We start from the raw sequence: 57,671 nt of genomic DNA, 5'->3' as shown, positions 1-57,671 counted from the left end.
TAGGATAAAATGCTGTTGATTTTTTTATAACAAAGACTGGGCTACAAAACACTCAAAAACTCATTGAATTAACACTATTTTTCATTTTAAAGCACATTCTTTAATGTCAAAAAATACGTGGGTGAATTTGTAAATAGCCGCTATCATGGAAAAGGAAAATTGTTAGATAATAACTTTCAAATTGTAAACGATTTGCATAGCTATGAGGTTCTCATCCCCTATCTATAAGGGTGACTTTGTACAATGAGGTAGCAAGACGTACAAGCTGAAAGTTGTTAAATTTTTTATGAGAAATAATAAAACTTTTACCTTCTTAAATTGCCTCATTATTTAAATTCCTAAAACCCGATCCTAAGACTTACATGAGCATTGATATATTACTTGCAACCTACCAGGGGGCAGCCTTCCTCGAAGAACAGTTGAGCTCTATCTTCGAACAAACACACTCTGATTTTCATTTATGGATAAGAGACGATTGTTCTTCCGACCAAACGCGCCCTCTTATTGAGCACTGGGCCAACTTGTATCCAGAGAAAATTACTGTGCTTCCAAGCGACAAGAATGTAGGGATCGCCCAAAATTTCTCGGAACTATTGAAAGCCTCTAAGGCTTCCTATATATGCTTTGCCGATCAAGACGATAAATGGCTCTCTAGTAAGCTGGAGCGCAGCCTTGCACAAATGCAAGCTTTGGAAAAACAATATGGATCTGCGGTTCCCCTGCTCGTGCATACAGATCTTGCTGTAGCAGAAAAAGATTTAACGGTAATCGCCCACTCCTTTTGGCGCTATATGGGTCTTAATCCCCGTCTAACAGGACTCAATCGCCTCTTGATGCAAAATAACGTAACCGGTTGTACGATGATGATGAATCGCCCACTAGCCGATTTAGCACAGCCAATTCCGCCTCAAATAGTCATGCATGATTGGTGGATTGCCTTAGTAGCCGCTTGCTTTGGCTATATTGGAATTGTCGAAGACCCAACCCTGCTTTATCGTCAACACGGATCCAATGATACAGGGGCAAAAAAATATAGCTTTAGAAAGTATTGGTCGCAATCAAATAAAGACCGGCAAAAAAAGATTGCGTGCTGCCATTGTACGCATCGCCAAGCGCAGCAATTGCTTGAACGCTATCACTCACTTTTATCACCTTCAAGGGTTGAAGTCCTAAAAGCTTACGCCGTTTTAAGGGAACAGAGCTACTTTAAACAAAAGAAGTTGGTAATTAAGCATGGCTTTTTTAAACAAGGTTTAATGCGCAGCTTAAAAGCCTTAGTGAAAAAGGCTTAAAAAACACAGAATATGAAGAGGTTGATGTTCAAATCCACCTAAATGAAATTTTTCTTATTAAATTAAGGTGTTAAAATTTCAAATTATCTTAAAACACAATTATATAAATTGGGAAAATCAAGGAATGGACCTATGGCGGCCATGCCGCCATAGGTTTGAAAAAAGGAATTATTTTCCAAGAACATTTCTAAGAGACTCGAGGATGATTTGGACATTCCTCATTTGTTCAGAACTAAAATCAGCATCAGAATCAAAACCTGCGAGAGCTTGCATAGAGTTAATCTTTCCAACCAAACTATTGTATTTAGCGATAAACACATTTATATCTCCAAAGCGGTCTTTTGGATGGAGCTTGCCATTTGCATCGCGGAAATTTTGCTGTAGTTGGCCATTTTTAACTAAGCCCAGCGAACCAATCGCTGTTTGCAAGTCATGACTGCCTTTAATGATTAACTTCTCTAACAATTCTTTTTGTTTTTTAACCAATGGTGTTTCTACAGGCTCTATAACAATTGGCTTTGGCTGTAGTGCAGCTAGCCTAGCAGCTTCTTCCTGGGATTGTCTTAAGCTCTCTCGTATCGCATCATTCTTATCATCCACCTTTTTCTTGAAAATCTGGAAGTAGGCTCTCAAGGCTTTCACCTCGCTCTTCACAAGAGTTGTTTTGCCTTTCACAATCATCATCTCTTTCACAAGCTCGTCATTCAAAATTGAATTGATCCGTTCTTGCTCATAGCGATCTTCATCATGATTATCCAACCATTCAAGGTTCTCAATCAAATCATCAAATGCACTTGTATCGCGCGTGAATAGGCCAAATTTTAGAGCATCATTGATGAAATCCTCATGGCATTTTACTAGTTGCTTAGGTATTTCAGCGACTCTCGGCGTTCTTAAGCGGGTACCCAGCCTAATTTGTTCAAGCAGGCTTAGTGGTTGACGAGGAGTTTCTGGTACAGTATCTACTGGAGGAGGACTACTTGTCTGAGCAGATGGTTGTGATCCTGTAGCTCCACCTCTTGAAGGATTGCCACCTCCTGAAACTGTTGGAATTCGCGGCTGCTGTGGCGGTGGATTACTTGGTGGTGGCGGTGGTGGATTACTTGGTGGTGGCGGCGGTGGATTACTTGGTGGTGGCGGTGGTGGATTACTTGGTTGTGGATTACCTGTTGGTTGGGGAGGCTGTGCACCCGAAAGAGGGTGTGAATTTTCCGCTTCCAATTCACGAAGACGATTAGTTAAGTTTCGAATTTCTTCTTCTTGCTCATTCCTCTCTCTTTGTCTTTCCAAATTCTCAGAAGGTGCTCCAGCTTCAGAAGATGCTTCTGGGGGTAAACGATGGCTCGTCATTTTATGTGCACGAGCTGGATTCAAAAGGCAAATAAAGGGAAGCGTTACAGCATCAAACAAAGACTGAATGACCCGAATGAGATGGACAAGTGCAGAAGAGAGCTCAAAGTCAGCCGCAATTGCATAGCTCGGAAAAAAGGTCACGGCCAAAGTATTGTAAGGAGAAACGATGATGCCTGTTGCTAGTTTCCCAGCTCCAAGAGAAAGATGAGCAAACGCATCTGCAATCCCGGCTAGGGGGAGAATTGTCAATCCAATAATGCGAGAGGATGGAACAGCCAAGATCGGATATTTGGCCTCATTTAATTGGGCCATGGATTTAGCCACTTCTGCTGTAAGACTAAAATTTTCTAAAACTGTTAAGTTTATATTCATAACAAGGCAAACCTAATTTTTTTATAATTTAAAAACTAATCATTTTCGACGATTCAGTAATCATGTAAAAGAGGTAATAAAAATGATTTAAATTCTAAAATCAACGCACTCTAGCAAAACCATAAAGCATTTAATCTAGAAAATGGTTTAGTTTCCAGCTTCAATATTGCTAAAATCTTTGCGTTGAACCATACTATTCCACTGAGCTACATTCAATCCATGTGAAATCAAAATAGCATTTTCACGCAGACCTGGAGTTTCAGGATTTCTAGACTTAAGCTTAATAACTTTTTCCATTTCTTTTTTAAAGTTAAGGTAATAATTACCTAGATCTTTCAACTCGGCATGGCTAAAAACAACCTTGTCACTGATCGCATTTTGCAAGAGGTGAAGTAGTTGACTCTCCAGCGAGAACTCGATAGGATAAGAACCATTTGGCAACATTGGGAGAGGCTGGGGGTTAGATTCATCATCCGATTCATCGTCCCAACTATCGTCACTTTCAATTTCACAAGCTTGGGTGAAAGCAAAAAAGTCTCCTTCCGCGTGACTTTGAAGTTTAGATTCAATCAGATTCAATAGTTGGCCTACCTTAGGCAAAGCTTCAAGAACGAGATAAACCAAACATTCGTTTTTAAGTATCTCATCATCTTTTTTAGTTAGAGTTATTGCCTTTATTGCCTTTTTTAGAGGCACTGCAGATTTCTTTATGTCCTCTAACATCGACACTCTATCAGCACTAGAAGAAGGCGGGGGCTCTATAACTGCAGGGCTTCCAGGAATCGTTGGAGCCGTAGTTGACATCGGTGTAGGATTCGGCATTGGGGGCTGAGGGACTGGGGGTTGGGGTGGCGTTGGAGGTTGAGGAATTGGCGTGTGCACCACTGTAATCGGAGTCTGCGTCGGAGTTGGTAGCGGAACCCGAATCGGAGTTTGCATTTGTCTATGCTGATCTACACGCTTCAAAGGAGTTGCCATATCAAGCTGCTGCCTTGGATTGCGGAAAGGCGATGTCATTGTCGATGGATTGGATACAGGAGGAGTGCTCTGGGGTGGAACTGGCCCACGCCTTTCTCCTGCTAACCTGATTTGCCTTTTCAACTCTTCAATCTGCCTTTTTCTTATTGCAGCTTCATTCACCTCGTTGATCTCTCTTGCCAATTGAGCTCTAGATAAAGTTGGTGCGGGGGCTTCTCCTAAACGATGATGCATATACTGGTCTGCACGAGCTGGATTCAAAAGGCAGATAAAGGGAAGCACGATCCCATCAAACAAACTTTGGATGACGCGAATGATGTGGACAAGCGCAGAAGACAATTCATAGTCGATGGAAATAGCACCATCAGGGAAAAAAGCCACCGCTAAAGAATTATAAGGAGAAACGATGACGCCCGTTAATATTTTCCCTGTAGCTGATGTCAGATGGGCAAAAGCGTCGCCGATTGCGGCTAAAGGTATCAATACAACTCCAGCAATACGCGCCGTAGGAGCCGTAATAATAAGATACTTAGCTTCTTTTGGTTGATTTAGTTCAGCCAATGTTTTAGTCACACCAGCCGTTATACTATAATTTTCCCAGGTCGTTAAAGTTAACATCTCAATCAAACCTTATTAAATAGAATTCATTAATCTTGTAATAAAACATTAGGGTTGATTATATAAAATGCATTCGATATAAGCTATCAAAAAATGTTTCTTAATAAGAAATTAACAGAGCCTTATAGTTTTTCCTTTAAAAAAGGAACTCAACATTACAACATACCCTTAAAGCAAGAAATAAAGCATGTGTCATTAGTCTGTAGAGCTCCACAATAGTATGTGGCACTTGCTCTTCGCTTGAAAGCTAAAGCTGCATCACCGCTTCCCTTTCTTGCGCTAATTCCTTAAATGCAATTCGTAGAAAAGTACAGTTGAAAGTGTTTTATGAATCATAAGATGCAATCTTCGCGCTCAATATCAAGTTGAGTAGCAGAAAAAATTTGGCAAAAAAAGTGAGCTCTTTTACTCTCTAACCATTTATTCCTTTTCCAGCAGGTCGTGTGATGGCAACAATTCTCATTTATACATCTAATGTCGTAGGTAAAGCCATGGCTGGGCCAGCCATTCGGAGCTGGGAATTTGCCAAATCTCTTAGCCAAAAACATAAAGTCGTGTTGGTCACTCCTAATCAAACGGCAATTGAAGGAGAGGGATTTAAAATTATAGCTAAACGCGATTCAGGCCTAACTCAGTGGATTAAATATGCTGACGTGATGATTACACAGGGTCTAACGCTATCGATGGCTTGGCAAGCCAAAAAATATGGAATTAAAATTATTATCGATGCCTACGATCCTATTCCCTTAGAATTATTAGAACTTTTTAAGCGCGATCCAGACAAGGTTCGAAACGAGCGACTGAATTCTTCTTTGAACCATCTGATTTTCAACTTTAAAATGGCTGACGCGATTTTATGTGCAAGCGAAAAGCAGCGTGATTTATGGATGGGTTTTTTATTGGGACAAAAGCTCATCACATTCTCCAGCTATGACCAAAACAATAGCTTAAGACAACTCATCGACGTTGTCCCCTTCGGCCTTCCGAAAGAGGCGCCCGTAAAAACAGGCCCGGGTCTCCGAGAAAAGTATGGATTCTCGGCTCAAGACAAAATTCTTTTGTGGGGAGGCGGCATTTGGAATTGGTTTGATCCCTTAAGTCTTATTCGCGCAGTTGCAAGCCTTAGCAAGCATCGCTCCGACATTAAGCTCGTCTTCATGGGCATTAAAAATCCCGATCCTAGCGTCCCAGAAATGGCCATGTCGGTAGAAGCCATACGATTGGCAAAAGAATTGGGAGAGTTGGATCGCTCCGTATTTTTCAACCATGGCTGGGTTCCCTACGAAGAGCGGCATAATAGTCTTTTAGATGCTACGATCGGAGTATCTACCCACTTTGACCATCTAGAGACGCGCTACTCATTTCGAACCCGCATGCTGGACTATATTTGGACAAAGCTTCCCATTCTTGCAACAGCCGGCGACTCCTTTGCAGAGTTGATTGATCAGCATAAACTTGGAAAAGTCGTCCCTTATCAGGACGAACAGGCTCTGGCAGAAGCAATTGAAACTTTAATTGACAACCCCGAACAGATGGACAAGATCAAAGCGAACCTGGAAGCTTTTAGCCCCCAATTCCAATGGGATATCGTCATCAAACCCGTTGAAGAGATGATTGCTCACTTTGCCAAACAGCCCGCTCCTTCTTTGCACTACAAAGACCTAAAAACGCTCTCCACATTTGTTTCTAACCAAGTTGCCGAAAAAGGGCTTAAGCAGACGGCTCAACTGGTTTTGAATAAAACATTAAATAACTTTACAAGAAGGCCTTAGACTCTCCCGTGGGGCTTTAATTTTCCGAAGCAAAGGCATTAAGACAAAATGAATGTTTGCGAAAAAAAGGCCTCTACTCAAGTAAAAAAGGCTCCACTATGCCGTTGACAAGCTTGCGTACAATTTCAGAATTGGTTCCATACACACGTCCAGCTCTCCCTCTAAAGATAATTGTTCCAATGTTAGAGTCCTTCAGGAGAATCACAGGTGGTTCCTCATTGGTCCCGTATTGGTCCCGTCTGATGATTGTAAGATAATTATATGAACAGAAGATCTTTCTATGATGAGGCGTTTTGCAAAAGCCGTTACCCCCCCCTTATTCGAGATTGATGAATACTCGCCTCTTGGTCGGTGTACACATCTCCTTTGATTGACGAATGTACAATTGTTACTGGGCCTACTGCCCTAACCGACTGAACATGAGGACATGCATGCAAACTTAATAAATAGATCCTGTCGCTTCTGCCGTTTTGACTAGGTTGGCATTTTTCAGATTCAAATCCCCTTCATGCTTTACCTCATCCCAATATATGCTTAGCGTGGAGTCTTAATAGTCCAATCTACACGATTCGTGCTGTCAAAATAGGAATCAGAAAAATAATAAGTCATTTGTTACCCTCTATGGATTGGCAATTCCTCAATATTCTTCAACCGCTGCTCGACGTACTGCTGATGTAGCCAGTGGGACATTTCTACATCTTCAATGTTTTCATATTTGCGCGTCACACTCTCGTGATGGATTCCTTTAGCATAAGGAGTATATAAACAATAAAGCCCCCTAGCCTCCACTTTAATGGCTAAGTTTGTATCGCTGTAAGCGATGGGATACCAAATTTCGTCGAATCCTCCAATTTCGATAAATAGCTTTCTTCGCATTAAAGCACAAGCGGCTGTAACGGCATCTGTGAGCCGCAAGACCTTTGTCATGATTTGCCTGTCATGCGAAGCCATTTTTTCAGAGTGATTCCAGATCATTTGATTGGCAGGAGCATCTCTTTTACGATCTATCCCACCATGCTGAAGAAGGCCATTTGGATAGAGGAGCTGACACCCCACCATTCCAATTAAAGGCTGTTCGACCCAACGGCACATCTCCAATAACGCCTCTTCTTCCAATTCGACATCATTATTCAGAAAAAGAAGGCTATCACAGTCTTGAGCTGTTTCTGTCCTCATGACCGCTAAATTATTTAAACGAGAATAATTAAAGGGTTCATGCACACTAATGACCTCTCCCCCAAGCTCTCGGATATGCTCTGCGATCGACGTGTCGCGGCTTGCATTGTCAACGGCTGTAATATGAACGTGGACATGCTTTTGCTTAAGAATACTTCGAATCGTTTTAAGCGTTAAGTCTTTTTGATCCTTATAAGGAATGATCACCTGTACTTTGGGAGTTCGCATCAACTCCGGCACCGCTCGGTAACTATTGGGCAGTGCTCCCGCTGACCATTTCCATGACAGCTGTTTGGCTTGCGTATAGACTTTTAACTGCTCTTCAAATGAAACAGTGCGCTCTTTTGATAAAGGATGAACTGTCCTTCTTTTGGCATAAAGATAAAAAGGCAGATGGCGGAAAGCAGCGCCAACGCTATCCAGCCTAAGAGCTAAATCCCATAATAAATCTTCATTTGGCACGGCCTGCATTCCCCCTGCTAACCCCCAAAGGTGGCGCGGAATTAACAAGCTTCTTCCAAGGGCATTGTAAAAAAGATAGGGAAAGGCCAAGCGATGGGGTTTTTGAATCTGCTTGCCAGGTATCGGATGATCTTCGTCATTGATCTCATATTCGTCAGTGTAAAGGCAAACATTCTCTCTTTCTTTCAATAAACGAAGCAGTTGTTCGCATCGAAATAAAAAGTCGGGGCGAAGCCAATCATAGGGATCTAAAACAAAGAGAAAGTGCCCTTTTGCTTCTTGAGCTAAGCTATTCAAAATCTCATGAGAGGCTGAAGTGGAATAAGCAAAGGTATTAAGCCTTTGAGGAAAGGCTTCCTGACATTCCTTAATAATCTTTTCAATCTCTTTAGATAAACATTGCTGAGCATGGCCAATCAAAATATCTAAATGCGGAGCCGTTTGTTGAAGCGCCGAAAGAAGCATTTTACGAAAGAGTTCGGGATTGGGTTGAAAATAGAGCGGAATTAAAATGGAATAGGAAAACAGAGCTTGCTTAGGCAAGAGCGCATGCAAACCTGCCGTAAGGGTCCGTAGTTTTTGCATGCGAGGGCCATGCAAATCGCCTAAATCGCGGTAATCCTTTTCTAATGTTGCTCCAAATGATTGAAGATGCCGAAAAAGGTGCTTAGCAAAACTTACGCAATGAGCTTTGATAAGATTTGCCCTGTATCCCTGTCTTAAATAGGCAAAAGCAGGCCCGATACAGCTTTTTAATAGTTGATAAGCGCGATTTGAGTGATGAATAATTTTCATAGTTTGAGAAATGGTAAAAGAGTTGAATTGCAGCCAGCATCTCATACAATACACATTTTTAATGCAAAATGTCTAGCACCCCATCAAAGCGTCATTTTAAAAGATACAAAGTGGAAAGCCTAAGGAGCCTTTTATCCAACCCTAAAACACTTATTATTAGCAACTAATCTATCTTCTTCACTCCCCAAAAGAGTTGCTAATATTTTTTTAATGCAAAAATGTTTAGGTTTTGGCTATATATGCAAAAAATTAATACAACATCATAAAAACAGTTAATTTTAGGTTCTCATTTAATTTATTAAGATTTACCCCAATCTAGCAAGCATATGTTATTTAATTCTTATTCTTTTCTGCTTCTTTACTTGCCAGTAGTCCTTACAGGTTTTTTTGGGCTAGCCAAGCTACGCCTGACTCAGGCTGCACGTGCTTGGCTTCTTTTTTCTTCTTTATTTTTTTATGCCTACTGGGACATCCGCTTTTTACCTCTTTTACTCGCTTCAATCTTTTTTAATTATGGGTGTGGTAAGACCATTCTGCAGGCCTCGGAGAGGATAAAAAAAATTATTTTATGTCTTGGTGTCGGTGGAGATTTAGCCCTACTTTTTTACTTCAAGTACTATAATTTTTTCTTAGGAATGTTTACTGACAATTCATTGATCGAAGTCCTGCTCCCCCTTGGGATTTCCTTCTTTACCTTTACCCAAATCGCTTATTTGGTAGATGCTTATCAAGGCAAAGCCGATAGCTGCGATATTATCTCGTATGGTTTATTTGTCACCGTTTTTCCTCATTTAATTGCAGGGCCGATTTTGCATCATAAAGAGATGCTCAAACAATTTACGCATCTACGCATGTATGTTGTTTCCTGGCCTCATATTGCACAAGGCTGTTTCTTGTTTGTCATTGGAATTTGCAAGAAGGTTATGATTGCCGATCATCTAGCTGTTTTTGTAAAACCCGTTTTCGATAATGCTTTTGTTGAAAATATAGCCTTTGTGCAGGCCTGGTTTGCGGCTCTTTCGTATACATTGCAGCTTTACTTTGATTTCTCAGGCTATTCAGACATGGCTGTTGGCTTAGGGTTGTTGTTCAATCTACATCTTCCCATTAATTTTAATTCTCCTTACAAGGCCGACTCAATCATTGACTTTTGGCGGCGCTGGCATATTACGCTCTCCAACTTTTTAAGAGACTATCTATACATTTCTTTGGGTGGGAATCGCCAAGGCCAGATTGCCAAATGGCGCAACCTTCTACTAACAATGCTTCTTGGCGGCCTTTGGCATGGAGCTGGCTGGACTTTCGTTGTTTGGGGAGCTTGCCATGGCTGCTTTTTGGTCATTAATCACCTCTGGCGCCATTTTAAACTCTCCATGCCTCGCATGCCTGCCAAAGTTCTTACTCTTCTAGCTGTCATTTTTAGCTGGGTCATTTTTAGGTCGCCAGATCTGCCTTCGGCTTTCAATATCATTAGCGGTATGCTTGGTCTGAATGGAATTGTTTTACCTGTAAGCTATGAAACACACTTGGCTTTTTTAAAGTCATATGGTGTGCATTTTATCAACTTACTAGACTCAAACTTCCGATTCTACGACATTATCATTTTAGCGACCCTTTGTGCAGTCGTGTTGTGGCTTCCCAACTCCAATGAATGGCTGCAGCGATTTAAGAAAAATCCGACTATTTGGGCTGTTCCCTGTGGATTGCTGTTTGCATTGGTTTTCCTCCAACTAGACAGCTTGGCAGAATTTTTATATTATCAATTTTAAGGCGGATCAACTTCTGTGAACCAACATTCTAATCGCCGTTTTGTGGCCATATTTTTGCTCACTTTTGCGATTCCTACTCTCTTCGTAGCATTGGTCAATTGGATCATCGACCCCTTTGACTTTTATCGATCGCCTACTTTACAATCGGTCAATGCGGTCAAAGTTAGTTTGAGTACGCAACAGCGATTATACCGTTCATTGGAAATGGTACGGCAGAACGTTGACGTCTTTTTTCTTGGATCTTCGCGTGTCATGGCTGGCATTGATCCTGAAGACTTTAATCTGCTGACAGGAAAAAAGGCCTACAATGCCGGTTTTGCCGGCGCTAGCATGGAAGAGATTTATCATTACTTTGAACATCTCCTTTATCATCAACCTAATTTAAAGACGGTGATTGTTGGCTTAGACTTATTCGGTTTTGGAAAAAACAAAAAGCCAGGTGTTGACTTCTCATTGGAACGCCTTCAAAGTGGTGTTTTTAGCTTGAAAAGCTCGCTATCTCTCTTATTTAGCAAATCTGCGCTAAAAAGTAGTTACGAAACATGGAAAGAAAACCGCTCTGAACAGGCAACCCCCTTTTTTCTTGCCAACGGATTATACAATCATCCACCTGTACCTTCAAAGCCTAGCGGCATGCGGTTACAAGAAAATTTCGAATTCTTGGAGGTGCTGTTTTCCTCCACAGATGTTTACCGCTACTATCGCTTGGACCAAGAAAAGATCAACTGCTTTCAAAAACTTGTGCAGCGTTGTCAGGAAAAGGGAATTGAACTAAGAGTCTTTATTTCTCCAACCCAGGCTATTTATTGGGAAGCTCTATATCGTAAAGGGCTATGGCCTGTTTTAGAAGAGTTAAAGCGCTCCCTTAGCGCCATTTATCCTATTTGGGATTTTTCTGGGTTTAATTGTGTGACAACTTCCTCTCTCGAAGACAAGCAATCACTTTACTATGAATGCAGCCACTATAAGCCAGTTGTTGGAAAAATGATTTTGGACAAAATCTTTAATGAGGCAAATGCTGCTGTTGATTTTGGATATTTGTTAACGTCAAGAACTATCGAAGATATTTTAAAAAACATTCGCGCTGATCGCAAGCAATGGATCAATGCAGAGCCGGCTCTACTGGAAGCAATGCAAACCTTCTATCCTTTGCACGACTAAAAAAATCTGCATATCAAGCGAACAAGAGTTCAACGCAGAGACGGGGAAGCTGAAAGACGCAGAGATAAAGATTCCAATAGCAGTAACATATAAAATTGTAAACTACGTGATCTAATGCGCCTCAATAGGATTGTGGATCGTAAAGTAATCGTCTAAGTAAAAGCAACAGAAACGGTGCTAGCTGTAATCAATTTTGGATAAAGCTGCTTCATAGATGGGTGAAACGGGGTATTCCCTCTGCGTCTCTCGGACTCCCCGTCTCTGCGTTGAACTCTTGTTCGCTGTCTTTACAGATTGGTAAAACAATTCACCGAAATGCTGAATGATAGTGAAAAATAGCTTACCCTTAAGCTAATGCGGCTTATGTTGATGTTTGGGAATTCCTTCGGCCCGATTAAAGAGGCATTTTTCAATCATATAATCGAGTGAAAAACGACCCGGTCCAAAGGCCAATATAAACAGGCAAATTAAAAGAAAATTGAAAGGAGCTTCTGATACAAACGTGCTTGGATTGTAAAAAAAGGTTCTTAATGATTCAACATGGGCAGTTGCATAGGCCGTGATCATCGTGATGATGAGTGGAATGGCAACCAGGCGTGAAGCAAATCCCAAAATCAGACATAGTCCGCCAATAAATTCAGTTCCTGCGGCCAAGTAGGCAAAGAAATGTTCGTATGGGAAATTCAGCTTATGCAAAATGTCGGCAAATTTATCGATTTCAACCAATTTTCCCCATCCAGCTCCCATAAAGAGAACTCCCCAATAAAGTCGGCATAACAGTAGAAGAGGAGATTTGAGAAAGCCGCCTAAGTAGATTAAATATTGATACGCTTTTGTCAGTGCAGTAAGCATATTCTCTTTCCTTATTTTTTTATAAACTGAGGTCTTGGTTGCTGTAAAACAAACGAAGCTACATCGATGGCTTCATCTTCAGATAGCGTGGCATCTTGAAAAGGCATATTCCAATAAATAAAGGATGACATCATATCTAAGCGACTCATGCCCGCTCCATTATTGAACGAATTGGGTCCCCATAAAGGAGGAATGCTCTTGCCTTCGACGGCTGTCAATGTGGCTCCCCCTTCTCCATTTTCCTTGTGGCAAGGAGCGCAATAAGACATATAGAGCTTCTCTCCTTTTTGAGGGTCGGGCTTATGTTCGCTCTTTAAAAATTTCAATCCAAGCCATGGAATGTTTTGCATGTGCTCAACTTCCTTAGAAATCCACTCCAGATAAGCGACAATGTCTTTCATTGGTTGGGAATGACGTGGAAGAGACTTGCCGTTCATGCTTCTTTGAAAGCAGTTATCGATGCGGTCTTCTATTGCGATGACTTTATTATCTCTTTGCGAAAATCTTGGATAGGCCGTTGTCACACCAATCAAGGCGATCCCTCCATTTCTTCCACCAAGTGTATCGCCGCCTAAAAAGTGGCAATTTGTGCAAGAGAGCTGATTTTTTGCATAATTTGGTGCATAAAAAGGAGTGTTCATGATAAGACGGTACCCTCTCATGACACTATCGCGAATGTCAGGCGGAGCCTGTTCCGGATCCATCAGATCCACACTATAGACTGTATGCGCTTGAGCAAGAGCCAGTTCGTGCTTAAAAGAGCAGCGGTCGTAACATTCTATCTCACGAGCTTTGTGCTTAATGGCTAGAAAAAGGGCAACTCCCAAAAGAGCGGCTAAAAAAACAGTAAAATATTTGATCATGTCAGTACACGTTGAGGTTTGATTGCATTATAAAAACTTTTTTGCAGAAAATGGCAAGAAAGATTTACCATTTGTGATTTTTAAGGAGCATTATGTCGGTTGGTTCAATGATAAAATGGGGTGGTTATCTAGTTTCCGTGCTTGTTTTCATCTTCGGTACAATTCTTTTCTATAATGACACAAAGAATTTATTGAGTAGCTTATCGGCAGCCATTCTCAGCGCTTTATTAGTCTTAATTTCTTTTATTATGATCAGTTGGCTTGCTCAAGTCTTTACCAAAAAATAACATCAACTTTTAAGGTAGGTTTTAAAAAGTGAAACTTCTTCATAAAACTTTAGTCCTTCTCTCTTTTGCAGGCTTAGGTTTCCAATCTTTAGAGGCAAAGTCTCTTGAATTTCTTTTCAATCACACAACGCAAACCCATGATGGTTTAAAAGCCTTATTTAACCCCCAAATAAGCAAAGATACAAAAAGCGAAACGCTTTATTGCCAAGAATTGACGATTGAAAATAAAAGCAAAGAGGTTTTATATGGCTGCTACCCATCTATCAACAATCAGACCCTGTTTACTTTAGACTCTTTAGCAAAGCAAATCGCTCAAGAGCCTTATCCAGCTCTGGCTCTTTTCAAGATTTGGAACCAATCACTGACAGTCGTGGAAAATAATTCAAATCTGATTCAAGAAGATGATCAATACTCCCCACTTGATCTATTGAATTTTTTTGGAACATGCTCTAAAGAAGAATTTGCCTATCAGTTCATCAAACTGTGCCACCAAATTGGCATTCAAACGCGAAGCGTCAATCAACTAAAAGAGCCCTCTTTCGATTTTGCTCATGAGCATGGGTGGATTTATTGCGATCTCAATTCCCAGCAAATTTATTTTGCCTTGGACAACGAGACGATTGTTTCTTCTGAATCCATCATGGATGATCCTTTCCTAGCACTTCGTACAAAGCACAGCCGCTACGATGCGGATGTCGACTTCAAAAAAAGCTGGGAAAAACTAGCAAACTTCGCCATTACCCATCCATTTTTTGCAGAGCATGAGAATCTTGCCGCCAAGGATGCCCATTCCCGCTCCAAAGGTTTTGATATCTATCCGCAGGAAAAGCTTGTCTACTTCACACCTGCTACTCGCGAGCGCCTTGCAGCAAGCGAAAGAGAAGTTGAACACGTCATCAACTGCGAGCAAAGAGGCCTTTCCTGGGAATATAGCTCTCCCTTGCCTCTTAAATCGCTTTTTAATAAAACAGCCTCTGCAGTTTATTTAAAAGATCAGAATGTGACAATTCAAGCTGGTGAAACGTTTGTTTTCCAAGGAGAGCTCACATTTAATGTTTCTATAGAAACAAAAGAGGCTGATGGACAGCTCATTGTAACATGCATGTGTTCAAAAGCTGTTTTCCCAGATCTTAAGTCGGGCGATAATGTAGTCAATCTTGGCGGAAAAGGCGATGCAAGCTCTGTCCAAATTACTTGTGATGTAAATGAAAATCTGGAGAAAGAGTCTAACGCAAGCATTAAAATCCTGAATCAAATCTCCCATTTTGACTCTTCCCCTCAGTTCCTATTGGAAGACAGCTCAGAAAATCAGTGTGAAATGATGTGGTGGCAAATTTCAGCTGATCCATCCTTTAAGGTTATTCCTTCCAATTTTGAGCAAATTGGGCCATTTACTTCGGAAGTCATGCTCTCAGCTATTTCAGAAACGTTCTTTAACGCCAATGAAACCTACTATTTTCGTGTAAGAGCTTGCGTCAACGGAAAATGGAACAATTGGTCAAGTCCGTTTGAATTTACACTCTTTAAACCAGAACCCATTACAGCTGTCGAATTTGGCAAAATCGATGATTACTATGAATTAAATTGGGAAAGACTCTATACTCCTGATTCTTCTTCTGAATATTTAATCTTTGGCTCAAATTCATTAGACTTTCTTCCAAGCATATACAGCGACTCTCAAGTCAACTCCATGATGGACGGAGAGGTCACAGAAGCCGAGCACAATCAAAATCTCGTTGCGATTACAAAAGATCTCAAGATTGCCGTCGATGGCTCTCTTGCTTATTACAGAATTATTGTAAGACAGGGCGGATTGCTTTCCGTTCCCTCTCCAATCATACACGTTTATGATGATGAGCTGATTCAGCCTCGTAACGTATTGCAAGTGGTTGAAGAAGAAGAAGGGCACCCGCTCTTAAAGCGCGTTCTTTTACGGCCAAGCTATCCATGGACACAGATTTCCCTTCCAAAAGTTTCGGCTCCTTCCGACGTTTTTGAAAATGGACTGCTCCAGCTCCACTCAGCCTTCTTAAGGGCCTCTGTTTTACCGTTATTTGAAGTAAGAGCGTATCAGAAGCCTGCCTTTGTGACTCAAGAAATCTGGGAAGCCGTACGTCCCCATTTTCTGCCAGAGAATCATCCAGCCAAGTCTAAACTTGACCGCATGTTTTCTGCGACTCGCGTCATTCAAACACCGGAAACATTTAGAAAAGCTGGCTTTAAGCGCAACCGTCCGGGCCGTTTCAGCCGTATCATGGCCTCTTCACATCCTGATTTGCCGCACTATTTCATTAAAGCATTTGCCGATAATGAACTGTCTGTCAAAGCCGAATGGTACAAGTTTCTTCACCGCATTGAAGGCGCGAAATGTGTAAGAGAGTGGATTGCCAAAAACAAGCTCCAGTCGACATTTAGCGTTCCCAACAAGTGGATTTATCCCTTGCCAGAAAATCCGTCGCCTCCAAATAACTCTCACTTCTTGCGCAAAAATTTTATCCTCGTAGCCGAGAATATGCGTATCTTGGATCACGAGAAAAATGAAAAGGCTTATAAGAATAAAATGACCCGCAAGCTGCTAGATGACATCTACCGCTTATTCGACGATGTGGGTCTTTATGATTCTGTTTATGCCTTCAATGTGCCCTTCTGCAAAGATGGGAAACTGGCGACAATTGACACGGAATACCACCATCGCTGGCCAGTGCCATTCCATAAATTGAAAAAATACTTTTCAAAAGACATGCAAAAGTATTGGCAACACTTGATTGACAATGGCGGCCCTAAAGGACACATTAAAAAGGGTGGTCGTTAACAACTTTATTGTTATTTCGGGGGCTTCACCCCCGAAATAACAATTTGAAGACTCCGACACCGCGATGGGCATTGGCTAACAAGACCTCTCCACTCATCTTTCGAATTCCACACCCGTTCCCGAGCCTATAGCCCATCCAACTATTCACCTCTTTCTAGCTACGCTTTAAAAATCTTTAATCTAAAAGTTCTTATGCTTAAACATCTCTTTCTTGCACTTTTGCCCCTTCTTTGCATGGGAGGAGTCAATGCTTCACCCCATCTTCAATTGGATAATCGCACCCCCGCTAGTTTAGACGATCTATTAGACGATCCTTTTTTGACGCTGCGCCACTTTAGCCATTCACTTGACCAGTATTCAGGTTTAATATCTGCCTATAAACGATCGGCTTACATGCAGATGAGCGAAGACTGGCCGCTTGATGTGCGCTTTCATGAACCTACGTGTTCAAATGAAGTGGGCGACTTACGTCTCACAGGATTGGACTCATTCGATCACTGCAAACCAACCTTCCAAGTATACGTTAACGATTCCCCAAACCATACCCTTCTTTGGTGGCAGCTCGCGGCCAGTCCCGATTTTAGCAGTGATAGCCTCATATGCAATCGAGTCACCCCCTTGACAATGACTCTCACTCTTTCAGACCTTGAAGAGACCTATTTAAACAGCAAGCAAGATCTCTACATAAGGGCGCGCACCAATTGCAGCGGCTGGTCATCTCCTCACTACTTTCAAGTTTCAAAGCCTGCGCCTGTTACAGCCGTTTCTTTTAGCAAATACGACGATCTCTTCTATCTTCTCACATGGGAAAGAGAGGCTAATCCAGAGGCTGACTACCTGATTTTCGCCTCCAATGCGCTTGATTTCATCCCCTCAACTTACGTTGACACGCAAGTGAATGCCCTTAATGATCACTCCATCACGCAGTGCGAAAACAACGAGAATCTTGTTGCTATTACTAAAGATTCCTCTTTATTGATCGATGGACGCTATGCTTATTATCGCATCATCACTCGCGATCATGGTCAACTTTCCATCCCCTCGCCCATAATTCGCATTTATGATCAGGCATTGAATCTGGCCCGCACTTGTCTTAAGCAGGACCCAAACAATGTCTCCCTATGCGAGCGCGTATCATTACCCTCTTGCCACAATTGGCGGGCAAAAAATGCCTATTCATACAATCCCTTTGTTCCTTTAGATGATTGGAATGCCCTTCAACCCTATTTTCTGCCGATCAATCATCCCGTTAAAGATAGATTGGACCGCATTTTTACAAAAAAGAGGGCGACAGCATCGAAAGAATCCTTTGAGGCAGCAGGCTTTGGAAAAATTACCTTAAGACAGCCTACCAATATCGTCGTTGGAAAGAACCCCGAGCTGAAGGGATATCTCGTTAAGGCTTACTTAGATTCACAACCCGATTTCATCGAGTGGGGGAATTGGCTAAATCGCATTTTAGGCGCAAAGGCTATTAAAGAAAGCATCAAGGTGCATGGATTCAAAGATTTTTTGGTCCCTCAAAAGTGGATTTATCCCTTGCCAGAGCATCCCTCGCCCCCAAGCAAACTCGGTTATCACCGCAAAAATTTTATCTTGATTGTAGAGGACATGCACATCCTTCATAATCAAGAAACGCTAGATAAATACAAAAAAAAGATCTCAAAAGGGCAATTGAAAGGGCTGTACACGCTTTTGTCAGAGCTTGGACTCATCGATTCTATTTTTCCAGACAATATTCCTTTCACCAAATCGGGGAAAATCGCTTTTATTGACACTGAACATCACCATTTATGGCCTGTTAATTATCAAAGGTTTAAACAGTTTTTATCGCCTACAATGCAAGAGTATTGGCAAACTTTAATCGACCAAAAATAGTTAAAATTCTATAGATAGAGGATATTCCTTAGCAAAAAAATTTAAGTTTTAGGTGATACAAGAATTCAATTTGTGATGACGGGTGAAGGGCGCTTTTCTTCTTGCTTCTTTTAGTGTCCGGACAATCACAAATCAGCCAATAAGAAGCACTTGTCACAATTATATCAAATAAGGAGTGTTTTTCATGACAACAGTAAATGCAATAATATCAACAGTTGGAACAACTCATCAACAGCAGCCCTCAACCTCTAGAAATAAAAATAAAAATAAACTGCCTCCTCAACAAGAGCTAACGAGTGGTAAGTCTCAGCAAGTTGCCTCTAAAATAGAACTTGGAACCCAGCTTAAAACCAATGAAGAGCTTAATTTAAAAGAAAGAGCCTTTTGCCTCTCACTAGAGAGTGAAAAGAAATTCCAAATAGCAATCAAGAATGCAATCTTTTTTCTAAATGGATTTGTAGCTACTATTAAAGGTGATAATCTTGATTATAAGTCTGATGAAGCAAATCTATCATCCGAGAAAGTAGCCATTTATAAGGAGATTCAGGAAAGAGATCATAAAAACTATGTGGATACAGCTAGCAGAACAGATGATTTGAAGATAGCTATTCAAATGAGAATAACAGCTTTAGAACAGGCTGCCTTAAAAGCTAATTTTGAATCCGCCCTATTAACACAGGCCTGTGTTGGAAAAGAGAGCAACTTTGTCACAACTTTTCTGGCTCTGGATTACAAGTATGGAATTCCTTATCGCCTTTCAGAAGCGCGCCAAGCCCTAGATGCACGTAATAAAAAACTGCAATGCCAAGAAACTGATTTGCAAACAACAAAAGAGGGCTTGAACCAACCGTCAGAAGAGCTTCAAGGCTTAAACACACTGTTGGCAAAGACTGTCGCCTTAAAAGAGGTTGTTACGGTCTATAATGAAACGTTTAAAGACGAACGATTTGCCGCATTAAAAAAACAGGTCTATTTTGCTCACTTGCATTTCTTGCTAGAGTTTGAAAAAGAGTTCTATGAGAAGAAAAATGCCATTACACAGCGTCTCGAACAATTGAACACAGCCATTGAGCGGGAATCGCTTAACAGAGACTCACTTCTTTTGCCAGTGCTCAAATTTGAAAAACTGGCTATTGAGGACAGCGCAACTCGAATGAAGCTTCGCCTGAGAGAAATTGCTAAATTTTTAGATGCTTATAAGGTTAATGAAAGTGAAAAGCCTTCAGAAATTAAAATAGAAGTTCTGAGCGGTGAGCATGAGCAGGTGATGAATCTATTAAAGCGGATTGCTAGTTTTAAAGAGAATGTACTTAGGGACAATGTCGCAGAAGTAGAATTATCTATCGAGCAAAGAAAGCATCTCTACTCAAACTCATCCCATAAGCTGGCTACAATCACTACAACAGTGACAGAAGTTAAACAGTCTTATGAAGGGAGAGTAAAAGTGTTAGATGCACAAGCCAGAGACTATCTAACGGCCATCGAAAAATTAAAAAGCGGGATATCGCAACTGCAAGAAGCGTTAAATAAAACGGTTGACGCGACTAAAGAAAGGCTTCAGTGGAAACTTGAAACAGAAGTCAAATCTGAAGTAGAGACTGTTCAACAAGAGACTCAAAGCTTTTTTAGCTACTTTACCTCTTGGAGAAAGGCTTCAGCGACAGATGTACGAACTGTTATGCCCCCCACTTCACTCGTAACGAATGCAACCTCTACGCTAACCTCTAAAGGCATGAATAGCGATGAATCGATAGGTGAAAAAACTTTGGTCTAATTTGTAGATGTTTGACTATGGGAATCTGGTTTGAGGGATCACCCCTTAAACCAGACTTTAAAGCGTTCACTTAACCACATTAAAGTTGGAAGAAAAATGGCCCACATCCCACCAATCACAATAAAAGTCAGAGGCAATGGTTTGAGTAGACTTGCGCCCCCTAACCGAACGGCTGAAAGATAGCTGAAAGGTCCCCCTATCGCCCCTAGCATAGGGGCTAAAAACCACTTCTTGTGCATCCACGAAAAGAGCGGAATATTGACAGCCACTAATCCCCATAACAAAAAGATCCAAAGCGGCGGCAACCATGGAATGGAATGAAAGGGAGTATGGTAATTCAAAAGACCTAAATAGCTATATAAAATGTCGGATAAAGGCCCTAATAAGCTGACGACAATAAGTAAACTAAAGTCTGCCTTGGGATGAGACGAACGATATAGCTGATAAATGATAATGGCAAAAACTGATCCCAAGCCATACAAGGGACGTCCAAGTGCCACATCGTTCAAGCACCAACACCACCCGCCATAAAAAAGAGCTGTACTAAACACCCGGTCGAATGAAAGAAACTGCACGGCGACACCCTATTGCGACAATTTTTGAAAGCAATTGATAGAAAAAATAACCAGTTAAAATTCCAATCCCCGTATAGCTTAATCCTTCTAAGGTTAAATTTAAACCCGGCTGATACGCTGCAAATGCTGCTTTGGCGATGGGATAATTCAGTTCAGTAAAAAAAACGAAGGGGCGCCCTAAAAATGAACTTTCAGTGAGATGAGTGAGTGCCTGACTGAGCTCTTGCCAGCGGCTAACCATCCCCTGCATAAACTCCCCTTGCCGGACAAAGTCTGGATCCCCGTTAATGACAAATTTATGAATGTATTCTTCCAACGTCTTCCCCGAATTAGCCGCTACCTGCCGCAATCCGTCCAATAAATGATTAAGCTCACTAACGTGTCCCGCCAAACGCTGCGTATATTGCTGCATGAACTCTGGTATCTGGCTTCCTATGAAGGCCCCCATAACAACAAAGAGCCGATCCAATATCCGATCCATTAGCTGCCAACATTTCATCACGCTCATATCCTTATTAAATTTTTTGCACCACCCTTTCAGCTAATCGTATTTTAACCATCTTCTGACAAAATGGAAATAAAAGATTTTCAGACAACTTTAAAAAAATCAATCTATTTCCAGTAGTTAAAAATCAACAATACAGACATAAAATATTAAAACAGTGAAACAGCATCATCCCTATTTTCAATCTCGAATGGCGTGAATGAGCATGAGATTGAGCATCCTGCAATAAAATGTCATTTAGACAAGCTTCCCTTGAAGCTCATTTATCTGATTATCGATCATTTAGCGCTTCAGGCAACAAGCCAAGCTGTTTTTTAGCAAGATTGCCGCTTGCAATCGGAACTCCCAAAGGCTTAGAAATCCACACATTTTCGCACTTGCTTCACTTTTTAGAAATCGTCAATAAACAACTCTACAACTTAAACCTCAATCAATTTGGACTACAAATTGATGATCGGGCGTTAGCGCAAATTGTAGAACTCTGTCCAAATTTAGAAGGGCTCAATGATTTTCAATCATTAATGTTCATAAATAAGTACCCAATTAAATTTATATTAAATTTCATCAAGACCTATTCCAAATTATACAACACAGAAATTATTTGTTAAATTTTATTAAAAAACAACCAAACGAAAAATAAATAATTCCATCTAAATATTTCAATAAAAACAAATTAAATAAAATTTAAATAGACATATCAAACATTTTAATTTATACTTATTTTGATTTTTAACTTTTACTAAAGTGAAATTGATGATTAAAGGTTCATTACGCCAAGTTTTGCTGTTGACCCTGCCGCTTTTGCTGGGTTCACTCTCAGACATGTTGATGTTATTCATCGACCGTCTTATTTTAGCTTATTATGCACTTGATGCCCACAATGCTGCAGTGGAGTCAATGAATTTGGGCTGGGCTTTTTTGAGGGGGTGGGTATCGCTTGCATGTGTCGTTCAAATCTTTGTAGCCCAAAATCATGGAGCGGGTAACAACCATTTATTGGGACGTCCTGTCTGGCAGATGATTTGGATGGGGCTTTTTTCTTGTCTTGCCTTCTGGCCAGCTGCGATTTGGGGGCCTGGCTATTTCTTTGGGAGCGACCCAGCCTATGAAATGCAACGTACCTATCTTTTTTGGATGCTCATTTTTGGCCCAGGACACGTCTTATTTAGCGCCCTTTCAGGCTTTTTTATCGGACAGGGGAAAATCGCGCTCATCAGCGTCATTATTTTAGTAGGCAATATCATCAACACTTCTCTTTGTTATCTGCTTGTATTCGGATGGGAAGGAGTCGTTCCTTCCATTGGCATTCAAGGATCAGCGATTTCGACTAATGCTGCTGTTTTTGGGCAGTTGGTTATTTTATTGTTCGCGTTTTTTAAACGCTCAAATCGGGAAAACTATGGAACCACGCAATGGAAGTGGAGTTCAACTCTTTTTAAACAGTGTTTAAAAATTGGATTGCCAAGCGCTGTTTTTGGCGTTCTGGAAGTGGCTGGCTGGGCCATCTTCTATCAAATGATGGCATCACTTGGTGAAAAGCACCTGACCGTTGCAGGCATCGTACAAAATGTTTTAATTCTATTTAATTTTTTTGGTGAGGGGTTATCGCGGGCTGTCGCCATTCTGTCTGGCAATGCAATCGGAAGCAAAAACGTGCAGGCCGTCTTCAAGTACGTTCATACGGGCTTTATCCTGATGACCTTTTTTGCCCTATTGCTTGCCCTTATTTTATGGGGAATGAATCATCTTATCATCGATTTGTTCTTAAGTTCGGTTTCTGATACGCAACGTCTCTTGTTTCAGTCATCCCTGATTTTTGGACTCGCCAATGCTATTATTTATAAGTATTTGGAAGGAATCCGCCTGATCATGGCTGGTGCGCTAAGTGCGGCTGCCGACACCTTCTTTTTGCTCGTAGCAGGCGCTTGCTCTATTTGGCTTTTCATGGTATTACCCATTTACAAATTTGTGTGGCAGCCGGGAGCGTCGATCGAAACAGCTCTCGTTCTTTGTTCCGGCTACACCTTGATGGCTGCGGTTCTCTATGCTTACCGTTTTTACCGCAAAGGCTGGCAGAAGAACCACTCGCTTGTGCTGAGCGCAACTTAAACGGCTTGCAATCAATGATTTACCTGTTAGTGGTCGCCCGCATAGAAGGGTTCGATGTGAACCGTTACATCGCGAACAGCCGGCCACGCTTTTTGAATAGATGCGCGCACCTGTTGGCTGATTTTATGGGCAACGTCGACTGAAAGCTTAGGATCGACTTCCACATCAATGTCAATGTGAGCATCTGGACCGTACAGCTGGATGCGGATTTTCTCCGTTGCTTTGACCCCTTCGACCCTCAGACTTGCCTCTTTCACCCGATCAAAAAACTCTTGATCGGGAACCTTATCAACCAACTGATGAAAGTTTTCGCGCGAAGCAAAAAGACCGAGCCCAACCATAAATAAAGCGATCAAGATAGCTCCACCATGGTCAATCGTACTACTCCAAGCAGGAATATAAGCAGCGGCAACCAAAGCAATGGCTGCAAACAAACTCGTCAAACCATCAATGCGATAATGAACCGCATCAGCAGCTAAAGCTGTGCTGTTTTCTTTCTTGGCGGTTTTAACAATCATGCGATAACAAATTTCCAATAAAACCATAGCCGTCACAGGAAAAATCCAGGCAAGTGGATGCATGATTCTTGGTGGAGACACTTGAAAAACTCCTACAACCTCCTGGAAAAGCATGACGCAGCCGATCACCATGAGGATGAGTCCCGATAAAAGACCTCCTAAAGGTTCGTAACGTCCGTGTCCAAAAGGATGGTCTTCATCAGGTGGCCTTTTCGCAAGCTTAATGCAAAAAATTAAAAAGAGGGTTGAAACCACATCCATTAAACTTGAAACCGCATCAAGAAACAGTGCAGAGCTTTGGATGAGAACGACTCCCACCAATTCAAATAAGATGATAGCCAAGCGGATTTTAATGCCAAGCTTAGCCGATTGACTTACCTGCTGATAGCGCTGAGCGCGCTGTAGATAAACATCTGCAGGTAAAAAAACTGGTTTTGGGAATTTAGCCATGCTCTCACATTTGATCAAATAACAGGAGTTGCCTTTTCAAGCATCCCAAATAGTTCCGTTGCTTTTTTTAAGGGGACTTTTTCTCCTACCACCACCACCACATCGTCTGCAAGCAGCCGTGTTTCAGGAGAAGGATTAGATAAAACAGATTTTTCTCTTCTGATCAATAAAACTGTCATGCCATAGTCTTTACGAAGGTGCGACTCTGACAGAAGTTTGCCGACCAATGGAGAACTTGAATGGAGCCGAAAAGAGCCAATTTCAACATTGGATAAATTGAGCTTGATTTCGGAGAGTTTATTAGGAGAGGCATGCTGATTGCGCAACATTTCATATCCGTCAGCCCGAATGTCAGAGACAAATTTATGAATATCTTCATCTGGCACGTGGTATTGCCTTAAGACCCTTGAAAAGACTTCAACCGAAGTGCCAAATTCATCTGGAATGACTTCATCGGCTCCCAATTTATGCATAAGTGACATTTCCTGGACATAGCGGGTGCGAACAATGACATAAACTAAGGGATTGGCCTCGCGCGCAATTTTAACGATGCGCCTTGCCGCAATCGGATCATTAACTAATACGGCAATGGCTTTAGCATCGTGAATATGGGAATGCTCCAAGACAGCTACGTGGGTAGCATCGCCAAAGTGAATGGGCTCTCCAAGCCTTTTTTGCTCTCTCACGGTGTCGGGATTCATCTCCAAAATCGTATAGGGAATGCCTGCTAGCTTGCTTGACCTTGCAAGATTTTTGCCGCTAATTCCAAATCCAACAATGATGACGTGATTACTTAGCTGATGCTCTTCATTCCGCCGCTGCTCTCGAAGTCCTGAGAGCAATTTATCCGGCAAGGGAAGCTTGCAAATAAAATTAGCGATGCGTGGTGAAAAGTTGATTAGCACGGGACTGAATGCCAAGGTAACGAGCGAGACAGCTAGGAAGAGTTGATATTCATACTCTGTCATTAACCCATAAGGAATCCCTGTATTTGCCAATACAAAAGAGAATTCTCCTATTTGGCTCAATGCAATTCCCGTCATGACTGCAGTTCGAATGGGCAATCCTAAAAAAACCGTAGCTAAACCTGCCGCAGAGGCTTTGATGAGCAAAATGACCATTGCCAGACTTAAAATAGTGAAAGGCTGATGCAAAACAAAATTCATATCGAGCAACATGCCAATCGAAACAAAAAAGAAGCTGATGCAAAGAGCTTGAAAGGGGAAAATATTGCTGATTGCTTCATTGCTATATTCAGATTCTGAGATGATCAAACCCGCCAAGAACGCGCCGATTGTCAAAGAAAGACCAAGAGAAGAGGTTAGCCAAGCAACGCCAAAGCATAAAGTTAGAACACTCAGAAGAAAAAGCTCTTTATTGCGGGTGCGCGCCACTTGCAAAAGAAGGCGTGGAACAATGCGCTGTGCACTGAAAAAGACGACAACTAAAATGAACAGCCCCTTTACCATGGGCCAAAGCATCGCAAGCTCCAAAGGCGCGTGATCGCCCCCCCGCCCACCTAAAACGGGTGTAAATAGAATCATTGGAATGGCGACCATATCTTGAAAAATCAAAATGGAAATCGATAAGCGCCCATGCGGACTTGTCGACTCCCCTTTTTGCTCTAACAATCGCAAAACAATCGCCGTGCTGCTCATCGAAAGTAAAAAGCCCAAAAAAAGCGCTTCTTTCCAAGACCAATCGTCAAGTTGCGCGATCAAATAGCTAAGCAAAATGGTAAAGCCCACCTGCATCGAGCCTCCCAATAAAAAGAGGCGTCGAATTTGAACGAGTTTTTTAATAGAAAACTCCATTCCAATTCCAAATAAGAGCAGGACAATTCCAATTTGTGCCAATGTTTCAACATCACCCGTCTCTCCAACAAGACTTAGGCCATGCGGGCCGGCTAATACTCCTGTCAAAAGAAACCCTACAACAGGAGGAATATGCAACCGATAGCCGATTAACAAGACAAGAATTGAAAAGCCAAAAATAATAAGCAAATCTTTAAAAAGAAATAATTCCATATTTTCTCAAGCTTCTCTTCTTTATTATGAATAGCGAATAGATCCTTATAGATAATGCCGATATTTAAGATTATTTCAAACAAGTTGAATAGGAAAGTCACTCATCTCTATAGAACGATTGACTTTCCATCCCTGGCACCGATTCTTTGCTTGGGCTTACTTTTTAAACAGCAGTTGAACGGCCTCATTAACGGCTTCAATATATCCTTGATAGCCATATTGCAGATCTTCAACAGTTAAACTGTATTCGATATCCGGAGTGATGCCCAAATTTTCTATCTTTTGAAATGTATGCGGTCTTTCGGCTATCGATCCGGTATAAGAAAATCCACTAATTCCATTTTGATTGGGAAAACTGTTTTGGAAGACGAATCCGCCAGCACCAGATGTACGCTTTCCGAATAAAAGCGCCCTGCCATTGTCCTGCATCATAGCAGGCATGAAGTCACCGCCCGAAAAATCCAGCTCATTGATAAGCATTAAAATCGGCTTGGTATAGCGATATTCGCTATGAGGATGGATCCAATCGCATCCTTCCAAGTGAGTTGGATGAGTAAGTGTGCGGCCTGCATTCCACTCATTGATGATAAATTCGTAAAACTCTTTGAGAAATAACAAGTATTGGTAATTGAGAGGCTCATCCTCCTCCTCCCCCTCTTCCTCCATTCGAGCAACAATGAGATCAAAACCGGCTTGAATATTTTCAATCACTTCCAAAATTTGATAGGCTTCCATAACATCTTTCTGGGTGATTTTTATCCGATGCTTAGGTGTTTTAAGCGGAGTTGTTGCCAACATCGATGCCAATTCATACTGAAACGTCACATACCCACCCACGTTGTGCAGTTGATCAATCACTAAAGCATCTGTCTTTTCTTCTAAAATAGTTAACAACTCGCCAAATGCTTTACTTTCGGCTTCTTTGCCAACGTAATGCGGAATGCGAATATACCCTATGCTTTGCCCTTGCGGCGTCTCATAAACATAGGCATACCAACACAGATTTTCATTCTTTTTTAACACGTCATGAACCCATGTGCGCGGACCTAAAACCGGAACAAAGCTTTTGCGGGCGCCTAATGCACCATCCCGACTTATTTTTTTTACCATTTCACGATGCGCTGAATTCATCATAAGAGTTTTAGGACGGCTTTGACCCGGTGCAGGACTAAAAAGGGCATGAATACTTTGCACAATGTCAGGCAGGCTCACAATCTTTTCAGGAGTGTAATTCCAAATTAATTGGTAAGTCACGCTCCCTTCTTTCGCTGCTGGCTGAACCGTAATAGAGACCGCCCCTCTTGGAACCAAGTCTCCTAATTGTCCCTCACGACTCGTTAACTTCATTTCCGCTAAGGCTTGATCAGTAAAAGGATTGGAGTTCTTGTTGCCAATTTCTTTTAATTCATTGATGACATCTCCAATGGGACGCTCATCGAAGGCAATCAACTCATCTCCCACCTGTATTTCATAAAAATAAAAAGGCATCTGCTGTGGGTCAATCCAATCGATAAAATAGCGCCCTTCGGCACTCTTGACTCCGAATGGCAATGAAGCCGTTTCTGTCGAATAAAATACGACGTCTGCGTGATAATCCCTCGTGGAAGCAATAAAATTTTTAACAATGATTTGAAAATCTTTAACAGAAATTTGTGGAGTGTCTAAAATCAGTTGCTTCGATTTTTCAAACTCTTGGTCGATATCCCATCCAGCATAATCTTTTTTCCACTCCAAAGGGGCATAACCTACGTGAAAAACTTTTTTGATCACAGTTAGGTCTTCGATCATCTGCGCTTTTTTTTGATCCCCTAACAATTGAGCCTGCGCACTACTGGCCACTATCGAAAAAGCACAAACCCCCAACAACTTGACTAGTAAACATTTTATTCCCATCAGCTATTCATTCCTCTCATACTCTACTCATCTAGAAACCATTTATACTTAATCCCCACAGCTTGCGTTATCTTGGTGGGTACATCATTAAAATAAAATATTTTTTTGCTACTTTTTTTCATGTTAACTCTTACAAGGGGTTTATGCCGAACCCTCCCTCATCCAATTACTTATGAGTGCAGTTCTCGCAAATCATCATACATGAATAAATAAAAAACAAAACAAAAGAATTTAAACATTAATCAATCAATTGCATATGATAGGCAAAGTAAAAACCAAACAATCATTTAATAATAAAGAAGATAAACGTTATATTTTCAATTCTCTATTCAACCATCAAGAATAACTCTTTAGATGTCTCTGACAGCATTATGGCATCCTTTCTTGCAGAATAAATAAGCATACGAGATTATCGCAGGATATTATTGCTGATTTAAGAAAAAGATTTAATAGCGAGGTATATGAAACAACAATAAGAGAAAGCGTAAAACTAGCTGAACCACCTCTTTTGGAAGCCTACTATTTATGATTCCAAAAGTTCTGGTGTTACAGGTTATCGTAGTTTAGCCCCTGGAATTATTAAACGTATAAAAGGGAAGTAAATATGGCAAAAAGGCAAAGATTGGAGAGAATCTATTAGATGGTCTGTTCCAAACAATAACAGAGAATAATGAAACTTCTACAGTAGTAAGAACAGCGGAAATCTTCCAGAAAACAACGTCTTACCGTCCAAATCTCTGCTGGTGTTATTGAACGAATCAAAAACGCTAGCAGCTTTAGCAGAAGAAAGAGAAGCCCCCTTTCCTAAGAGGAAAGAAGAGCTTAAAACTGGAAGAGCAATCAAATGAAAAAATGGTATTCAAGAGAATCTTGTGGTATTTATCAAGTAAGCAAAATTCGCATTACTACCTATAAATAATGGTAGCATGCCTCTATTACTGTAGTCAGCTACTGTGATTGATAAATCCTGGATAACATTCTTACTAAATAATGCAACAGAGTCTGTTACAAAAATGTTAAAAAATACTGCAGTTACTCTTCTAAGTATACCTTTAAAACCATTTTCGTATTTTATTGCAGCTCTAAAACCAAAAAGAAAAAGAGCATCATTAATCGAAGCTTTTGTTTGAGAATTTATACGGTGATTTAAAGAACAAATACGTGTTAAGTTGAGTACTTCTTTAAGAGACATTTTAGCACAATTAGCATTCCAAGAGCCATATGTTTGCAAATGGTTTTTGACTTCCTGATTTGTTTTTAATTCTAATGTACAAGCACCATTGGGATAGATTACTCTACATATATTTTTATGTTCTCTACCGCTAATACGACTCTCAGCCGCTTCAATTACCATCTGATTCCATGTATCATTATTAAATTCTCTATTCGTTATATTTAACATGTATAACCTTTTTTATTTGTTTTTAATTCTAATGTACAAATGCCATTGGGATAGATTACTCTATGAACATCTACCCAACTCGAGACAACAATTTCCTGATCGAAGAGCTTACCTAACTGTCTATACATTGAAGACTTTCGTATTCTCTTTTAAAAAAGAAAACAGCCAATTAATCATGTTTGCAAGAAGCATATGTGGTTTCGCCTTTTTGGATGCGCGTCAATAAATCATTGAAATTCTGTTTAATTTCATCATAACTTAAATGTGCATCAATAACTGAAACATCTCTTGCAAAATCCATGATTGCTTGCCGGCCTAAGTCTCTAACCAAAAAGTCTCTTAGTTCCTCAGCATCATGTACGGCCGTTTCTTTAATGACCAATTCCATGCCTTCTCCATTTTTAACCCATTCCATAGAAGGATAAGGATAAATTATACCGTTTTCTTCTACCAATCTTTCTGCCCCAATAAAATTACCACGATGAGTGTCTTCAACCCAATCATTTGCAATCTTTGGAAAATTTGCCCACGCATCTTGATGATCAGATGGTAGAATCACAAACGCAAGAGCTTGCAGACTGAAATCACAGTTATCCCAAAAACCACGAATAGCAGGATTGCGTGACACTGAAAACTGACATTCGATGTTATTCTTAATAAGTGGGGCAATTTCTCTCTTAATGGAACCCGTGCACCCTGTATCAACCAACACTATAGACTCATTAGGTTCGATACCCAGTTGTTTAAAATACCTTTCAGTCAGCCCTCCACGTGATGCCGCATCTTTGGACGATTTTCTGGACAACCAAGCAACGACTAACTTCTCTTTCGTCATGTTGGGATATCTCTCGGGATATTTCTCCAAAAGTGTGGCTGCTACATCGTGAAAGACAATTCCATCTCTTGCTAAGAAGACGAGTTTCTTGTCATCGCCTCTTTGAAGTAACGAATCCATCCATTTAACAATAACTGGAGAATAATACTGCATCGTCAAAAGATAATGTTTAGAAACTTTATCGATGATTTCCAATTTAGCTGTCTCTTCAATAGCAATCCCTGATTGCTCAATACGCTTTTCAATACATCTTTGAACCTCTGGTAATTTATCCAAATAGCGTGATTCAACCTTAGTACGTTGCTCCACACTTAATAGAGGTAGCTTCTTTCTATGAACAAATTTTTCTGCACGCCACTGACTTCTCTCTTCACTTGTCAATGTTAAAATATCGAAAGAAGCATCTTTTTTTGCTTGTTCAAATTAAGTTGAATTGACTGAGCTGGTGGAAGAATGATTAATTTGATCTACTACTTCACCAAATAAGGCAACATGAGCAGCTAGAACAAAAACTAAATTTTTAACTATTTTTATTAACATTTAATTCCTTATCGTTTCATGTTTGTTATACATCTCTATATTCAAGAACAATTTCTGCCTATTTCGAATGCCTTAAACACGCGTAAGACCCATCCAAAACATCTCATTTCCCTTTAGCTTTTCTTTCTTGGGCTATCATCATAGGCAAGAACTATTGAAAAGGCAAGGACTTATCAAAACCATTATTTAATTTGATAAAAAATTTTATTAAATCAAACTATAAACAACTAAACCTCTAACTACAAAATTTTCGCAACACGATATTTAAAAAAATAATTTATTGAATTAAGCGAAAACCAATGCAAACAAGAAAAAGAGAGAACTAGATCAAATTCTGACTCATAGTTTAGAGCCATGGCATTTTTTGTTTAATAGTATAAATTATCCGGATCATCTTTATCCTTATTGGCATTAGCTTTAGCAATCATGGAATCAGAAAAATCCACACCAACGACGCGAGCATTGGGAAGAAATTTTGCAATGGCTGCTAATGCGGCCATCTCCGCATCCCACATCTAAAATGCTTTTATCCCCTCGGAATTCAAACCTTTTTAAAAAAGCTATCTCCCACTTATATTGTAAAGAACAATTCTGCTCGTAAAGATCCCCGTCCCGCGGAGTATTACGCCGTTGACTCAAAAAAAATTGAAATTTGATCGTTTGAGGGATAAATACCAAGCAATGATAGAGCAAGCAGCCGGATACGAAAATGTGACTGTAATAATAAGTAATCCAAGAGTTTCGATGAAATGTAGCCATAATCAATTTGCATTCGATGTTAGTACGACAAGACTTTGATGTGCTGGAAATAAATCTCGTGATTCTATACAGCAAACTTATCTTCAACCCTATTTAAATATAGATCTTCCTAAAGATTGGTTTTTAACGTTCTCGCCTGAAATGAGATATAATTGGAAAAGTGATAGCTGGTTCAATTTTGATCGATAAGTTAATTAATAAAAAAATAGTTTTAACGATTGAATATAAAAATGCTATTGTTAAAGACTTTTCTTTATATAAACAAGAGGTTGAATTTAGAGTTGGTTACTTCTTCTAAGATTCCATTTCCTTCATGTAAAAAAAACTTTGACAACGAACAATAACTTCTGTTATCAGTAATTTTGGCTTTTAAGAACTTGGGGAAAGAATATGATTAGAAATTTCATTTTGCCTGGTCTGTTAATGTTTAGCAGTACTTATCTTTTTAGCTGACGCAAGTCCTTTTACACGTGCTTTTGGGAGAGAGTTCAAAATAGATGTCGATAGCCCTTTTTAAACTCTCTCAGTGTTTTACCATCTTTTAGGAGTGAAATGAAAACCTTTCATCAATTCAACAAAATTGGCATTTTCAAGACGTTGAATTTCTTTTTCCGTAGCAATCGTTTCTTCTATACACGTTTGCATCATCCATTTCATACACTCCTTGGGTTGGCTATCCTCAGGAACTAGAATTACACATGCCGCTAAAATTTTTTTAGCTAATTCTTCATGCTCTCCTGTAAATGGTTTTCCAAGAAGGTTAGTATCAAAGCCCTTAGGTAAAGTAAGAATAGGAGCTGTTTTTAAAATCTTTATTTTTTCAATCGGTTTTCTAAACGATTGATCTAATTGAAAAATGATTCCACTTTGTGCAGCTATATCATAAGCGACCTGAAGGCATGTTCTAGGCGCTTCTGATTTGGCAGCCTCGGCCAGGTCTGCAGCCAAATCCGCTGATTCTAATTTTAAAAAATCATATTTGAAAGAGCTCCAAACCAATGGAAACTGGCTAAAAAAACTACCATAAAGAGCAAATTTGTGCGGTATTTCATTTTCTTGTTTTACATAATTCAACATGTTTTGTACCAAAGATCTTGGACGCACCCAAGTAGGGCTATTTATTGCATTTTCTAAGGGCCTAATCATTTTGAAACATTCAATTTTTCCTATACTGCTGTCAGCAACTTGTTTAAAATGTACATACCTAAAAAAAGGTTTGCCTTTTTTATGCCTTCACAGGCTAGCATGGCATGTCCCACCTTTCCTTCTAGGAATTTACTAAAGAAACCTTGAGTACTATTCATTGCACTCACTAAAGTGACCGCCCATCTATCTTCATCTAAATTGATGGTGGGATCTAACAGACTGACATAACGCAATGCAATCTTTTGAATACGTCGATTATCATCTCGTATTAAAGAAACGCGAAAATGTCGAACATAGGCATCCATTTCATAAGGTTTTTCAGAATTCGGATGATTTGTTGTAGGGGCATAACGTACAAAATTTCGAGCTACAACATCGTCTTCTTCCACTTCAAAAGTGTACTCTTTTTGCTCATCATCATCATAGACTCCCCAGCTTAGGCCTTGTAATTGATTTGCACCATCTTCTTCATATCCAAATAAACCTACCTGGATGTTCATCTCTCCATCTGCCTGGGTGCATAGTTTTGGAAAAAAACAAGCACTTTTTACAATCGTTTCATTCTTTAAATTCATCCCAATTGTACTATGGAAGATAGAAACAAGAGAGATAGCATAATAGCCATTATATAACGTTTTGAATGTTCTTTTGGTATTGCCATTGTTAAATTCAAAATAGTTTTGATTGGGCTCATAAAATAAAGCTCCGGAATTTCTTTCTATTTCCCATTTAGAAACTGAATTCATACATTTCCTCTAAGATAAATTGTACCTATAACCTACCATCAAATTTCAAGAGAGGGATATTCTTGGATTATTCTTCCATAAATTTTTCTAACGCATTTGATTTCAAGTACATCTTGATTAAGATGGGTTAGGCTCAAGTATTTATCTTTTAAATTTCCCCATCCCTGTTGCTGATTAATTGCTGTTCCCACTTCTTGCCGAAAGTACTCTTTTAACCTGCGGATGTTCGTTCCGTCGCCATAATGCCTCTCTTCTAGTAACCGCGCCACCTGAGGTAAATCAACCTCAGCTATACCTATTTCAGCACAGCCCACTGATTTCTTTAGATCGCTAAAAAAAAGAGGTAGCTTTGATTTTATAAGTGCTTGATAGGTTTCTCCTCTAGGAATAGGATTAAAAGGAATCGTTTTCATATCTATTCAAAAGGATAGGAAAAATAGTCGGATAGCAGGCTTCTAAATGAGCAAAAATGATTTCCTGCTTGTCTTCTGGTTGTTTCTCCAAATATGTAATAAGTCCATTAAAATAGGTCCACTCAGTTTCTGTGCACTGATTATTGGTGATTTGCGTAGGCGCCAATCCTAAGGCTCTTAATGTCAGCAAAGCATTATCATTAAGATCTTCTAAATAGGCTGCTAAGGCATGAGTACAAGTACGCCCTTTCACCTCATACCACCTACGATCATATTCTAAAGCAATTCTAGTGAGATTATTTGAATTTGGCTCCATGCAGAAAGTAAACCGTCGATTATATTGTTTAATCACCTCTTGAGAAAGTGCGGTATGGCTTTGATGGCAATGATCATAAGGAGCCCAGCGAACATACTCTTTAGTACCGTTATCTTGTACATCTAATGTACATTCAGCACCGCTAGTGGAATCATGAATACCCCAGTGTAATCCTCTAAGCTCTGCAGTTGCTTTGTCTGCATTTGGAATGACGCGTCCAAATAACGCAATCAGTCTGTTTGGATCGGTTTTCATTTCTTTAAATAGTAGGGGAATAAAGCATGAAGGATTTGGCTCGTCGTTTCTTAAATTCTCTCCAACTGTTCGATGAAACATTGCCACAAGATTTGCAGCATAATCAACATTGTATAGTAAGGGTTTAAAACTTGTACGAGCTCCAGTTTTTCCTCCTGTAGAAAAGGATAAAGCATCTTGTTCACGAAAAAGGCAAATATGATTTGCCTCAAATTTCCACTCTGCAATTATTTTTGACTTTTGCTCCTATTAGCAATAAAATTCTTTTGAAGCCTTTACTATTTTGCTCACAAATGTTTGAGGCTGCTCTAGCTTATTTGGTATTGTTTTTTTACGATCCTCTTCTCTCTGGTTTTTAACCAGCTCAATTCTATTTTCAACAGTCTTTTGACTTTGTAGTGCTTCTTTAAAACTATGCAACAAAAGCAAAGGATTAATTTTTATCACCTTTTTGAGACTTTTGCGAGAATTCTCGAATCATCATTTCTAACCTATTAGAACGAAGCTCTAGCCATTTTTCAGGGGTAGCAGCTGTATCGACTCCTACAAAAAAATTAATTCCATGATAGAGAAGCCATTTGGGAGAAGGGTGTGTTTCTTTGAGTTGAATATCTTTAATGAGGTTGTTCTGGGCTTGGACTTGCTCAGCAAAAGCTTTTTTTTCCCGATTTGGAATAAAGTTCTGAAATAAAGGGTCGAGATTATAGCAATCTGTCAAATCACTCGACGCAGAAACAAGGCTGGGATCTCCAAAGCAGGCAGCATCGAGGTGCGTGTGAATTCTTCCTAACGTTCTCCATCGATAAGCCTCCAAAATCAGATTAGTGGAAGGCTTCTGCAATTCCAGTACAGCTCTTCCGATTTCAAACATCAAAATCACATGTCCTTTAACTGCTTGCTCGCGTAACCAATTTAACTTGTATTCAACGTCTTTTTCAGACCAGATGTGCTTTAAAATCTTAATATAGTTTTGTGTCTTCAAAAGCTCTTCGAGCTTTTCACTGTCAATGTTTTTCAGACCACTATAACCATGCTTTTTTAAATTTGCGACAAAACCCGTACTATACTTGCCTGTAAAACAGATAAGGTCATTTTCAGCCCTCACATTCATATTTTTCCCTGTAAGCCCCTCAAAAATATTCGATTGAACAACTGGAAGGCCGATCCGCTTGGTAAACGCTTGTTGAGAAGCTTCTGCAGAATAAATCTTCATCGATTGTTTTGTGTTATTTTTTCCACCGTCAAAATCCCAAGCCGTATAGCGTATATTCACCTTTTGAGGCTCTTTGCAAATGGTCTTATGAAAAATCCAATGCGCCTTTTGACATTCGCTATTACAATAATAAATGAGTTTGCATCTTCCACAGACTTTTGCAGCAGGATTTTCCTTATGGCAATGGGAGCAGATTATCTTACGCATTTCTCCACTCTTCGATGAAGGAAAAGAATTTTTATCTGGTGGAGGCTGAGAAGGAGGAACATTACTTGATTGACTTGGAAAAGATATCTGCATAATAAAAAAACCTTTTATAAAAATTAAAAAACAAAGTTAATTATACAAACAATTAATTAAAAAACAATTTTTAAATACCACACTTTTGAAAATAGTTAGATTTAATAGAAGATTGGCAAGCCTAATTTGACCATGTCTATTAATGGGCATAAAAAGAGAAGTTTCCAGAAGGCATTCTATATTAATCCAATCTTGCAAAACGCGGACAGGGCAAGTAGCTGGATTGGATCCATATTTCTCTTCCTTCACCTTATTGATCGGTTTTAGAGCGCTTTAAATAGATAATATAACCATCTCTAACAAGCTTTAAGTCACATAATTGAAGGCTTACAAGCTTCGATTAAAATAGGCTCTTTTCCTTTTTGAATGGTCCCATGAGTATTCTTAATCCCCTTCCAAGTTTCTTGAAGGGAAGAATGTTTCCTATTAAAATCAATTAACAACGCTATTCCCCTCAAGAAAAACTTTATCTAAAGAATTCAGGGCTTTCCCTTCAGCTATTTTCGATCCAATAAAACTTTCCTGTTTCTTCCATTTTTCAAAAATCTCACTTCTAATTTCTAACGTTCGATAAGAATATAATAAAATTCAGTTATAAAATTATTTCCGCGCACTAACGTCTGATAATATTTACAACACAACAGGCCAAGAAGGTTCGAAATTATGCAGATTTTGCAATAGCACGATTGGGTTGAAACTTGCTCAAAGGAGAATAGAGATAGAGGGAAGCTTGAAGGATCGGAGCTAAAATTTTTGAGTAGAGCCCTAGTGCTAAAGTTGCTAACTTTAGCAAATTAGCAAGTCCCCGAATTGTAAAAATTATCTACCTTAGAATGTGCAAGTAGTGGAAGCGCTCTCATACTCAATCACAAGACTACTATGTGATCCCTAAGGTTTGTTAATTATGCTTTAGAAGTAGGCTATGCTTTAGATTATCTTGAGCCTTCGCATCGCTACAAGTAAAGGATCACAAAACTAATTACCCTTTTCTCTGACTTCGCTAGATGGCCTTCAAGACGTGCAAGCTGTCGTTTGATGGTTCGATCCTCTCTCTTTATAATCTTCTAAAATTTTTAATGATTCCAATGTGATTAGTTTTTTAGAAAAAGAAAGAATTTTTCTAACAAGTCTTGGAATCATTTGCCTTAATGTGCAATTAAATCTTTCAATGTAGCTCGTTTTACCTGATTGCTTGCTGCAAGGTCTATGTTGGCTAAAAGGGATAACTTCAAAATAAGCCGCGAATTTATCTGTATAAAAGAGGGCTTTTTTTAACTATTCAGGAAGCTTTATCCATAACTGTTCGGCTGCTTGTTTCGTTATTTTTCCAACATGAAAAGCTAGAATCTGTCTAGTTTCGCTATGCATCGCAAGACAAAGCCATTGATCGTTTGATCTTCTTCCAACAAAACTATGGAGCTCATCGATCTGTTTGAAAAGATTCTGACTCCCCTCTCTTGATCATAAGAGTTCTTACGTCCAAGTTAGTTATAGCCTGGCATTAAAATAATGCGAAAGACAAAGCTATGAAGAAAAAACAGGGGCAAAGATGTGAGCCATCAAAAAAGACCAGTAAGTAGACGCCTTTAACGTCTGATAACATAAAAATCAATAGACTGGAGTAAATTGATTTAAGATCTTCTGTAATCATAAGCAATCCAGTTTCAATTTTATTAAATTCAATCAAATGGTCAAATTCCATAGAGTCTGACTTTAACTGGAGCGGCTCTCAATCAAGTAAAAAATATCATTATGGATCACTATAAAACAAATTGTGATACAAACAGTCTCGCCCAAGAAATTCAAACTGGGCTTCTCATGATTAAACAGCTCGAAAAGTTCTAAAAAGTTAGTTTGGAAAGAATAAATCAACAAATAGGTTTTGCTGAAGAGCAATTGCTGGGCGCTCAAAAACAATTAGAAGAGATTGCCTTATTAACAAAAGCGAGCAAAGATGGCGACAAAAAATATGTGAAAAATCTGTTAGAGCTTATAGCCAAGCAGTTGCAAATTTAGGTCGAAGCAAAAGACTGGATACATCTTCCGAGAAGAGTTCACTCTCTTGCGCATGTACAGTTGAATAACAATATAAAAACAAAAAAAGGGTGCGAAAGTACAGGGTCATAATAACCCTTATACCCCAAAAAATTTAATTCCTTCCTATGAGAGAACTTTCCATGAGAGTACATAGATACACTCTCATGAAAATTGCGCAAATAACCTTTTGATCGATGAGTATCCATCAATAAGCAACTATGAGATTCTTAGAGTTCTCGATGCTCTTCTTATTAAAAGAAAACCGCATACAGCAGTAGCTGCAAACGATAGTGGATCTCCTGTTACACGCAAAATACATAAAGATGTAAAACCTAACGCCAGCAATATAGGAGTAGGAGCACCCCACTCTTCGACTTTTCTTTCTGCAAAATTCCAACCTTTATATGCCAATTTAAAAGCCTTTTGCCCTAAGATGGAAATGGCTTGAATAGTTGCCGAGGATAAAAGAGAGAATGTATCCCAAAGGAATGAACTTGCATTTTTAATATATGTCGGTAGAAGTTTTATCTGATCATTGATCTTAGAAATGACTTGTTGAGCTTTTAATTTCCCTTCCAAGCACTTTTCCCACATTTCAACTTTTAAAGAATCTAGAATTGAAGGCCCAGGAGCTCTGTTAAGCCGATTCAACAGTTCATCTTGAGACTGTAATACACTTGCTTGGAGTGCATTGATCGTGCGAATTTGATCGCGAGCATTATTTTGATCAGATTCAATGTTAGATAAATCCTCTGATATTTTTTTCATCCGCTTTTCTTGAACAGTATGGGTTATTTGAAGATTAGATAATTCCCTAAAATTAGATGATTGATGGTCTTCTATTTCTTCAAGTTTTTGATTAGATTCATTTAAATCAATTTGAACACTTTCTGCCTCCTGTTTTAGAGTCTGAAGGTTTTGCAGATGTTCATCCCATTCTTGATATTGTTGTTCAGCATCTTTTAAGGCTTGATCGGCTAGTTGAACCACCAATTCATCTCTTTCATGAAACTTTTTTTCAAAGTCTGTATTTCATTTCGCTTTTCTTGGACACGTATCCATAATGGTATTTCTTCAGATTGAATAGCACTTGAATCAGTTTGAAGGACTGATTCACCTAATTCAGAATAGATAGAATCAGTATATACCCTGTCAGACACCCCACTTTCTCTGGTTGTCGCTAGGGTATCCGAAACCCCTTTAGTATTATCTCTCAGTTCATTGAGAGTGTCTTGACCTTTATAAGAACTCTCGCCTATTTCACGGAACCTTTTTGTCCAAGCTTGTATTTCATTTCGCTTCTTTTGAAGATGTAACCATAGCGGCGTTTCGTTAGATTGAACAGCATCTAAATTAGATGGTGAGAATTCAACAATATTTGTTGAATTCTCAAGGACTAAGGCAAAAGGTTCAGTCTGCACTAAACCAACTTGTACCGATTGATCGAGCTCTTGTTCTTTTAAACGGCTATCGATAATACCTTGAATGTCATAGATTAGAGAGTCGTTTAAAGTGGGACCATGTATCATATTAACTTTTAACTTCCATTTTTGGAGTGAATTAAATGCTGAATCAAAAAATATATGTTTCTATAATTAATGCTACTTGTTGCGTAATTCTATATATTCATTAACATATACCTCTTTAGGGCGAATAAAATGCCCTAAACCATCATTGCACAGCACTTGATGTATGGCTTGTATTGCTGTGGGCTTTTTTTTCTTTTCATCCTCAAACTCTTGTAATACTCTTTTTGCTCTTCCCGCTAAAGATATCTTATCACAGACATTAAGCCACGTTGTAGCGCAGATTGGATTCAAATACGAAAAAAAAGTAGCTTGTTTAATCCCATCTAGGTGATCTTTCCAAAAAGGGACTTTAGGAACGATCTGTCTAGTCAAAGTAGATTCTATGAATATTTTTTTTAATCTTTCAATTTCCACCTCTTCTGCTAAACGCTCAATATCACTACGATTCAATTCGGCGATATCACCCCGAGTCTTGCTAAGCTCCCTTTTCAAATTTTCATTTTCGTTTGCCAGTTGAGCAATGTGCTCTTCAACAGCTGGTAACTGTTGTCCAATCAGTGATTGATTGTTCGCTATAATGAGAATTTCCGACTGGTCCCTAACTCTCCTTTGCTTAGCAAGAGCCAAGTTTTGCTCAATTGAGAGTTTTTGTTGGACCCTAGTATCTAAACTTTCTTGTAATTCCTTTCTTGCTCAGAAATGCGGTGTTTTTTAGCGAGAGAAAGAACTTGGACCATGAGATTGTTTATTTTAAATTTATCTTCTAATAATTTATTCTTTAGTCCATTGCACTCTAAAATAAGTGCACCATTATTTGCAATAAGATCCTCATTTTCGAGAAGGAGTTCATTATGATTTAAAAGCATCTTTTTGCTTTTAAAAGAAGATTAGTGTTAATAGCTGTAAGATCAACCACTTTTTTTTCTGAATTTTTTACTTGCTTATATAAAATATCCATTTGATCTAGTGAATTCAATTCAGTGACATAACTCTGACCAAGTATATTAGAAACAATTGATACAATATCATCAATTTTTCTAGCATCGGATGAGTTAGACTGCATGATAGTACTAACCTCATAATAAATAGAAACTAAAAGAAGATTTATGGCCCCGAAAGAGAATTCTTATTGCTATTACGCCTTATCCATAATGTATACATACAACCCATCAAAGATAATAAAGCACACTCTATAGCGTCGATTGTGCTTTGAATCATCATTGGATGATTAAAATTCGCTTTTGTGGCCTTCAACTAATTTTTCAAGCAATGTCTTGGCTTTATGCTCATCCCTTTCCAACTTTTCATAGAAAGCCTCTTCAAACCCTTTCTTCTTTGAATAGCTATAGCGAAATTTCTTAGTAATTTCGACCTGCCCTTCAATTACTTTGATTAAAGAGTACTCTAACTTAAAAGTAAGGAGTCTTTCGCGTGAAATTGAGCCAGGAGAAACATCTTTCTCTTTCTCCACTATTTCTCCCATTTTTATCCTCATGATCAGTTCTGACTCCCCTCCCTTGATCATAAGAGTTCTTGCGTCCAAGTTAGTTATAGCCTGGCATTAAAAATAATGCGAAAGACAAAGCTATGAAGAAAAAACAGGGGCAAAGATGTGAGCCATCAAAAAAGACCAGCAAGTATACGCCTTGAACATCTGATAACATTAAAACATTGATAGGAATTAACCCTTCCTTAGAAAAAGGAAGAATATTTCTTCACACTCATTACGTCTGATAATATCTTCAAGCATAAAAAAAGAAAGGGGGGATGATTCCCCCCTTCTTTTCAACCATGACCTTAACATCGACTATATCAATTATAGCTGTGGCTGTTTCTGCATGACAGCCTTAAATAGCGCTTGTTCTGCCGTTTGCTCAGGCTCTTTCTTGAGAATTTTTCGTCCTTTAAAACTCCCAAGCATCGCTGGCTCTGTTGCTTCTGCTTTTTTTGCATTGTCAACACCATTTATATAGTGTTGGTACTCCTGCCAAGCTCCCTCAACTCCACCTCTTCTTACTCCTTCAATACTCATAATATCCCCCTTTTCAATACATCTTCATTAAGGGTATTGCAAGAAATGGGCCAATTTCTCTAATAAATTTTTGGAAACCTGCATCAACGTCTGATAATATAAAAATCAATAGACTGGAGTAAATTGGAGCGATTCGTTATTGTGCTGCTAATACTTAAAATTAGGATAGGCAAAATGAACTTGGGTTATGTCATCATTTACGTCGCAGATGTTCCTGAAACACTCTCGTTTTACGAAAAAGCTTTTGGAATCAAACAACGCTTTCTTCATGAAAGCAATCAATACGCTGAAATGGAAACAGGGCAAACGGCGCTTGCATTTGCAAACGAAAATTTTGTGACATTTGCCCAGCAATTGCGCCGCAACCGAACCACAGAACAATCACCTGGGGTAGAAATCGCCTTTGTGGCCGACGATGTGGAAAAGGCTTTTAATCATGCAATCAGTGCCGGAGCAACTGAAGTTCTCAAGCCAACACAAAAACCTTGGGGACAAATCGTTTCTTACGTGCGAGATCTCAACGGCTTCTTAGTCGAAATTTGCAGTGCCATCGAAGTTTAAAACAAGACTCTTCCAAGAACAGGGGTAAAGCCAACTTTCGCAAATAATCTGATTCTTCCTAACCAAGTCCTCTTTTTCTATTGCGGGATTAGAGTTTTAGTTGCCACTTGGCTCCACGCCCTTTGCCTTGAGGGATGATGATTCCCTCATCGCGCAATTGCCTGAGAACGAGGCGTATGGTGTCACGACTAACCGCCGGGCATACCCTTTCGATATCCGAGATTGCAAAAGGGCCCATCATTCTTTCAACTGTTTGTCTGATATAGGCATTTTTACTCCCCTGCCCCGTTTTTAAAGTTCCCACACGCGCCTCAAATTCGCTGTAAGCGCGCAGAAGTACACCCCAAAAATAGGTCATCCAAGGCATGATGTCATGCTGGCCTTCATGCCATCCCCTGGAGCTTTTTTCTAAAGTATCGTAATAGCTCTCCTTCGACTCCTCAAAAATCCGCTCCAAACTAATATATCGCCCGACTTGATAGTCAAAATGGTAAAGAAGCAAGAGAGTCAAAAGGCGCGCCGTACGGCCGTTACCATCGCTAAAGGGGTGAATGCAAAGAAAATCGAGTATCGTTAAAGGCAAAATAATTAAAGGCTCTTTTTGCGCTCCTTGAATACTCGCTTCGTAGCGTTGAATCAAGGCCTCCATCGCGCGAGGTGTTTCAAAAGCATTGGTTGGTGTAAAGCGCACCCTCTTGCAGCCATCAGGATAAATTTCAGTAATCTGATTGTCAGAGCGTTTCCACTGCCCCCCTTCATGTGGTTGATAGCGGTAAAGCCAGCTGTGCAATTGCAGAATAATATTACTCGAAAAGGACATGTGCTGGCCCGACTGATGAATGAGATTCAAGGCGTCACGATAGCCAGCAATTTCTTGCTCCGAGCGATCGATCGGAGCGCTATTTTTAATAACCAAATCAGCAATCCGGTTATGGGGTGCTGTAATACCTTCTAAACGATTAGACGACTCACTCGATTCAATAACTGCCACTTGCTGAAGATTTTTTAATATTTCCGGCGATTGCTTAAAATACAGGGCCTGTTTGCCGCGATACTCACCGAGTAAACGAAGCGTCGACATGTGTTCTTCCGAAAAGCGGAGCACATTTAAATAGTCAAGAGTTAATGAATGCATGCTTATTCTTCTAAACAGGGTAATTGATTGTAATTTTTACCTGATTTATAATGAATATTACCCTATTTAAGCCAATGATTTCGCACTTAAGAGATGAAAAGGATTGGACAATAGCCGCTTGCGAATTGACATCCTGTCATTGCTCAAGCTTCGATTGCTCAAAAGACCTATTATCGTTAGTTTGGGGAAAAGAATCATTTAGCCAAAAGTATAGCATGTCGTTTGATATCAACTATCCTCTAAGTGCAGCCGAATTACAGGCGCCCATTAAAAACTATTGTAGCGAAGCCGAGACAGTTTTTCACATTAATACAACGATCGCAGAACTTTTGCTCATTCTGCGCACTAAGAAAATCAGGCATGATATTTATTACTTTTATGCCGTCGACGACTATAACAGATTGTATGGTGTTATTCCAACAAGAGATATTTTAAGCACCTCACCTGAGAAACAATTAATAGAAATTGTCGATGAAGACATCATCACCTTATATGAGGGTGCTTCTGTAGAACATGCCCTTAAGATTTTAACTGAACATCAATACCTGTCGGTCCCAATTGTCGATGACGAATATCGGTTATTGGGGGTATTTGAAATCGCGCCCGCAGATATTCATTTTATGAAACGTTATAAAAAGCGTCCCATGAAAGAAATTCAAGACATTTTTCAACTCATCGGATTTTCGATTGAAAAAAACAAATTGAATTCCAAATGGACTGAATACCGCTATCGCCTTCCATGGCTACTTGGAAACTTATTTGCAGGGCTAGCCTGCGCAGCTATTGCCGCTTTTTTTCAGCTAACCTTAGCCAAATTTGTGCTTCTGGCATTGTTCATCCCCCTGGTTCTAACCTTATCTGAGTCTATTTCGATGCAATCGATGACCATTAGTCTGCAGTTTTTGCACCATGGAAGAATTTCCTGGAAAGACACTCTGAGACGGATTGCCCGGGAATGGTGGGTGTCCATGTTTTTGGGATTGACATGCGGGCTCTTACTAATATTGTACTACACGTTCAATTACGACCAAAATTGGTATCCCGATCTTGCAGCCATCAGCATAGCCACGAGTATCTTCCTTTCCATGTGTCTCGCTGCTTCCTTTGGAACCCTTTTCCCTCTCGTCCTTCATCATCTCTCCCTCGACCCAAAAATCGCCGCCGGTCCGGTCGTTCTCATGATGACTGATATCATGACTACCGCAGTTTACCTCGGCATATCAACCTGGCTCTTGCTTTAAACCTGGATCTTAAACGTCTGATTTTTAATCCTATGCTCTCTCACCAAGCAATCATAAACATCTCATTATTGATCGGCCAATCCAATCGATTAAACAGACTGTCCCACATGGCATAGTTCATGCTCTTATTAGTCGTGCAAACAAAAAAGAGGATGACAATGATCCGCTATCATTTTCTATTTTACTCATTTTTAATCTGCATGAGTGGGCTTTATTTGAACGCAGACCAAAGTCCGGTTCATGCAGCGCCCTTGGAAAAAGACAATCAGCGCATTGCCGCTTATTCGGCTATGATCGCACGCTACTACGATATGAATGAAAATGAACACATTAAAGACATTACCGAATCTGTATTAGCCGAGCCTACGACTCCAAATAACGTGAAAGAGGCGATTCGAGCGAATCAAAGGCACATATATGTCTTTAAGTATCCAAGTGATGGATTGATGGTTAAAGGCTTCATCAGTTTGACTCCCGAATCACAAAATTATCCTTTACTCGTCTTATTTCGGGGAGGAAACCGTGACTTTGGACTGCCCAATCCAGCAGACAGGCTTGTCAACTATCAACACTACGCTGTCATTTCTTCGACCTTGCGGGATGGAATCAACGCTGGCCGCGATGAATTTGGCGGTGCCGATGTGAATGACATGAAGAATCTGATCGAATTTATTCCAACTTTAGAAAAAAAGCTGCTCATTAAATTGCAAACACACTCCCTAGACTTTTTGGGAATCAGCCGCGGCGGGATGGAAATGTTTTTAACACTCAGTCGTTATCCAGAGCTACAAAATCGAGTCAATAGAGTCATTTCCTTATCGGGCTTGCTCGATCTTCGCCGTCAAATGCTCGACCGCCCAGAAATGAAAGAGATGTTTGAAGAGGACTTTGGGTTGCAGAACGGAAATGAGGAGGAATGGATTCAGCAGCGCACCCCCTTAATGACTATTTCTCACTTAAAAAAGTGCCTTCCCGTCTTGATCGTTCAAGGAACAGCAGACTCCCGCATTAATTTGGCTGAAGGATATGAAATGGTCAGGCAGCTACACGACACAGGACATGCAGTTGATTACTGGGAAATAGAAGGAGGCAATCACATATTGAGCAATCATCCTCAGCCCATGGACCTTATCACCTATTGGCTCAAAACGGCCCACTCTTCTTGCTAAATGGATCTGATTCATGGCATCCAAGCGGCTCTCTTAGTGGAGCCGTTTGTGCTTTAAATCGAATGTTTGCAAGAAGGGATGCGGAATTCTTCAACGGGTTGACCATTGATAAGATGTTGCTGGATGATTTTTTCTAATACAGCGGGATGACAAGAATGATACCAAACAGCGTCTGGATAGATCACGGCAATGGGCCCTTGCTTACAAAGGCGCAAACAATTCGCCTTCGTGCGGAAAATCCCCGCCTGTTCATTCAGCCCCAGCTCTTTTAAGCGCTTTTTTAAGTATTCCCAAGCAACTAAACCGGCCTCATAATCGCAACATTTGGGTTTGGTTTGATCGCAACAGAGGAAAAGATGCCGCTTAATGGGCTCTACGCAAAGAGAAGTTGACTCCATAATCTCTCCTAATCGGGATGGTATTTTATATGGTGTTTTCGGTTGGGAACTGCAGGCAAAAGGCTTGATGGATTGCCACATCCTCCCATTTTGAAGACTTACGGCCCGCTAAAGTGTCACCATCATACCCGCTAAAAAGAGACTGTACAAGTAGTTTACCCTCTTCTACCAGGTAGTTAACTCGCCAAGTCTGGTAGGCCAATTGGTAGTGATTGTTTTGGATGCATTTGACCCGATTATTCGCATAAGGGAGATGACTGGTCTTCAAGCGCATGGCAATCTCTTCTTTGAGTTGGCAATTCCACTCGTTAGCCAAATAGCTAAGCTGGCGATCTACCAGGTCCGACCAATAAACCGTTATGTTTTCCTCCGTCGGCAGCTCATCCAACCATCCCTGATGTGCACATTGAAAAGAATCGGCATAGTTGAGATAGGGCTTGATATCCACAATAGGGGTCCCATCCACTAAATCGTGATTGGCAACGTAGAGGGATAAGCCTTGAATTTTTTTTAATTCGACACACGAAAGGCCAATCAAGTTAGGCCTATGAGGCGAACGAGTGGCAAAGACTCCCTGCTTTTTCCCTCCTCGCGGAGGCAGAACCTTTGGCTTCCAATGCCCGTGCAAGTGAAAGCGAAATAGAATCCAAATACGGTCAAATCCCTCTAAACCTTCAAGTGCCTGCTCAAAATGGCTGTGAGGATTCAACTTGATCACCCCATCATAATCTGTCAGGACAGTTGCTTGTCTTGGAACCGAATATTTTTTAGTTTGGCTAGCATGAAAGTAGCCTATCGGTTTAATCGTAAATGACTCTAAGTAATCAACCATAACTCTCTTGCTTACTTTCGCTGGGCTTTGTCCCCAACTTACCCTATGAAAACCGTCAGTTGGGGAAGACTTAACACTCCTTGAGAGCAAGCCCTGTGCGGTTCGAGTCTAGCTCTGAGCGTCTTTATTTACAAGGATTTAAGGGCGTGCTGCCCTCAAGCTTAAAGCCATGGGAAGAAATTGCCTTGTATAACTGTTGCAGCATGGATATTTATTCAGACTCTACTTGATTAGCTTTAATTATTTTTTCATTTTACTTGCCTAGCTATCCTTAATATTCGAGATTTATCACCCCCCTTGACTCATTTTTTCCCTCACACTATTCTAAAGCCTTTTAAAGATTTATATAACCGCAATCAAAGGATGCTGTCATGCCTTTTACTATCGGTGGAGAATGGATTCCAGAACCACAACCCGTTGTAAAGCCCAAACACCCGGTTAAAGTCGTCAAAGAAAAGAGAGGTTCATCCATTGTAACGGTCCTCTTAAACCTTCCCTTAACTCCAGAAGAACTTAAACAACTCTGCTCTACTCTCAAACAAAGACTTGGCTGCGGGGGCTCTATCAAATCGAATCAAATTGAGCTACAAGGAGATAAGGTTCAAGTTGTTAAAGACTTTCTAAAAGAACAGAAGAATAAATCTTAAGCGGCTATCAATCGATTGCTTTTTTTTAACTCTTATCCGCATGGCTTCCGATTCATCGAATTTAGCCCAGCTTTTCTTTCATAACCAAGTCGATCGCTTGTTTAAGGGGTGCGTTGACCCAAGGCAAGCGGTCCACAACTTGTCCAGCCCATTTAAAATAGTCTTGGATACGCTCTCGACTCCAATCCATTGGAGGATGGATCGTAAGATCCGTTAAGTTGTAAAGCTTATCAGCCAGCTTAATTTGAGCCGCCCCTGCCGATTTATCAGGGGCATCTTCGATTTGCAAGCGTTTGCGCTCCAATTTGGGCAGGCTTTTATCATCTGTCACTTCTTCGAAAAATCCTGCGACTCTTGAGCCAAATTGCTGGGTAATCTCTTCATAGGTCGTTTGTGTATCCTCAACAGTATCATGTAATAAGGCAGCGATGATCAAATCGGGATCTCTAACACGCCCGATAGACAATAATAGTTGGGCAACACCAATTGGATGAATGATATAAGCCGTTAGCTCTGCATCCTGACGTGTTTGTAGGCGGTGCTTTTTAATGGCAAAAAGTGCCGCCTGCAAAATGCGTTGAATATCTGGCTCTATCATTCCTTCTCCTTGGACATAAACGCTCAATAATTTTGCGGCAAAGATTTCATACCCCTTCATCACTTTTAAAGGATTATGGATGATTGATTCCTGCAGCAATAAACGAGCCTCGTTTACAGCTTGACGAATACGCTCCAGTCCAAGAGCAAAAGATGGATCAGATGGCATACAGAACCCCCTTATTCAAGTATAAATCATTCAAATATCTTAAGCCTGCATGACCTGGCTCGCTTCACATCCACTTTCTTGACTTGCCTGGATCTTCTTTTTGATTTCAAGGGCAAAAGCCAGATTGGGATCCAGCTCTAAGGCTTGATTAAGGTCTTGCAAAGCCTTGTGAAAGCACCCTTGACGGCGATAGATATCTCCGCGAATTTGGAGAGCGTAAGTCGAGCCAGGTGCTGACGCCAAAGCATGATTGAGATCGTATAACGCTCTTTTTAGCTTCCCTTTACGCCAATAAATTTCTCCTCGCCTCAACCTTGTATGAGTCAAATTTGGCACGCGCTTCAAGAGCCTATTCATATCCAGTAATGCATCGTCAAATCTTCGCATATGAAAAAAGACTTCGCTGCGCAATTGCAACACTGAAATGGATTGAGGCGCTAATGTCAAAGCGTGATTAAAATCCAACAAAGCTTCATTTAAGTGACCTTGTCGATAATAAATCTCTCCACGCACACCCCATGATCTAAAGGCTTTAGGATCTAAGCTTAAAGCCAGGTTAAGTTTATTTAAAGCTTCATCAAAATTATTTTGTTTGTAATGAATTTCTCCAAGAAGACGCCAAGCATCGGCCATTTCAGAATTTAATTCTAGAGCACGATTGACATCCCGTAAAGCTTCGTTAAAATCATTTTGCATTGTGTAAATCTCTGCCCGGCCGCGTAAAGCTGCAGCCGAACTGGGTTTTAATTCCAATGCGCAGTTGAGATCAAAGAAAGCCTCCTTAAAACAACCTAGCCGGCAATAAACCTCGCCTCGTTTGCATAAAGCCGAAACAGAATGCGGCTCTAACTCTAAAATCCGATCAAGATCCCTCAATGCCTCATTGAATAAATCTTGGGCGTAATAGACTTCACTTCGCATGCGCAAAAGATCGGTCCAGTCTGGTGCTAGATCCAAGGCGTGGTTAAGATCCTCTAATGCCTTACCAATATCTCCCTGCTCATTGTAAATTTCAGCCCTAATGCGCAGGATTTCAACCGAATGGGGATCGAACTCTTCTGCCCGATCGAGATCTTGCAAGGCCTCTTCCAATCGCCCCTGTCTGAAATAAATCATCGCTCGGGTCCACAGAGCGTTCGCTGAATCGGATTCCAACCCTAAGGAGCAATTAATATCTCTTAAAGCCTGCTCATACTCATTTTGCACGCAATAGATTTCAGCTCGAATGCGCCAAGCATTAACCAAGCCATGCTCTAGCGCCAAAGCTCGGTTCAGATCAGCTAGGGCTTGGGTAAATCTGCGCTGCCTAGAATAAACCTCCCCTCGCATTTCAAGAGCTGTGGTTGAATGAGGATCTAACTCTAAGGCCTGGGTGAGATCGTCCAGCGCCTCTTCATAAAATCCTTGTCGATAATAAATTTCCCCTCTCGCTTCATAGCCTCTCGATGAGTGGGGATTCAACTCCAAAACAGAATTAAAATCGCGTAAGGCTTTATTCCATTTTTCCTCTAACAGATATACCTCTCCGCGAACATGTAAGGCATAAATAGAATTTGGCTTAATCTGTAAAGCTTGATTGAGAGCAATCAAGGCCTTATCGAACTTGCCTTGCTGGCGATAAAGCTCCCCCTTAAGCTCTAAAGCACACCAGTTATTTGGCATCGCTACCAAGACCCCATTTAAATCCGGCTTAGCTCTATCAAACTCTCCCAACGAAAGGTAAAGTTCACCGCGAAGAAGCAAGGCTTTTAGATGGTAGGGGTTTTCATTTAAAACAAGATTGAGATCTAGTAAAGCATTGTCTAATCTTCCGAGTTGGTAATAAACCCTCGCACGACAGGCTAAATCGTTGATAGAGCCAGGTACCAACTCCAAAAGATGGTTGAGATCGTTCAATGCCTCGTCAAACTTTTCTTGGCGATGGTAAACGCCAATTCGAGTTCGTAAATCAGTCACCGAATGCGGCTCTACATTCAAAATGCGGGTGAGGTCTTGTAAAGAATCATCCAACCTCTCATGCCAGCGATATATTTCCTCCCGCATTCTCAGAGCAGAAATGCAGTTCGGATCTAAATGCAGAGCTTGATCGAGATCTAGCAAAGCCTCTCGATGCTGTTCCTGCATGCAATAAGCCTTTGCTCGCAGCTGTAAAGTCTGTATTGAAGGGGGATTTAAATCCAACAAGCGAGTAAGATCCGGTATTGCTAGATAAGGCTCTTGCCTCTGTACATAAACAGCGCCCCTCTTTTTTAATGCATCAGCTGAGTTTGGCTGCAGTTCCAAGGCGCGATTGAGGTCCCGCAAAGAACTGTCTAGATCGCCTTTTAAGAAAAAGACATCTCCTCTAGCAATCAAGGCTTGAACAGATTCGGGTTTCAATGTCAAGAATAGATTGAGATCGCTTAAGGATGCATCTATGAATCCCTGGAGGCGAAAGACCTCTGCACGTATCTCCAAAGCGCGCATTGCATGAGGATCCACACTCAAAGCAAGATCCAGGTCCTGCAACGCCGCTCCAAAAAGCCCCTTCTTGAAGTATATTTCTGCGCGTGCTTGCAAGGCTGAAATTGATTGCGGGTTGATGCTCAAAACATAATTTAAGTCATCCAAGCCATCATCCAGGCTGTTCAACTGCAAATAAATATATCCACGAGACTCTAAAGTTTGAATTGAATGAGGATCAACCTCCAGAACGTCATTGAAATCAGATAAAGCTTCATCCAGCCTCCCTTGCTGGTAAAAAACGTCTCCTCTTCCTTTGCGTGCAAAGATTGAGCCCGGTTCTAAGCGTAGAGCTCCATTAAAATCATGTAATGCCTCTTCGATTCGATTTTGCCTGCGATGCAACGCGCCCCTCTCTTGCAGGGCATAAGCACAACTAGGATCTACTTTCAGCGCAAGGTTCATATCACTCAAAGCTTCTTCTACTCGTCCTTGCTCATAAGCGAAGCTTCCAGCGTGAACCAATTGAACTGATAAAGATTTCAAAACATAGATACTAATGATTTCTAATCCTGAAATCTGCTTCCAAGCATGCATTACAAAACAATGATAACTTCTAAAAAACAAAGGAAAGATCGTAACGGAAAAAATTGTTGCCGCAATGGCTTGAATCACTTGGCCAATTCGCCAAATAATTCCGTGTTTGAGATTAATTTCACCCAGTTTAACGTAAGACTGACCCTTGTAGCTTTCATCTTCTAGCTGCTCTGATACGTTTTTAGTGTAATGGGGATGAACTAATTCATTGCGAAGAGCGTCGAGAGTTGCAAGGTAGCGAATTGTCATGGTTATGTCCTTAGTGCGAGATTGAATTTGTCAGAATTAGAAATCGAAAGAGATGCGTTTAAAAAATTTGAAGCAGAAGAAAGTACTCTTTTAAAAATAAAAAGGCACTGCTTTTTTATAATATTGTCTAGAGTTTTAAGAGGTGTGTCTAGTAGATATAAAGGTTTTTAAAGAGAGTGTGTGGGAGAGAGTAGCCTGAAGATTCAGGCCCTCTCATGGGATTCTCTTGCAAATACTAAATTTGGGAGTGAGGTTTGATTACACCGCAGTGATCAAGCTCTTGTGCCCGGTTGCAATCAATGTCTATTCCAATCGACCTAATTGACGATACACATTCTCCCGACAACCCAAAACAGCAGCTGAGCCAGGCTTTATAGCTAAGGAACTATTGAGGTCTTCTAACGCTTCTTCCAATCGGCCTAATTGACGATACACGTCTCCTCGATAATGCAAATCAGAAGCGGACCTTGGCTTTACAGCCAAAGAGCCATTGAGGTCTTCTAATGCCTCTTCCAATCGACCTAATTGACGATATAGATTCCCTCGATAGCGTAAAGCAGAAGCAGACCCTGGCTCTATAGCCAAAAAGCCACTGAGGTCTTCTAACGCTTCCTCATTCCTCCCTAATTTGCGATATAGATCCACTCTATTTAGTAGAGTCACTAAATTGTAATCCATATATAATGATTCATCGTAATCCCGCATTGCCTCTTCTAACAAGCCCTGTGCACAAAAAAGATCACCTCGAGAACGCAAAACACTGGCTGACGTTGGTTCTATCTTCAAAGCCTCAGTGAAATCTTCTAAAGCATCATCATATCTGTCTAATTCTTTATAAAGCTCGCCGCGACAGAGTAAGGTTGTAACCGAATCGTGGTTTCGCTCTAAAGCTTTATTGTAATCGTTCAAGGCTTCGTCAAACCTATTTTTTACAGTATAAAAAAAACCTCGAGTAGTTAAAGCCTTACCAGGCTCAAGAATCACCGCAAGATTGATCTGTCTAAAAGCCTCTTCCCACTGTTTGTCTAAAAAAGCTGAACAGCCCTTCAAAATCAAATCTTGTGCTAATGTTTTTAAAACATACAGGCAGATCTCTTCTTGTCCACTTGTCCCTTTTTTCCAAGAATTTTTAATAAATTGACGACAAGATGCGGAAAATAATGGACAAATGGCAAAAGCGGTTAGAATGCTTATTATGATTTGACCCACCCGCCAAACTACGCCATGCTTTTTAGTGATTTTCCCAACTTTAGCATAGAGCCTATTGAAATGAATCACCTCATCCCGATCAATCTCGGCAGCTTCGCTATAATGAGAATGAGGATCTATTATTGTATTTTGAAGAGTATCGATATTAGAAAAATAATAAACAGACATACTTTTAACTAATATAACAGGAATAAAAAAGACACATTTTTAATACACAAACTATAAACAAGACAATAATAAAATACATTTTTTAAGTAATGAGATAGATCAAAGACATTTTTATAATATCACAACTACTTGTGCATAAAGTCAAATTTGGATTATAAAAAACTTTTGCCCGAAACAAGCGACTAAAACTTACTCAAAAGAGACTTCTCCATGTCCCTTCCAACGCCGCATTTCCTTTCTCAGAACATTTTAAATGAAGAGGAGGCGAAGTTAGCCACACCTTTAAAGTTCAATTCAGAATCCCTTCATGTGGTTGTCTTTACCATCAATCAGCAGGCATACGCAATTGAGTCTAGATTTATTAAAGAAGTTTTTACCATTAAAGAACTCACCCCTCTTTTTGACATGCCACCCCATTTTAAAGGCGTTGTGAATCTAAAAAGAAGGATTATCGCTGTCTTTGATCTAGCGATTGTCCTTGGGCTAGCGCCAGTGAAAGCGCGTACAAATTCTCTTGCCATCCTTTTAACCAATCAGTTGCGCGAATTTGCCATTATCATCGAGACTGTTGACCGAACAGAAACGTTGCCCGCTGAATCACTCTCTCCTTATCCTGGCATCTGGCAAAAACACATCAAGGGAGAGTTCAGCGGTCAATTAATACTCATCGATGGAGAAACTCTTATAGAAGATTCCCATCTACTCATACAAGAAAGAGCCAATCAAGCGCTTGCTCAGGAGAACGACTAAATGCCCATGAAATATCGCCTGCTCTTTTTAATTTTACTGCCTTTTATTATTTTAATGGGCTTTATCACCCAGTTTTTGTACTTGGATTATCAAGACATTCAAGACAAAAACCAAATTATCGAATTATCTACTTTGAGCGACAATATCAGCTTGCTCGTAGATTCTCTCCAAGAGGAATTGACTCTTTCCGTTTTAAAGTTACAGCAAAACGGCGACCGCTATCATGAGGATTTAAGAGAGGCGCGCAATCAAACCGATGAGCTCATTGCCATGATTAAAAAATTCGTCAATCAGATTACTTTCAAAATTCCGGGCACTAACTTACCTTCCCTTTTTCAGAAAACCTTTAACAGGTTGAACAATCTAGATCAAATGCGGCTCCAAATTGATCAAAAAGAATCTACGCCACAAGAATTGAGCAATTATATTGATGAAATCAACGCCGAACTCATCGATCACATTTCCAATTTAGCACGCCAAACTAAAGATGTGGATCTTGCTAAGGCGTTATTCGCCTATATGAATCTCATTTATGAAAAATTGGAAACAAACCAGGAAAAACGGCTCGTTTTTTTAAGCTTACTAAATGGACAGCTGACATCCAATCAATATGCCCGGCTGCTCAATTCAATTGGACAACAGGCAGCATTCAAAAAAGTGTTCTTTGAAATAGCCACAGACTCTCAAGAGGCCCTCTATAAAACGATCATGCGCAGTCCTTACGTACGCACGGCTGCACAAATAGAGGAAACACTAACGGAGGCCGGACCAGACAAGGCTTTAACAACCGATGCCCAGCATTGGTGGGATGCTCAAACAGAGAAAATCGATTTATTACGCGAAGTGGAATTGCGCCTACAGGGAGAGAGTATTCGCAATACTCTTGCAAGTAAAGAAGTCTTAGAAAGAAACATTTTTGTCACTTTATTAATCGCTCTTTTGACTTTGGGGATTACACTCTACCTTCTGCTGCATAATTTAAGGCTGCTGGCGCAAAAACTGCAGCAAGAAATACGTTTGCTTTCGCATTCTGGAAGCGACATGCTCGAAGCTGTAAGCGAAGCCTCCAACATTACAAAATCCACGGCAGACTCTGTCAATAATACAGCAGCAACCGTTAAAGAACTAAAAAAAACAGCTGATATTTCTTCCGAGCAAGCCAAGCATGTAGCCAAGGTATCGGATCAAACACTGCAAGTCTTGCATGAAAATGAACAGGCTATTGACGAAACAATTCAAGGCATGCATCACATTCAAGATGATATGAAGATAATCTCCCAAAGCATTGCCCAGCTAAATGAACATAGCCAAGCCATAGGAGTGATCATTGATACGGTTAACGAGCTGGCTGAGCAGTCTCATTTGCTAGCTGTGAATGCTGCTATCGAAGCTGCCAAAGCCGGCGACCAGGGCAAAGGATTTGCTGTCGTCGCACAAGAGGTCCGAAGTTTAGCAGATCAATCTAAGCAGGCAACCGTACAAGTCCGCAATATTTTGCATGACATTCAGCAAGCCATGCGATCTGCCGTCCATGCAGCGGAGCAAGGAACGCAAACGGTGGCAAATGGCGTAATTCAATCGTCACAAACCAACCAATCCATCCGATCACTTGCTAAGGAAATTTCCAATGTCGTCCAAGCGGCTAATCAAATTGCCCACTCGAGCCAGCAACAACTGATAGGCGTAGAGCAGGTTGCTACAGCCATGATCCAGATCAAAGATGCCACCCAGCAACAAGTCGACCATATGCACCAGATTGAATCGGGCATCAAAGGACTCAATGCTGTTGGCAATAATTTGAAGGAACTTTCGCATGAATACAAACAGTAGCCACTTTGCCTAAAGGATATTGAATGGACCAACAGGAACGCGATTTTTTAGTCCATTTACTGCAAACCTACCGAATCGAAAGCAATGATCTGCTGCAAGCACTAACCGAGGGGTTGCTCGCTCTGGAAAAGCATCCCTCACAGATCCAAGAACAAGAGTTAGTCGAAACCATTTTTCGCGCCGCCCACAGCCTTAAAAGCGCTTCTCGATCGGTCGACTTCTTTGCCACCGAAAAGCTTTGTCAAGCGCTTGAAAGCGTCTTGTCGGCGTGGAAACAGCAAGACATTGCCTCATCGCCGCAACTATTTGACACTTTTTTTGAAGCGCTCGATTGGATCCGTCACTCCATTCTACAATCAGAATTTTCAGAAGTCCCTCACGATGAAGTGATGCTCGAAGCCTTATTAGCGCAATTAAGCGAATTGCTTCACCCTTCATTACCAAAAAGCCCAATAGAGCCCTCATCTTTATCACCCCGTCAGGATTCAACTTTAGAACAGCCCACACCTTCGATTGTCGTAAAAGACAAGGATTGTGCCATCCGGCTCTCGTCAGTTAAGTTAAACCATCTCCTCGAACAAATTGAAGAGACCGTGGCTCTGAAATTCATGGCAAAACAGCGCTTGCAAGAATTGAAAAACATTCAAGCGATCCTAGTCGACTGGGACAAAAGACAAGGCCCATCTCCAACTCTTGCTCATTCTACAAAAGATGCCGGACACTCAATCACAAAAGAGATCAATGCTTATCTCCAAACGGGCATTAAACAAGCCTCTCAAGATGCCCGTTTGGCGACCCATCTAGTCGATCAGATTGTTGAAGGCGTTAAACACCTCCTGCTGCAACCCTTTGCAAATCTGTTCGACTTATTCCCTAAAATGATTCGTGACATCTCTCACTCCCTTCACAAAGATATTCATTTAGAATGCCAGGGAGGAGAAATAGAAGTTGATCGGCGCATCTTAGAAGAGCTGAGAGATCCCTTTACCCATCTACTCCGCAACAGCATCGATCATGGAATTGAGCTTCCGGAAGAAAGGATTCGCAAACACAAATCACCAATCGGTCATTTAAAGATTCAAGCCGTTCATGGCAATGGACAAAAAGTTGAGATCCTCATTTGCGACGACGGCAAAGGAATCGATACAGATAAAATCAAGCAGGCTGCTTTACAGCAAGGGATCATCAAAGAACAAGACTGGCAAAAACTGAGCGATGAAGAGAGCATCAACCTGATTTTCCAATCAGGTTTGTCTACAAGCCCCACTCTGAGTACCCTTTCAGGGCGCGGACTGGGAATGGGGATTGTCGCTGAAAAAATTGAAAAGCTTGGGGGATCGATCTGCGTCGAAACCCAAAAAGATCGCGGCACAACTTTTCACCTCACCATTCCGGTCAATTTGGCTGCATTTCGCGGCATCCACGTAAAAGCAGCCAAGCGCAGCTTCATTCTTTCCTCTCACCACATCAAAAAAATCATTAAACTCCCCCCTTCGGCCCCCATTTCAAACAGCAGGCAAACGATTGTCTTCGAACAGCAAGAGCTTCCCTATACTGAACTAGCCTCCTTTTTTTCCCCTTCTGATAATCCCCCCTCTTTTGCTCTCATTATAACTGCAGCCAATAAACTTGTAGGCTTGGGAGTCGATGAAATTTGGAACGAACAAGAGATCCTCGTCAAACATTTGGGAACACAAATTCTGCATGCCCAAAATATTGCTGCAGCTACCATGTCTGAATCAGGACAAGTGATTCCCATCCTAGACCCTTTTGACTTAGTTAAGTCCATTCTAAAAAAATCGAATGGCTAACTTCTCTGAAGAAATTGGATATAATGGCTTATTCCTCAATAGAGTCTTAGGA

At 40.5% G+C, this 57,671-nt stretch carries 50 protein-coding genes and 1 pseudogene (1 of these 51 running past the window's edge); 18 read left to right on the top strand and 33 right to left on the bottom strand.

The annotated features are described in order from the left end of the window. Positions 1 to 52 carry the beginning of a hypothetical protein gene (locus tag PNK_RS05965; protein WP_158021722.1) on the bottom strand. The gene continues 359 nt to the left of window position 1, outside the view, so only the first 52 of its 411 coding nucleotides appear in the window; its start codon is at positions 50 to 52; the stop codon falls past the left edge of the window. A gap of 310 nt (positions 53 to 362) precedes the next feature. Here PNK_RS05965 and PNK_RS05960 point away from each other — a divergent pair, with 310 nt between their 5' ends. After that, on the top strand, positions 363 to 1,292 hold the full coding sequence (locus PNK_RS05960) for a glycosyltransferase family 2 protein (protein WP_059060922.1): 930 nt from the start codon (positions 363 to 365) through the stop codon (positions 1,290 to 1,292). A gap of 168 nt (positions 1,293 to 1,460) precedes the next feature. Here PNK_RS05960 and PNK_RS13685 read toward each other — a convergent pair whose 3' ends face one another. Then, positions 1,461 to 3,017 (bottom strand): hypothetical protein, encoded by a 1,557-nt coding sequence (locus PNK_RS13685; protein WP_059060920.1) that lies wholly within the window; start codon positions 3,015 to 3,017, stop codon positions 1,461 to 1,463. Between the two features lie 147 nt (positions 3,018 to 3,164). Then, positions 3,165 to 4,613: a hypothetical protein gene (locus PNK_RS05950; RefSeq protein WP_059060919.1), complete on the bottom strand. Its 1,449-nt coding sequence runs from the start codon at positions 4,611 to 4,613 to the stop codon at positions 3,165 to 3,167. Between the two features lie 446 nt (positions 4,614 to 5,059). Here PNK_RS05950 and PNK_RS05945 point away from each other — a divergent pair, with 446 nt between their 5' ends. Next, a complete protein-coding gene (locus PNK_RS05945; RefSeq protein ID WP_059060916.1) occupies positions 5,060 to 6,385 on the top strand; it encodes a glycosyltransferase in 1,326 nt (441 codons plus the stop codon). Positions 6,386 to 6,458: 73 nt separating this feature from the next. Here the strand turns inward: PNK_RS05945 and PNK_RS13880 are convergent, their stop codons facing one another. Beyond that, positions 6,459 to 6,590, bottom strand: coding sequence for a hypothetical protein (locus PNK_RS13880; protein ID WP_269446528.1), 132 nt, complete (start codon positions 6,588 to 6,590; stop codon positions 6,459 to 6,461). A gap of 407 nt (positions 6,591 to 6,997) precedes the next feature. Next, positions 6,998 to 8,863, bottom strand: a complete 1,866-nt coding sequence (locus PNK_RS05940) for a glycosyltransferase (RefSeq protein ID WP_059060914.1) — start codon at positions 8,861 to 8,863, stop codon at positions 6,998 to 7,000. A gap of 281 nt (positions 8,864 to 9,144) precedes the next feature. Here PNK_RS05940 and PNK_RS05935 point away from each other — a divergent pair, with 281 nt between their 5' ends. Both PNK_RS05935 and PNK_RS05930 read left to right on the top strand, forming a co-directional pair. Continuing rightward, entirely contained in the window at positions 9,145 to 10,587 is a 1,443-nt protein-coding gene (locus tag PNK_RS05935) for an MBOAT family O-acyltransferase (protein WP_059060912.1), read from the top strand. A gap of 15 nt (positions 10,588 to 10,602) precedes the next feature. Continuing rightward, positions 10,603 to 11,748 (top strand): hypothetical protein, encoded by a 1,146-nt coding sequence (locus tag PNK_RS05930; protein ID WP_059060910.1) that lies wholly within the window; start codon positions 10,603 to 10,605, stop codon positions 11,746 to 11,748. Positions 11,749 to 12,099: 351 nt separating this feature from the next. On the opposite strand, the gene PNK_RS05925 is transcribed toward PNK_RS05930, so the two are convergent. Together PNK_RS05925 and PNK_RS05920 are read right to left on the bottom strand one after the other, a co-directional pair. Continuing rightward, positions 12,100 to 12,600 carry a DoxX family protein gene (locus tag PNK_RS05925; protein ID WP_051981975.1) on the bottom strand — a complete coding sequence of 167 codons (501 nt, stop codon included), beginning with the start codon at positions 12,598 to 12,600 and terminating at the stop codon, positions 12,100 to 12,102. An 11-nt stretch (positions 12,601 to 12,611) separates the two neighbouring features. Beyond that, on the bottom strand, positions 12,612 to 13,463 hold the full coding sequence (locus tag PNK_RS05920; RefSeq protein WP_051981974.1) for a c-type cytochrome: 852 nt from the start codon (positions 13,461 to 13,463) through the stop codon (positions 12,612 to 12,614). A 92-nt stretch (positions 13,464 to 13,555) separates the two neighbouring features. Between PNK_RS05920 and PNK_RS05915 the strand changes: the two genes are divergently transcribed. The 4 genes from PNK_RS05915 (at position 13,556) to PNK_RS05900 (ending at position 20,214) form a co-directional block, all read left to right on the top strand. Continuing rightward, the gene (locus PNK_RS05915; protein ID WP_032125604.1) at positions 13,556 to 13,750 is read left to right on the top strand and encodes a hypothetical protein; all 195 of its coding nucleotides are present in this window, start codon (positions 13,556 to 13,558) and stop codon (positions 13,748 to 13,750) included. Between the two features lie 28 nt (positions 13,751 to 13,778). Beyond that, the gene (locus PNK_RS05910; protein ID WP_059060908.1) at positions 13,779 to 16,562 is read left to right on the top strand and encodes a hypothetical protein; all 2,784 of its coding nucleotides are present in this window, start codon (positions 13,779 to 13,781) and stop codon (positions 16,560 to 16,562) included. Positions 16,563 to 16,754: 192 nt separating this feature from the next. Beyond that, positions 16,755 to 18,440, top strand: coding sequence for a hypothetical protein (locus PNK_RS05905; RefSeq protein ID WP_059060905.1), 1,686 nt, complete (start codon positions 16,755 to 16,757; stop codon positions 18,438 to 18,440). A gap of 184 nt (positions 18,441 to 18,624) precedes the next feature. After that, positions 18,625 to 20,214: a hypothetical protein gene (locus PNK_RS05900; RefSeq protein WP_059060903.1), complete on the top strand. Its 1,590-nt coding sequence runs from the start codon at positions 18,625 to 18,627 to the stop codon at positions 20,212 to 20,214. Between the two features lie 38 nt (positions 20,215 to 20,252). Here the strand turns inward: PNK_RS05900 and PNK_RS05895 are convergent, their stop codons facing one another. Both PNK_RS05895 and PNK_RS05890 read right to left on the bottom strand, forming a co-directional pair. Then, complete coding sequence (locus tag PNK_RS05895) at positions 20,253 to 20,789, bottom strand: DUF2878 domain-containing protein (protein ID WP_079992826.1); 537 nt, start codon at positions 20,787 to 20,789, stop codon at positions 20,253 to 20,255. Further along, positions 20,758 to 21,288, bottom strand: a complete 531-nt coding sequence (locus PNK_RS05890) for a DUF2937 family protein (protein ID WP_051981972.1) — start codon at positions 21,286 to 21,288, stop codon at positions 20,758 to 20,760. Before PNK_RS05890 ends, PNK_RS05895 begins: the two co-directional genes overlap by 32 nt. 236 nt (positions 21,289 to 21,524) lie before the next feature. Here PNK_RS05890 and PNK_RS05885 point away from each other — a divergent pair, with 236 nt between their 5' ends. Together PNK_RS05885 and PNK_RS05880 are read left to right on the top strand one after the other, a co-directional pair. After that, on the top strand, positions 21,525 to 21,902 hold the full coding sequence (locus PNK_RS05885; protein ID WP_059060901.1) for a hypothetical protein: 378 nt from the start codon (positions 21,525 to 21,527) through the stop codon (positions 21,900 to 21,902). A 145-nt stretch (positions 21,903 to 22,047) separates the two neighbouring features. Continuing rightward, the gene (locus tag PNK_RS05880) at positions 22,048 to 23,403 is read left to right on the top strand and encodes an MATE family efflux transporter (RefSeq protein ID WP_032125599.1); all 1,356 of its coding nucleotides are present in this window, start codon (positions 22,048 to 22,050) and stop codon (positions 23,401 to 23,403) included. 26 nt (positions 23,404 to 23,429) lie between these two features. On the opposite strand, the gene PNK_RS05875 is transcribed toward PNK_RS05880, so the two are convergent. The 12 genes and pseudogenes from PNK_RS05875 to PNK_RS13745 form a co-directional block, all read right to left on the bottom strand. Then, entirely contained in the window at positions 23,430 to 24,371 is a 942-nt protein-coding gene (locus PNK_RS05875; protein WP_059060900.1) for a cation diffusion facilitator family transporter, read from the bottom strand. 14 nt (positions 24,372 to 24,385) lie between these two features. Further along, complete coding sequence (locus PNK_RS05870) at positions 24,386 to 26,398, bottom strand: monovalent cation:proton antiporter family protein (protein ID WP_032125597.1); 2,013 nt, start codon at positions 26,396 to 26,398, stop codon at positions 24,386 to 24,388. Positions 26,399 to 26,554: 156 nt separating this feature from the next. Further along, entirely contained in the window at positions 26,555 to 28,291 is a 1,737-nt protein-coding gene (locus PNK_RS05865; protein WP_059060898.1) for a protease-like activity factor CPAF, read from the bottom strand. 859 nt (positions 28,292 to 29,150) lie between these two features. Further along, entirely contained in the window at positions 29,151 to 29,693 is a 543-nt protein-coding gene (locus PNK_RS05860; RefSeq protein WP_032125595.1) for a hypothetical protein, read from the bottom strand. 169 nt (positions 29,694 to 29,862) lie between these two features. Continuing rightward, positions 29,863 to 30,909 carry a hypothetical protein gene (locus PNK_RS05855; RefSeq protein WP_158021720.1) on the bottom strand — a complete coding sequence of 349 codons (1,047 nt, stop codon included), beginning with the start codon at positions 30,907 to 30,909 and terminating at the stop codon, positions 29,863 to 29,865. A gap of 527 nt (positions 30,910 to 31,436) precedes the next feature. Then, positions 31,437 to 31,568 (bottom strand): class I SAM-dependent methyltransferase, encoded by a 132-nt coding sequence (locus PNK_RS13680; RefSeq protein ID WP_162264035.1) that lies wholly within the window; start codon positions 31,566 to 31,568, stop codon positions 31,437 to 31,439. Between the two features lie 790 nt (positions 31,569 to 32,358). Beyond that, complete coding sequence (locus PNK_RS05850) at positions 32,359 to 32,904, bottom strand: hypothetical protein (protein ID WP_059060894.1); 546 nt, start codon at positions 32,902 to 32,904, stop codon at positions 32,359 to 32,361. A gap of 89 nt (positions 32,905 to 32,993) precedes the next feature. After that, positions 32,994 to 33,719: a hypothetical protein gene (locus tag PNK_RS05845; RefSeq protein ID WP_059060891.1), complete on the bottom strand. Its 726-nt coding sequence runs from the start codon at positions 33,717 to 33,719 to the stop codon at positions 32,994 to 32,996. Between the two features lie 38 nt (positions 33,720 to 33,757). Beyond that, positions 33,758 to 34,132 (bottom strand): hypothetical protein, encoded by a 375-nt coding sequence (locus PNK_RS05840; RefSeq protein ID WP_059060890.1) that lies wholly within the window; start codon positions 34,130 to 34,132, stop codon positions 33,758 to 33,760. After that, positions 34,113 to 34,784, bottom strand: coding sequence for a hypothetical protein (locus PNK_RS05835; RefSeq protein ID WP_059060888.1), 672 nt, complete (start codon positions 34,782 to 34,784; stop codon positions 34,113 to 34,115). Before PNK_RS05835 ends, PNK_RS05840 begins: the two co-directional genes overlap by 20 nt. 352 nt (positions 34,785 to 35,136) lie before the next feature. Continuing rightward, positions 35,137 to 36,123 carry a zinc finger MYND domain-containing protein gene (locus PNK_RS05825; RefSeq protein ID WP_158021719.1) on the bottom strand — a complete coding sequence of 329 codons (987 nt, stop codon included), beginning with the start codon at positions 36,121 to 36,123 and terminating at the stop codon, positions 35,137 to 35,139. Positions 36,124 to 37,227: 1,104 nt separating this feature from the next. Continuing rightward, positions 37,228 to 37,647 (bottom strand): annotated as a pseudogene (locus tag PNK_RS13745) (IS1 family transposase); the annotation flags it as partial. Between the two features lie 423 nt (positions 37,648 to 38,070). Between PNK_RS13745 and PNK_RS13370 the strand changes: the two are divergent. Further along, positions 38,071 to 38,232 carry a hypothetical protein gene (locus tag PNK_RS13370; RefSeq protein WP_158021718.1) on the top strand — a complete coding sequence of 54 codons (162 nt, stop codon included), beginning with the start codon at positions 38,071 to 38,073 and terminating at the stop codon, positions 38,230 to 38,232. 237 nt (positions 38,233 to 38,469) lie between these two features. Here the strand turns inward: PNK_RS13370 and PNK_RS05815 are convergent, their stop codons facing one another. The 6 genes from PNK_RS05815 to PNK_RS05785 form a co-directional block, all read right to left on the bottom strand. Beyond that, positions 38,470 to 39,243, bottom strand: a complete 774-nt coding sequence (locus tag PNK_RS05815) for a hypothetical protein (protein ID WP_059060882.1) — start codon at positions 39,241 to 39,243, stop codon at positions 38,470 to 38,472. Then, positions 39,231 to 39,782 (bottom strand): hypothetical protein, encoded by a 552-nt coding sequence (locus tag PNK_RS05810; protein WP_059060880.1) that lies wholly within the window; start codon positions 39,780 to 39,782, stop codon positions 39,231 to 39,233. The genes PNK_RS05815 and PNK_RS05810 overlap by 13 nt, the downstream gene beginning before the upstream one ends. Positions 39,783 to 39,854: 72 nt before the next feature. Further along, positions 39,855 to 40,409, bottom strand: coding sequence for a hypothetical protein (locus tag PNK_RS05805; RefSeq protein WP_059060878.1), 555 nt, complete (start codon positions 40,407 to 40,409; stop codon positions 39,855 to 39,857). Between the two features lie 229 nt (positions 40,410 to 40,638). Next, positions 40,639 to 40,845, bottom strand: a complete 207-nt coding sequence (locus tag PNK_RS05795; RefSeq protein WP_032125586.1) for a hypothetical protein — start codon at positions 40,843 to 40,845, stop codon at positions 40,639 to 40,641. 165 nt (positions 40,846 to 41,010) lie between these two features. After that, entirely contained in the window at positions 41,011 to 41,265 is a 255-nt protein-coding gene (locus PNK_RS05790; protein ID WP_032125585.1) for a hypothetical protein, read from the bottom strand. A gap of 333 nt (positions 41,266 to 41,598) precedes the next feature. Then, positions 41,599 to 41,814: a hypothetical protein gene (locus PNK_RS05785; RefSeq protein ID WP_059060875.1), complete on the bottom strand. Its 216-nt coding sequence runs from the start codon at positions 41,812 to 41,814 to the stop codon at positions 41,599 to 41,601. A gap of 174 nt (positions 41,815 to 41,988) precedes the next feature. Here PNK_RS05785 and PNK_RS05780 point away from each other — a divergent pair, with 174 nt between their 5' ends. Further along, complete coding sequence (locus PNK_RS05780) at positions 41,989 to 42,375, top strand: VOC family protein (RefSeq protein ID WP_059060873.1); 387 nt, start codon at positions 41,989 to 41,991, stop codon at positions 42,373 to 42,375. A gap of 88 nt (positions 42,376 to 42,463) precedes the next feature. Here the strand turns inward: PNK_RS05780 and PNK_RS05775 are convergent, their stop codons facing one another. Then, on the bottom strand, positions 42,464 to 43,510 hold the full coding sequence (locus tag PNK_RS05775) for a Fic family protein (protein ID WP_059060871.1): 1,047 nt from the start codon (positions 43,508 to 43,510) through the stop codon (positions 42,464 to 42,466). 215 nt (positions 43,511 to 43,725) lie between these two features. Between PNK_RS05775 and PNK_RS05770 the strand changes: the two genes are divergently transcribed. Both PNK_RS05770 and PNK_RS05765 read left to right on the top strand, forming a co-directional pair. Continuing rightward, the gene (locus PNK_RS05770) at positions 43,726 to 44,751 is read left to right on the top strand and encodes a magnesium transporter (protein ID WP_162264034.1); all 1,026 of its coding nucleotides are present in this window, start codon (positions 43,726 to 43,728) and stop codon (positions 44,749 to 44,751) included. 158 nt (positions 44,752 to 44,909) lie between these two features. Continuing rightward, entirely contained in the window at positions 44,910 to 45,920 is a 1,011-nt protein-coding gene (locus PNK_RS05765; RefSeq protein ID WP_158021717.1) for an alpha/beta hydrolase family protein, read from the top strand. Positions 45,921 to 45,973: 53 nt separating this feature from the next. Here the strand turns inward: PNK_RS05765 and PNK_RS05760 are convergent, their stop codons facing one another. After that, positions 45,974 to 46,318, bottom strand: a complete 345-nt coding sequence (locus PNK_RS05760) for a (2Fe-2S) ferredoxin domain-containing protein (protein WP_032125579.1) — start codon at positions 46,316 to 46,318, stop codon at positions 45,974 to 45,976. A 25-nt stretch (positions 46,319 to 46,343) separates the two neighbouring features. After that, the gene (gene tsaA, locus PNK_RS05755; RefSeq protein ID WP_059060866.1) at positions 46,344 to 47,150 is read right to left on the bottom strand and encodes a tRNA (N6-threonylcarbamoyladenosine(37)-N6)-methyltransferase TrmO; all 807 of its coding nucleotides are present in this window, start codon (positions 47,148 to 47,150) and stop codon (positions 46,344 to 46,346) included. A 371-nt stretch (positions 47,151 to 47,521) separates the two neighbouring features. Here tsaA and PNK_RS05750 point away from each other — a divergent pair, with 371 nt between their 5' ends. Further along, positions 47,522 to 47,797: a translation initiation factor gene (locus PNK_RS05750; RefSeq protein WP_032125577.1), complete on the top strand. Its 276-nt coding sequence runs from the start codon at positions 47,522 to 47,524 to the stop codon at positions 47,795 to 47,797. Positions 47,798 to 47,858: 61 nt separating this feature from the next. On the opposite strand, the gene PNK_RS05745 is transcribed toward PNK_RS05750, so the two are convergent. The 3 genes from PNK_RS05745 to PNK_RS05735 form a co-directional block, all read right to left on the bottom strand. Beyond that, the gene (locus tag PNK_RS05745; protein ID WP_197560233.1) at positions 47,859 to 48,563 is read right to left on the bottom strand and encodes an HD domain-containing protein; all 705 of its coding nucleotides are present in this window, start codon (positions 48,561 to 48,563) and stop codon (positions 47,859 to 47,861) included. Positions 48,564 to 48,602: 39 nt separating this feature from the next. After that, entirely contained in the window at positions 48,603 to 51,851 is a 3,249-nt protein-coding gene (locus PNK_RS05740; protein WP_059060864.1) for a tetratricopeptide repeat protein, read from the bottom strand. Between the two features lie 303 nt (positions 51,852 to 52,154). After that, positions 52,155 to 53,228 (bottom strand): tetratricopeptide repeat protein, encoded by a 1,074-nt coding sequence (locus PNK_RS05735; protein WP_059060862.1) that lies wholly within the window; start codon positions 53,226 to 53,228, stop codon positions 52,155 to 52,157. Between the two features lie 210 nt (positions 53,229 to 53,438). Here PNK_RS05735 and PNK_RS05730 point away from each other — a divergent pair, with 210 nt between their 5' ends. From PNK_RS05730 to PNK_RS05720, 3 genes are read left to right on the top strand one after another with little or no spacing between them, the layout of a single operon-like run. Further along, complete coding sequence (locus tag PNK_RS05730; protein WP_059060860.1) at positions 53,439 to 53,978, top strand: chemotaxis protein CheW; 540 nt, start codon at positions 53,439 to 53,441, stop codon at positions 53,976 to 53,978. After that, the gene (locus PNK_RS05725; RefSeq protein WP_059060857.1) at positions 53,979 to 55,808 is read left to right on the top strand and encodes a methyl-accepting chemotaxis protein; all 1,830 of its coding nucleotides are present in this window, start codon (positions 53,979 to 53,981) and stop codon (positions 55,806 to 55,808) included. 23 nt (positions 55,809 to 55,831) lie between these two features. Further along, complete coding sequence (locus tag PNK_RS05720; protein ID WP_059060855.1) at positions 55,832 to 57,619, top strand: chemotaxis protein CheA; 1,788 nt, start codon at positions 55,832 to 55,834, stop codon at positions 57,617 to 57,619. Positions 57,620 to 57,671: the final 52 nt, after the last annotated feature.

Origin of the sequence: Candidatus Protochlamydia naegleriophila, assembly GCF_001499655.1 — a bacterium.
GTDB classification, from domain to species: Bacteria; Chlamydiota; Chlamydiia; order Chlamydiales; family Parachlamydiaceae; genus Protochlamydia; species Protochlamydia naegleriophila.
This window is presented reverse-complemented; position numbering and strand designations above follow the sequence as displayed.

Bases quoted from the DNA above. Each gene is read 5' to 3' on its own strand.
- PNK_RS05960 (WP_059060922.1), top strand. From the start codon at position 363: ATGAGCATTGATATATTACTTGCAACCTACCAGGGGGCAGCCTTCCTC.
- PNK_RS13685 (WP_059060920.1), bottom strand. From the start codon at position 3,017: ATGAATATAAACTTAACAGTTTTAGAAAATTTTAGTCTTACAGCAGAA.
- PNK_RS05950 (WP_059060919.1), bottom strand. From the start codon at position 4,613: ATGTTAACTTTAACGACCTGGGAAAATTATAGTATAACGGCTGGTGTG.
- PNK_RS05945 (WP_059060916.1), top strand. From the start codon at position 5,060: ATGGCAACAATTCTCATTTATACATCTAATGTCGTAGGTAAAGCCATG.
- PNK_RS05940 (WP_059060914.1), bottom strand. From the start codon at position 8,863: ATGAGATGCTGGCTGCAATTCAACTCTTTTACCATTTCTCAAACTATG.
- PNK_RS05935 (WP_059060912.1), top strand. From the start codon at position 9,145: ATGTTATTTAATTCTTATTCTTTTCTGCTTCTTTACTTGCCAGTAGTC.
- PNK_RS05925 (WP_051981975.1), bottom strand. From the start codon at position 12,600: ATGCTTACTGCACTGACAAAAGCGTATCAATATTTAATCTACTTAGGC.
- PNK_RS05920 (WP_051981974.1), bottom strand. From the start codon at position 13,463: ATGATCAAATATTTTACTGTTTTTTTAGCCGCTCTTTTGGGAGTTGCC.
- PNK_RS05915 (WP_032125604.1), top strand. From the start codon at position 13,556: ATGTCGGTTGGTTCAATGATAAAATGGGGTGGTTATCTAGTTTCCGTG.
- PNK_RS05905 (WP_059060905.1), top strand. From the start codon at position 16,755: ATGCTTAAACATCTCTTTCTTGCACTTTTGCCCCTTCTTTGCATGGGA.
- PNK_RS05900 (WP_059060903.1), top strand. From the start codon at position 18,625: ATGACAACAGTAAATGCAATAATATCAACAGTTGGAACAACTCATCAA.
- PNK_RS05890 (WP_051981972.1), bottom strand. From the start codon at position 21,288: ATGAAATGTTGGCAGCTAATGGATCGGATATTGGATCGGCTCTTTGTT.
- PNK_RS05885 (WP_059060901.1), top strand. From the start codon at position 21,525: ATGTCATTTAGACAAGCTTCCCTTGAAGCTCATTTATCTGATTATCGA.
- PNK_RS05880 (WP_032125599.1), top strand. From the start codon at position 22,048: ATGATTAAAGGTTCATTACGCCAAGTTTTGCTGTTGACCCTGCCGCTT.
- PNK_RS05875 (WP_059060900.1), bottom strand. From the start codon at position 24,371: ATGGCTAAATTCCCAAAACCAGTTTTTTTACCTGCAGATGTTTATCTA.
- PNK_RS05870 (WP_032125597.1), bottom strand. From the start codon at position 26,398: ATGGAATTATTTCTTTTTAAAGATTTGCTTATTATTTTTGGCTTTTCA.
- PNK_RS05865 (WP_059060898.1), bottom strand. From the start codon at position 28,291: ATGGGAATAAAATGTTTACTAGTCAAGTTGTTGGGGGTTTGTGCTTTT.
- PNK_RS05860 (WP_032125595.1), bottom strand. From the start codon at position 29,693: ATGTTAAATATAACGAATAGAGAATTTAATAATGATACATGGAATCAG.
- PNK_RS13680 (WP_162264035.1), bottom strand. From the start codon at position 31,568: ATGGCCGCATTAGCAGCCATTGCAAAATTTCTTCCCAATGCTCGCGTC.
- PNK_RS05850 (WP_059060894.1), bottom strand. From the start codon at position 32,904: ATGTTGAATTATGTAAAACAAGAAAATGAAATACCGCACAAATTTGCT.
- PNK_RS05845 (WP_059060891.1), bottom strand. From the start codon at position 33,719: ATGAATTCAGTTTCTAAATGGGAAATAGAAAGAAATTCCGGAGCTTTA.
- PNK_RS05840 (WP_059060890.1), bottom strand. From the start codon at position 34,132: ATGAAAACGATTCCTTTTAATCCTATTCCTAGAGGAGAAACCTATCAA.
- PNK_RS05835 (WP_059060888.1), bottom strand. From the start codon at position 34,784: ATGTTTCATCGAACAGTTGGAGAGAATTTAAGAAACGACGAGCCAAAT.
- PNK_RS05825 (WP_158021719.1), bottom strand. From the start codon at position 36,123: ATGCGTAAGATAATCTGCTCCCATTGCCATAAGGAAAATCCTGCTGCA.
- PNK_RS05810 (WP_059060880.1), bottom strand. From the start codon at position 39,782: ATGATACATGGTCCCACTTTAAACGACTCTCTAATCTATGACATTCAA.
- PNK_RS05795 (WP_032125586.1), bottom strand. From the start codon at position 40,845: ATGCAGTCTAACTCATCCGATGCTAGAAAAATTGATGATATTGTATCA.
- PNK_RS05790 (WP_032125585.1), bottom strand. From the start codon at position 41,265: ATGGGAGAAATAGTGGAGAAAGAGAAAGATGTTTCTCCTGGCTCAATT.
- PNK_RS05785 (WP_059060875.1), bottom strand. From the start codon at position 41,814: ATGAGTATTGAAGGAGTAAGAAGAGGTGGAGTTGAGGGAGCTTGGCAG.
- PNK_RS05780 (WP_059060873.1), top strand. From the start codon at position 41,989: ATGAACTTGGGTTATGTCATCATTTACGTCGCAGATGTTCCTGAAACA.
- PNK_RS05775 (WP_059060871.1), bottom strand. From the start codon at position 43,510: ATGCATTCATTAACTCTTGACTATTTAAATGTGCTCCGCTTTTCGGAA.
- PNK_RS05770 (WP_162264034.1), top strand. From the start codon at position 43,726: ATGTCGTTTGATATCAACTATCCTCTAAGTGCAGCCGAATTACAGGCG.
- PNK_RS05765 (WP_158021717.1), top strand. From the start codon at position 44,910: ATGATCCGCTATCATTTTCTATTTTACTCATTTTTAATCTGCATGAGT.
- PNK_RS05760 (WP_032125579.1), bottom strand. From the start codon at position 46,318: ATGGAGTCAACTTCTCTTTGCGTAGAGCCCATTAAGCGGCATCTTTTC.
- tsaA (WP_059060866.1), bottom strand. From the start codon at position 47,150: ATGGTTGATTACTTAGAGTCATTTACGATTAAACCGATAGGCTACTTT.
- PNK_RS05750 (WP_032125577.1), top strand. From the start codon at position 47,522: ATGCCTTTTACTATCGGTGGAGAATGGATTCCAGAACCACAACCCGTT.
- PNK_RS05745 (WP_197560233.1), bottom strand. From the start codon at position 48,563: ATGCCATCTGATCCATCTTTTGCTCTTGGACTGGAGCGTATTCGTCAA.
- PNK_RS05740 (WP_059060864.1), bottom strand. From the start codon at position 51,851: ATGACAATTCGCTACCTTGCAACTCTCGACGCTCTTCGCAATGAATTA.
- PNK_RS05735 (WP_059060862.1), bottom strand. From the start codon at position 53,228: ATGTCTGTTTATTATTTTTCTAATATCGATACTCTTCAAAATACAATA.
- PNK_RS05730 (WP_059060860.1), top strand. From the start codon at position 53,439: ATGTCCCTTCCAACGCCGCATTTCCTTTCTCAGAACATTTTAAATGAA.
- PNK_RS05725 (WP_059060857.1), top strand. From the start codon at position 53,979: ATGCCCATGAAATATCGCCTGCTCTTTTTAATTTTACTGCCTTTTATT.
- PNK_RS05720 (WP_059060855.1), top strand. From the start codon at position 55,832: ATGGACCAACAGGAACGCGATTTTTTAGTCCATTTACTGCAAACCTAC.